Origin of the sequence: Streptomyces sp. NPDC051636 (assembly GCF_044453765.1) — a bacterium.
GTDB lineage: Bacteria > Actinomycetota > Actinomycetes > Streptomycetales > Streptomycetaceae > Streptomyces.
In genome coordinates this window covers 1-55,224 of record NZ_JBITDA010000029.1, presented here as the reverse complement: position 1 = coordinate 55,224, position 55,224 = coordinate 1, and the positions used below count along the sequence as shown (strand labels likewise).

Here is a 55,224-nt window from a genome sequence, read left to right as displayed (position 1 = left end):
GGATCATGCAGGTGGTCCCCCGGGTCGGCGACGACACCCCGTACGGACCCTGGGGCGGCCTGGGGATCATGGTGCTGTGGGTGGCCGCGGCGGTTGTGGGCGGTTATGTCCTGCTGCGCAAGCGCGACGCGTAGCACACGTGGCTTTACTTTCCCTTGAGCGGAACCGTCAGCGCCCGGATATCCTCCTAACCCTTACGGGGGCGTGTGCCCCGCTGTCCTGAACCTTTCGATGGGTGCGGAGCATGATCGAGGCTGTCGGCCTGACCAAGCGCTACGGCGACAAGACCGCCGTGTACAACCTTTCCTTCCAGGTGCGACCGGGCGCCGTGACCGGCTTCCTCGGGCCCAACGGCTCGGGCAAGTCGACGACGATGCGGATGATCCTGGGCCTGGACAACCCCACCGCGGGCACGGTGACCATCGGCGGCTATCCCTACCGCAAGCTGCCCAACGCCCCCCGCCAGGTCGGCGCGCTGCTCGACGCCAAGGCCGTGCACGGCGGCCGGCACGCCCGCAACCACCTGCTGTGCCTGGCCCAGCTGTCGGGCATCCCGGCCCGTCGGGTGGACGAGGTGCTCGGGGTCGTCGGCCTCCAGGACGTGGCGCGCAAGCGGTCCAAGGGCTTCTCGCTCGGTATGGGCCAGCGGCTCGGCATCGCCGCCGCGCTGCTGGGCGATCCGCAGGTGCTGCTGTTCGACGAGCCGGTCAACGGGCTCGACCCCGAAGGCATCCTGTGGGTGCGCAACCTGATGAGGGCGCTGGCGGCGGAGGGCCGTACGGTCTTCGTCTCCTCGCACCTGATGAGCGAGATGGCGCTGACCGCCGACCATCTCATCGTCATCGGACGCGGCCAACTGCTCGCCGACATGAGCGTGACGGACTTCATCTCGGCCAACTCCGCCGACTTCGCGCGCGTGCGGACGCCGGACACCGAGCCGCAGCTGCGCGAGAAGCTGACCTCCGCACTCACCGAGGCAGGCGGGCACGTGCTGCCGGAGCAGGACGGCGCGCTGCGCGTCACCGGGCTGCCGCTGCCCCGCATCAGCGACCTCGCGCACGAGGCGGACGTACGGCTGTGGGAGCTGTCGCCGCATCAGGCCTCGCTGGAGGAGGCGTACATGCGGATGACGCAGGGCGCCGTCGACTACCGCTCGACCATCGACCAGAAGGCGGGCCTCCAGCAGCCGCTGCCGCCCGGCGCCCAGCCGCCCATGCCGATCCCCGGCCAGGGCCAGCCGGGCTGGTACGCCCCGCCGCCGCCCCAGCAGGGCGGCCGGCCGTTCGCGGCACCGCAGGACGGGGTGCCTTCGGGACCGTACGGCGGTCCCGGCGCGCCCGCAGGGGCGTACGGCGGTCCTGAGGGCACGCCCCACCCGTACGGCGCTCCCGGCGCCGGTCCGGCGAATCCTTACGCCCAGCCCGGGGCCCAGGCGCCCGCCGCCCCGCCCGCGCCGCAGCAGCCGCCCGCCGCACCGGCCCCGGCCGCCGAATCGTCTCAGCCCGCCCCTGTCGCCCCGACCACGCCCGAGGACGCCCGATGAGCACCCACCAGCCCCCGATGCCGCAGGCAGCAGCCGCCGCGCCCGAGTGGCAGGCGGCGCCCGGAGCCTCGTACCCCGGATACACCTCGCCGATCCCGGTGGTGCGCACGCACCTCGGGCACGCGATCGCCTCCGAGTGGACGAAGATCAAGTCGGTGCGTTCGACGATGTGGACGCTGGGCGTGTTCGTGCTGCTCGTGATCGGCATCGGGCTGGCCGCCGGCGCGCTGGTGTCGAACTCCTCCTCCGACCTGGAGGGCGAGAACCCGCTGGGCCTGGGCTTCTTCGGGCTGCTGCTGGGCAGCATGTGCATCATCACGCTCGGCGTGCTGACCACCGCCTCGGAGTACGGCACCGGCATGATCCGTACGACGATGGTCGCCTGCCCCAGCCGGGGCCGGGTGCTCGCGGCCAAGGCGATCGTGTTCTTCGTCGTCGCCTTCGTGGTCACCCTGGTGTCGGCCTCCTTCGTCGCCATGACCCAGGTGTCCATGCTGGACGGCAGCGGCGCCAAGGACCCGTCCGGCGGTGAGTGGCTGAAGGGCACGGTCGGCGTCAGCCTCTACATCGCCCTGCTCGGACTGCTCTCGCTCGTGATCGGCTCGATCATCCGGCACTCGGCGGGCGCCATCACCATCATGATCGGCGCCGTGCTCGCCCCGCTGGTGATCGCGCTGTTCATGTTCTCCGAGTCGCTGTCGAAGGTGCGTGACGCCCTGTTCGAGTACTCGATCCCGAACCAGCTCAGCGTCTTCTACTCCAACTCCCTCAGCGAGTCGGGCCCGTCCGGCTGGGACCCGCTGTGGATCGTCCTGGGGGTGACGGCCGCCGCGTTCGCCGGGGCGTACGCGCTGCTGGAGAAGCGGGACGTGTGAGCCCCCTGGGCTTTTCCTAGAATCTCGGCGCGTTACGGGACCGCTGCACCCGAGTGGTGCGGCGGTCCTTCGCGTTCCAGCACGCCTTGTGCCAGTGGCGGCGGTCGTCGACGCCCGCGTGCTCCGGCCAGGCCACGACGTGCGGGACGCCGGAGGAGATCAGCTGGTCGCAGCCCGGGCAGCGGTACGTCTTGCCCTGCGCGCCGGCCCCGGCCACGTGGCGCACGCTCCAGTCCTCGCCGCGCCAGTTCTCCGTGGACTGCCAGCCGCCGTACCGGCCGGCGCGGTCGTCCTCGGCGCTCCGGCCGGACGCGGCCGCGCCGTTGAGGCCCTTGGGTCGGTTGCGACGCGGGGACACGGGACACCTCACGGAGCTATACAGGAAGCACGGGCTGCATCCAGCCTACGCGGCACCGGGAGGGGTACGTGTAGGGAAGCAACCGCCACAAGTCCCCCTGCCGGCCGACTCATTCTGCAGACAATCCGTAAATCCCTTCACCACGCCGTGTCCTCGGCACGTGTCACACGGTTATGCCGGGTGGGGGAGCTCCGCGTCGGAGCCAAGGAAGCAGGAATTGCGATGCGCGTAGGAAGTTTTGTGCTGGCCGCCCAGTTCCCGGGCCAGGGCCAGGGGGAGGCGCTGCACCGGGCGGTCCGCTCGGCGGAGGTCTCCGAGGAGGCGGGCCTCGACACGGTCTGGCTGGCCGAGCACCACTTCGTGCCGTACGGCACGTGTCCGTCCGCGGTCACCCTGGCCGCGATACTGCTGGGCCGCACCAGCCGTATCCGGGTCGGCACGGCGGTCAGCGTACTGCCCACCGCCCACCCGGTCACCCTGGGCGAGCAGGCCTCGCTGCTGCACGTCACCAGCGGCGGGCGCTTCACGCTCGGCGTGGGGCGCGGCGGGCCGTGGGTGGACCTGGAGGTGTTCGGCACGGGCCTTCGGGCGTACGAGCAGGACTTCCCGGAATCACTCGATCTGCTGGTGCGCTGGCTGCGCGAACCGGCGGTGGCGGCCTCGGGCGAACGGTTCTCCTTCCGCGAGGTCCCCGTCGTACCCCGCCCGTCGGAGGCGCTGACGGACGCCCCGGGCCCCGAGGTCGTCGTCGCCTGCACCTCCCCGGCGAGCGTGCGGCTGGCCGCCGAGCGCGGGCTGCCGATGCTGCTCGGGATGCACGTCGGGGACGAGGAGAAGGCCGAGATGGTCACCCTGTGGCGGCAGCACGCGCGCGCCGCGGGCCGGCCGGCCGAGGAGACCGCCCGCGCGGCCCACGTGTCGGCCGGCGTCTGCCAGATCGCGGACCGGCGCACCGACGCGGCCGAGACGCTGCTGAAGGCGATGCCGGGCTGGCTGAAGCAGGGGCTGGAGGCGCATGTGACGGTGGACGGCCGTGCACGGGCGACGCGCGATCCCCTCGCCTACACCGAACTGCTCTGCGGGCTGCACCCGGTGGGCACCCCGCGCCTGTGCGTCGACCGGCTCGCGGCCACCTCGGAGCGGACCGGCATCTCCCGTTTCGCGCTGCTCGTCGAGGGCTCGGGGGACCTGGCGGCGACGGAGGAGAACGTACGCCGACTGGGTGCCGAGGTACTCCCCCACCTGCGCTGAGCCCCCCGATCACCGTGCCGGGCAACTCCCCTGCCCGGCAGTGCGCTTGCCGCCCCCGTACTGGTTGCACCTCCCGCGGATGGAGCGGCAAGCAGCGGCTCACTGCGTCAGCAGTGCCGGAGCTCCGCGTCAGCAGTCCCGGAACTCCGGAGACTGGTTCAGCAGTTGGCTGCGCACCGAGGTGAAGCGGGCCAGTCGTGCGTCTGCCGAGGCGTCCAGCGGGAACACCGCCACCCGGTGGCAGTTCTGGAAGGCCAGCCGCACACCGAAGTGCCGCTGCAGCGCGCCACGAATCGCGTCACTGGCGAGCGCGCGCAACAGCTGTCCGCGTGCCTGCTCGTCCGGCGGGGGCGTCTGGTTGTCGGCGAAGTCTCCGCCGTCCACCTTCAGCTGGGCCACCAGGGAGCTGATCATCTCCCATGCGTAGGGCAGGGAGGTCCGGACGCAGTCGACGAAGGCAGCTTCGTCGACCTCGCCTCGCTCGGCCTGTTCGAGTAGGGCCGGTGAGACGTCGAGCGACATGGGTACTCCTCTCGCACCCCCGAACAGCAGGGGTTGCCGGACGGGTAAGGGGGTTCGCGATATCGAACACGCTGAGTACACACATCGCGACCTCCCGTTTACTACGGTAGGCAGCGGACGGTGACGGCACCAGCAAAACGCGTACATGAGCCGATCCCTCTAGGCCCACTATCGGCCAGGGATGAACACGGGTTTCCATGAGAAATGGGGCGGCCCGCAGGGCCTCGGCCGAGAGCGGTGGAGGGAGACGGGCGGGCGAATCGCGCCGGGTGCGGCGCGTCGAGTAGCGTTGCCGACCATGCGTCTCGTCATTGCCCGGTGCTCGGTCGACTACGCCGGCCGGCTCACCGCCCACCTCCCCTCGGCCCCCCGTCTGATCCTGGTCAAGGCGGACGGCAGCGTCTCGATCCACGCGGACGACCGGGCGTACAAGCCCCTCAACTGGATGTCGCCGCCCTGCACGCTGAAGGAGGAACCGGGGGACTCCCAAGGCACCTCGGGCGTCTGGACCGTCATCAACAAGGCGGGCGAGAAGCTGATCATCACCATGGAGGAGATCCTCCACGACTCCTCGCACGAACTCGGTGCGGACCCCGGCCTGATCAAGGACGGCGTGGAAGCGCACTTGCAGGAGCTGCTCGCCGACCGCATCGAAACGCTCGGCGAGGGCTACACCCTGATCCGGCGCGAGTACATGACCGCGATCGGCCCGGTCGACATCCTGTGCCGGGACGCCGAGGGACAGACCGTCGCGGTGGAGATCAAGCGGCGCGGCGAGATCGACGGCGTGGAGCAACTCACGCGCTACCTGGAGCTGTTGAACCGCGACCCGCATCTCGCCCCCGTCCGCGGCATCTTCGCCGCCCAGGAGATCAAGCCGCAGGCCCGGGTCCTCGCCACCGACCGGGGCATCGGATGCCAGGTGCTGGACTACGACGCGCTCCGGGGCATCGAGGACGACAAGCTGCGGCTGTTCTGAGGCGGCACGACAGCGAGGGCCGGGTCCAGGGTATGGACCCGGCCCTTTCGTGCCGCACGGAGGCTCAGATCACCGAGCCCGTACCGCTGCTCTCGGGAGCGCTCGCCGAACTGCTGGACGCCGCCGGGGGGCTGGAGGCGGGGCCGCTGGCGGTGTTGGTCGTCGAGGGGGCCGTTGTCGCCGTCTCCGAGGGAGTGGGCTTGGTCGTCGTCGGGGTCGGCGTCGGTGTCGTGGACCTGGTCGGCGGCGGAGAATGCGTCGTCTTCGTCGGAGTCGGGTCCGGCGTCGACGGCTTGGTCGTCGACGGCTTCGACGGCGTGCTCGACGAGCCGCCCCCGCCCGAACTCCCCGAACCCTGCGTACCACTCGGGTCGTCCGTGGGCCGGGCCCGGCCGGCGGCCGGCGTCGCGTCGTCCGCCGTGCCGTACGTGCCGTCGGGGCCGGGGTCGGTCGGGTGGCTGACCACCGCGCCCGTGTCGCCGCCGCTGCCGTTGTCCTTCTTCGGCGTGTCCGCGCCCAGGCTGCCGTCCTCGGTGCCCTGGCTGGCGGACGGGTTGACGCTGACGTTGTTCGCCGGGTTGTCGGCGTTGTCGTTGGAGGTCATGCCGAGGGTCACGACCGTGCCGAGGACGACGGCGAGCAGCGTGCCCGAACCGGCCGCGACGAGGTTGCGCCGGACCGGGCGCCGGAGACCGCCGCCGCGCGCCTTGGGCAGCCGCGCGGTCGCCGCGGCCTGGTGGGTGACCAGCGTGCCGTCGGTGGGCGGCTGGAGCGGCGGGAAGGGAGCCGGGACCCCGCCGGGGGGCGAGGCCGACTCCTCGTAGCGCGCGTCGGGCACCTCCTCGCCCGCCGTGGCCCCGAGCCCGGGCACGTCGCCCGCGCGGTCGGCGACCAGGGCGAGGGCGCGGCGGCCGGCGACGGTGCCGCGCTTGTCGGCGAGGGCGCCGCGCAGGCCGATGGAGGTCTCCAGTTCGGTGCGGGCCCGGTCGAGCTGTCCGCCGCAGAGCGCGAGTATGCCCAGCTCGTGGTGGAAGTAGGCCTGTTCGGCGACCTCCCCGGCGAGCCGGGAGGCCTCGGCGCCGGCGCGCAGCGTCCGCTCCCAGGCGCTCCAGTGCAGGCCCGCGGCGAAGGCGGGCGCGGCGGTGCGGGCCAGTTGGACGGCGGCGTTCTCCTCGCCCTCGGCGGGCGGTGTGGTGAGCGGCACCAGGACGGTCAGCGCGGCGAGCACCGCGTCGGCCTCCGCGCACACCCGCTCGGGGGTGACGGAGGGGTGCCCGGCCCACCAGGTGTAGTGCTGGGCGGCGGTGCGGGCGGCGTCCGCGACGTCGTCGGCGTCTCCGGCGGCCTCCAGCTGCGTCTGCACGCCGGCCGCGAGGCGGTAGCGGGAGCCGACCGGGGTGACCAGTCCGCAGGCGGCGAGTTCACCGAGGGCGGCGTCGGCGTGGGTGTCGCCGACCAGCGCGGGCAGGTGCGCCTGGTGCGGGACCTCGCCGCCGAGCGCGACGGCGAAGCGCAGGGTGGCACGGGCGGAGGCGCTGAGCCGGGAGGCGAGCAGCGGGGCGGACGCGGCGGCTTCCCCGAGCGACGGCAGGGGCAGGTCCTCGCCGGCCTCGGCGGCCGTGTCGAAAGACGCGTCGACCGGGGGCCGTACGTCCTCGAAGACCCCGAACTCGTCCACCGCGTCGGCGCCGGCCCGCAGTTGGTCGCGCTGCCTGAGCAGGGCACCGGCCTGGACGAAGCGCAGGGGCAGGCCCTCGGACTCGAACCAGAGGTCGCCGGCCCAGTTGGCCTCCTCCTCGGTGAGCACGCGGCCCACGGCCCGTTCGAGGATCTCCACGCCTCCGGCGCGGTCCAGGCCGCCGAGGAAGACTTCCTCGAGGGCCGAGTCGGCGGACGGCGCGGGCACGTCCGGGGTGGCGGCGATCAAAAACGCGCACTCGGGGGTGGCGTCGAGGAGTTCACCGAGGGCGGCGCCGCCGAACTCGATGTCGTCCAGGACGACGACCGCCCCGATCTCGCGGACCAGGTCGAGCAGCTCCTCCCGGCCGGGGCGGTGCAGGGGTGCGTCGTAGACGGCGTAGCAGAGGTCGTGGAGCAGGTCGGTCGCCGTGCGGTGGAAGCCGGTGAGGCGGACCACGCCGTCGGGGGCGAGGTCCGCGCAGTCCTCGGCGACCAGGTCGAGCAGGGCGGTACGGCCGGATCCCGCGGGGCCGGTGAGGCGTACGGAGCGGCCGCGGGCCAGCAGGCGTACCAGGCGCTCGCGCTCGTCCTGGCGTTCCAGGAGCGGCAGCGCGGACTGGGCCGGCCCGGGCGGTACCGGTGGCCGGGCCGCGCGGTCGGTGCCGGCGCGCTCGGCGGCGGTGAGCCTCGCGGGCCTGCCCGGCTTTTCTCCGGGCGGGCAGGGTTCTATCTCGCTGCCGTCGACCGGGTTGACGGTCAGCAGGAAGTCGCCGGTGACGAGCTGCACCGTGCGGGCGAGTGCCGGCGCTTTCTGGCCGAAGTCGGTGGTGAGGGATTCCCTGGGCGGGCGCTGACGCGGCGCACTGCCGTCTGCGTCATGGCCGTGGTCCCCGGGTCCCCGGTTGATAGGGTCCATAGGTTTCAAGCCCCCCAAAAGCGTCGTGTGCCCGTGTACGGCCCCTCCCGGCCTGCTGCACACCGCGCTGTCGCTTCTGGTCCGGGCCCGCTCGAGGGTTGCGAGGCAGCGGGCGACCGAACCCTAAACCTTCGCACAGTATCTACGACAGTCCGGGGTGCCGCGCCGTCCGAGACGTCACAGTCTCGTGAGGATTGCACGTGACGTGCGGTTCGGCGTGTCCCGCCCGGGTCTCCCCCGTCGCCCGGTTCACACCCGATCGTGGCGTCCCACGCGGGTGTCATACCCGGGGCAGCGACTCCACGCCGATGCCTCCCTCGATCGCCAGGATGCGGTGCAGCCGGGTGGCCACCAGCAGGCGCTGCATCTGCGGCGGTACGCCGCGCAGCACCAGGCGGCGGCCGCAGCGGCCGGCCCGCCGGTGGGCGCCCATGATCACCCCAAGACCGGTGGCGTCCCAGAACTCAAGCTCGGACAGGTCGAGCACCAGGTCGCCGACTCCGTCGTCGACGGCCGAGTGCAGGACCGTACGGGCGTCCGCCGCGCTGCGGACGTCGAGGCGGCCCCCGACGACCAGCTCGGCGTGGTCGCCCCTGATGTACATATGCGCTCCCCGTGCGTTCGTCTCGTGCTCGGCGATGTCTGGTGATGCAACCTCTGACGGTGTGGAACGGTCAGAGGTTGCCGTCTGTAAGCGAACCGATACCGAATTCACCCCGGGGAGTGATGCCCCCCGGCAGAGCTCAGTACTTGTAGAAGCCCTGCCCGCTCTTGCGTCCGATGTCACCGGCGTCCACCATCCGGCGCATCAGCTCCGGCGGGGCGAACTTCTCGTCCTGCGACTCGGTGTAGATGTTGCCGGTGGCGTGCAGCAGGATGTCGACGCCGGTCAGGTCGGCGGTGGCGAGCGGGCCCATGGCGTGGCCGAAGCCCAGCTTGCAGGCGATGTCGATGTCCTCGGCGCTGGCGACGCCCGACTCGTACAGCTTCGTCGCCTCGACGACGAGGGCGGAGATGAGCCGGGTGGTGACGAAGCCGGCCACGTCGCGGTTGACGACGATGCAGGTCTTGCCGACGGACTCGGCGAACTCCCGCGCGGTGGCGAGGGTTTCGTCGCTGGTCTTGTAGCCGCGCACCAGCTCGCACAGCTGCATCATCGGGACCGGCGAGAAGAAATGGGTGCCGACGACGCGCTCCGGGCGTTCCGTCACGGCCGCGATCTTGGTGATCGGGATGGCGGAGGTGTTGGAGGCGAGGACGGTGTCGTCGCGCACGATCTTGTCCAGGGCGCGGAAGATGTCGTGCTTGACTTCGAGCTTCTCGAAGACGGCCTCGACGACGATGTCCGCGTCGGCGGCGGCGTCCAGGTCGGTGGTCGCGGTGATGCGGGCCAGGGCGGCGTCGGCGTCGTGCGCCTCCAGCGTGCCCTTGCCGACGAACTTGTCGTACGAGGCCTTGATACCGTCGGTGCCACGCTTGAGTGCCTCGTCGGTGACGTCGCGCAGGACGACGTCCCAGCCCGCCTGTGCGGAGACCTGGGCGATGCCGGACCCCATGAGACCGGCCCCGATGACGGCGAGCTTCCGTGCCACTCCGACTCCCCTTACGCGCTGTTTACGGTTGCCTCTTCGGCGGACCATAGCGCCCGTGAGGGGCTGTGTGACCGGTAAGTAACGCGCGTCACGTCTCATCTGACGGACATCACACCGGCAGGGGTCATTCCGCGCCACGGACGGCGTAGTTGAGCACCGTTTCGCTCAACAGGTCCTCGATGTCGTCCATGAGGACCAGTACCTCTCGGGAGACTTCGGCCGGTTTGCGCCCGGTGAGCATCTCACGCCCGATGGCGGCGAAGACCGTCTGGTGGGCCCAGCAGATCTGACCGGCGATCAGGCCGGGCAGCGGGTCGCCGTCGGCGGCGCCCGTCTCCTCGCGCAGGGCAGCCTCCAGGTTGTCCTGGACCTCCTGTTGCAGGCTCCACAGACGGGAGCGCAGCGGCGGCGCCTCGTGGATGACCCGCATGAAACGGTCGTACCCCTCCATCAGGCCGACCCGGGGCGAGACGGCCTCGACCTCCTCGCGCAGCTCGCGCAGGACGGCCCGTGCGGCGGACTCCCCCGGGTCCCGGCCGCGCACCCAGCGCGCGAGCCGGTCGGCCACACCGGTGGAGCGGTCGAAGAAGAGGTCCTCCTTGGCGGGGAAGTAGTTGTAGACGGTGTTCACGGAGACGTCGGCCGCCTCGGCCACGTCCGCCATGGTGACCGCCATGAAGCCGCGCTCCAGGAACAACCCGGTGGCGATGTCCGAGATGCGCTGCCTGGTCTCCCGCTTCTTCCGCTCCCTGAGTCCCTCTGCCATGCCGTCATCGTAGGTGGCGGCGACGATTATTGATACCGCTGAAAACTTGGTGACATTGCAAACTTTAAGAGACTCTGCTTTTCTGGACCCATGACAGCAGTCATCAGCGCGGCCGGACTGGCCCGCACCTTCCAGACGAAACGCGGCCCGGTCGAGGCCGTACGTGCTATCGACCTCACCGTCCGTGAGGGCGAGATCCTCGGCTTCCTCGGCCCCAACGGCGCGGGCAAGACGACCACCCTCCGGATGCTCACCACCCTGCTGGCCCCCACCGGCGGCGCCGCCACGGTCGCGGGCCACGACCTGGCGACCGACCCGGTCGGGGTGCGCGCGGCGTGCGGGTACGTGGCCCAGTCCGGCGGGGTCGACCCGCAGGTCTCCGTACGCGAGGAGCTGGTCACCCAGGGCCGCCTCTACCGGCTGACGAGGCAGCGGGCGGCCGAGCGCGCCGAGGAGTTGGCGCGCGACCTGGACCTGACCGAGCTACTCGGCCGCAGGGCGGGCGCCCTCTCCGGCGGCCAGCGGCGGCGCCTGGACATCGCGATGGGCCTCATGCACCGCCCGAAGATCCTCTTCCTCGACGAGCCGACCACCGGACTCGACCCCGGCAGCCGCGCCGACCTATGGGCCCTGATCCGCCACCTGCGCGACGCGCACGGCACGACCGTCTTCCTGACCACCCACTACCTCGACGAGGCGGACGCCCTCGCCGACCGGCTGGTGATCGTCGACCGGGGCGTGGTCGTGGCCGAGGGCACGCCGAGCGCGCTCAAACTCGAGTACGGCGGCTCCCTCGACGCCTCGCTCCAGGACACCTTCCTCGCCATCACCGGCCGCGGCCCCTCCCCGGCCGACGCCGCCCCCGTCGCCGTCTAGGAGTCCGGAAAAAGATGCTGCTCCACGACACCACGCTCATCTACGGCCGCTACATCCGCCAGTCCCTGCGCTCCCGCTTCGCACTGCTCTTCGGCGTGCTGATGCCGCTCCTCTATCTCCTCTTCTTCGGCCCGCTGCTCACCGACCTTCCGCTGGGACCGGGGGGCAGCTCCTGGCAGGTGCTGGTGCCGGGGCTGCTGCTCCAGCTCGGCCTGTTCGGGGCCGCCTTCGCGGGCTTCACGATCATCATCGAGGACGGGCAGGGGGTGGTGGAGCGGATGCGGGTCACGCCCGTCAGCCGGCTCGCGCTGCTCCTGGGCCGCGTGCTGCGCGACGCCACGGTCTTCGTCTTCCAGGCCGTGCTGCTCGTCCTCGCGGCCGTGGTCATGGGCCTGCGGGCACCACTGCCCGGCGTCCTCATCGGCTTCGCGTTCGTCGCGCTGCTGACGATCTCGCTGGGGTCGCTGTCGTACGCGCTGGCGATGAAGGTCCGCACCCCGCAGGAGTTCGGCCCGATGGTCAACGCGACGACCATGCCGTCCATGCTGCTGTCCGGCCTGATGCTGCCCATGACCCTGGCGCCCGCCTGGCTGGACGTGCTCTCCCACTTCGTCCCGTTCCGCTATCTGGTGGACGCGGTGCGGGACGCGTACGTCGGCTCGTACGCGAGCGCCCACATGCTGTACGGCGCCGTGGTGGCCGTCGGCTTCGCCGCGCTGGCCGTGACGGTGGGCACACGGGTCTTCCGGACGTCCGGGGCCTAACTAGGCTGGTCGCATGGTCAATCTGACGCGCATCTACACCAGGACCGGCGACCAGGGCACCACCGCCCTCGGCGACATGAGCCGGGTCGCCAAGACCGACCTGCGGATCTCCGCGTACGCGGACGCCAACGAGGCGAACGCGGTGATCGGCACGGCGATCGCGCTGGGCAGGCTGGACGAGGAGATCGTCACGGTCCTCACCCGCGTACAGAACGATCTGTTCGACGTGGGTGCGGACCTGTCCACGCCGGTGGCGGAGAACCCCGAGTACCCGCCGCTTCGGGTCGAGCAGTTCTACATCGACCGCCTGGAGGCCGACTGCGACCGCTTCAACGAGCGGCTGGAGAAGCTCCGCTCCTTCATCCTTCCCGGGGGCACCCCCGGCGCGGCCCTGCTCCACCAGGCGTGCACGGTCGTCCGCCGGGCCGAGCGCTCCACGTGGGCGGCCCTGGAGGTGCACGGCGAGGTGATGAACCCGCTCACCGCGACCTACCTCAACCGCCTGTCGGACCTGCTGTTCATCCTGGCGCGGACGGCGAACAAGGAGACCGGGGACGTGCTGTGGGTACCGGGCGGCGAACGCTGACGCCGACGTCACATGCGCCGGTAGATCTCCCTGCGGCGCCCCACTGGACGGGGTGCCGGCGACCCGGGAGGTGGTCGCGGAGCGGCTCGCGGACGTGCTCGTGCTGACCACCTTCGGCCACGACGAGTACGTCCTCGGTGCGCTCCGGGCCGGGGCGGCCGGATTCCTGCTCAAGAACGCCGAGGCGAAGGATCTGCTGGAGGCGGTGCGGACGGTGGCGCGCGGGGAGGGCGTGGTCGCTCCGGCCGCCACACGGCGGCTGCTCGCCGAGTTCGCCGCCGGGCCGGCGCGGGAGCCGTCCGTCGACCCGGCCGTGCTGCGGACGTTGACGCGCCGCGAGCGCGAGGTGCTGGCGTGCATCGGCGAAGGGCTGTCGAACGCCGAGATCGCCGGGCGGCTGAAGTTGGCCGAGGGGACGGTGAAGACCCACGTCAGCCGCCTGCTGGGGAAGCTGGAGCTGCGCAGCCGGGTCCAAGCCGCGGTCCTGGCCCAGGAGTTGGGGATCCAGCAGCTCGCGAGAGGAATGGTCCAGACCTATTGACCGGTGGTCCAGGCCTTCCTATTCTCGCGGCACCGTGGGCGTGAAGGCTCAGTCACGCCCTGACATCCCCGACAGAGGAGGCGCAGCATGCGCTTCAGACACAGAGCCGCGGCAGGGTTCGCGACCCTGTTGCTCCCGCTGGCCGGACTGGTCGGCCTCGCGAGCCCCGCCCAGGCCGCGACGACCGCCACGGCCACCTACACCAAGGCCTCGGACTGGGGAACCGGCTTCGAGGGCAAGTGGACCGTCAAGAACACCGGCACCGCCACGATCAGCTCGTGGACGGTCGAGTGGGACTTCCCCTCCGGCACGTCCGTCACCTCGGCCTGGGACGCGGACGTCACCTCCTCCGGCACCCACTGGACCGCCAAGAACAAGTCCTACAACGGCACCCTCGCCCCGGGCGCCTCCGTCTCCTTCGGCTTCAACGGCGCGGGCTCCGGCTCACCGTCCAACTGCAGGCTCAACGGCGACAGCTGTGACGGCACGACGGTCCCCGGCGACGCGGCGCCCTCCGCACCAGGCACGCCGACCGCCTCCGCGATCACCGACACCTCGGTGAAGCTCGGCTGGAGCGCGGCCACCGACGACAAGGGCGTCAAGAACTACGACGTCCTGCGGGACGGCAAGACGGTCGCCACCGTGACGACGACCTCGTACGCGGACACCGGCCTGACCGCCGGCACCGACTACTCCTACACCGTCCGGGCCCGCGACACCGCCGACCAGACCGGCCCGGTCAGCGGCGCGGTCGCCGTGCACACCACCGGCGGCGGCACCACTCCCCCGCCCACCGGCGGCAGCAAGGTCAAGCTCGGCTACTTCACCGAGTGGGGTATCTACGGGCGCAACTACAACGTCAAGAACCTGGTGACGTCCGGCTCCGCCGCGAAGATCACGCACATAAACTACGCCTTCGGCAACGTCACCGGCGGCAGGTGCGCGATCGGCGACTCCTACGCCGACTACGACAAGGCGTTCACCGCCGACCAGTCCGTCAGCGGCGTCGCCGACACCTGGGACCAGCCGCTGCGCGGCAACTTCAACCAGCTGCGCGAGCTGAAGGCCAAGTACCCGAACATCAAGGTGCTGTGGTCCTTCGGCGGCTGGACCTGGTCCGGCGGCTTCGCCGACGCCGCCAAGAACCCGGCCGCCTTCGCGCAGTCCTGCTACGACCTGGTCGAGGACCCGCGCTGGGCCGATGTCTTCGACGGCATCGACATCGACTGGGAGTACCCGAACGCCTGCGGGCTGAGCTGTGACACCAGCGGTGCCGCCGCCTTCAAGAACGTGCTGGCCGCGCTGCGCGCCAAGTTCGGTTCGAACAACCTGGTCACCGCGGCCGTGACGGCCGACGGCTCCTCCGGCGGCAAGATCGACGCGGCCGATTACGCGGGCGCCGCGGCTTACGCCGACTGGTACAACGTGATGACGTACGACTTCTTCGGCGCCTGGGACGCGCAGGGCCCCACCGCCCCGCACTCCCCGCTCACCTCGTACACCGGCATCCCGAAGGCCGGCTTCACCACGGCCGACGCGATCGCCAAGTACAAGGCCAAGGGCGTACCCGCCGGCAAGCTGCTCATCGGCATCGGCTTCTACGGCCGCGGCTGGACCGGCGTCACCCAGGACGCCCCGGGCGGCACGGCCACGGGCCCGGCGGCGGGCACGTACGAGCAGGGCATCGAGGACTACAAGGTGCTCAAGACGTCCTGCCCGGCCACCGGCACGATCGCGGGCACGGCGTACGCGCACTGCGGCGGCAACTGGTGGTCCTACGACACCCCGGCCACCATCGGTACGAAGATGGCGTGGGCCAAGGCCCAGGGTCTGGGCGGCGCGTTCTTCTGGGAGTTCAGCGGTGACACCGCGGGCGGTGAGCTGGTGAGCGCCGTCAACAGCGGGCTGTCGTAAGAGCGTTGTCAGCCGCTAGGCGACGTTGACGCGCTGACCGGGCGGGGCTGCCTCCAGCCACGCGAGGAAACCGGTCAGCGCGTCTTCGCTCATGGCGAGTTCGAGGCGCGTGCCCCGGTGCGTACAGGCGAGGACGACGGCGTCGGAGAGCAGCGCCAGCTCCTCCTCGCCCTCGGGAAGACGGCGGCCGGCCACCTCGATCTGCGCCCGCTCCAGGATGCGGCGCGGGCGGGGGGCGTAGGAGAAGACGCGGTACCACTCGATGCGGTCGCCGTTGTAGCGGGCGACGCCGTAGCTCCAGCCCTTGCCGCCCGTGTCGGGTTTCTCGGGCACGTCCCAGCGCAGGGAGCAGTCGAAGGTGCCGCCCGAGCGCTGGATCAGCCTGCGGCGCAGACCGAACAGGAACAGTCCCACCACCACGAGCGCGACCACGATCCCGCACACAGTCAGAGCGAGGACCATCGGCACCGACCTCCTCGTCTCCTAGGTAACGGAACGGAAAAAACACCCTGATTCGCCTCAGCCGCGGCCGGCACCGGATTGCTCCGGTGCCGGCCGCGGCTGAGTGACGTCATCACACGGCGCGCAGGTTCAGCGCGCCGCCGCCGCACGCAGGCGGACGTCCGCGCGGCGCTCGGCGGTGGCGTCGCCCTCCGCCTTCGCGCGCTCGAGCTCCCGCTCCGCGCGCTGGACATCGATCTCGTCCGACAGCTCGGCGATCTCGGCCAGCAGCGACAGCTTGTCGTCCGCGAACGAGATGAAACCGCCGTGCACCGCGGCGACGACCGTTCCACCATCACTCGTACGGATGGTCACCGGGCCCGACTCCAGCACACCGAGCAGCGGCTGGTGACCGGGCATGACGCCGATGTCGCCGGACGTGGTGCGCGCGACGACCAGGGTGGCCTCGCCGGACCAGACCTGGCGGTCGGCGGCGACCAGCTCGACGTGCAGCTCAGCAGCCAAGGGTGGCTCCTCGGGTCACCACCCGGCGGTAGTGCCGGGTGTTGGGGTCAATTCTAGTAGGCGTGGCGAGAGGGGCAGGACACACCCCGCAGGGGGGTGCGCCCCCGCCCCTCTCACGGGCGAGCGCGGGGGTCAGGAGACACCCAGCTCCTTCGCGTTCTTCTTCAGGTCCTCGAGACCACCGCACATGAAGAACGCCTGCTCGGGGAAGTGGTCGTACTCACCGTCGCAGATCGCGTTGAACGCGGCGATCGACTCGTCCAGCGGCACGTCCGAGCCGTCCACGCCGGTGAACTGCTTGGCGGCGTGGGTGTTCTGGGACAGGAAGCGCTCCACGCGACGGGCACGGTGGACGACGAGCTTGTCCTCCTCGCCGAGCTCGTCGATACCGAGGATCGCGATGATGTCCTGCAGGTCCTTGTACTTCTGCAGGATCGTCTTCACGCGCATGGCCGCGTTGTAGTGGTCCTGCGCGATGTAGCGCGGGTCCAGGATCCGGGACGTGGAGTCCAGCGGGTCCACGGCCGGGTAGATGCCCTTCTCCGAGATCGGACGGGAGAGAACCGTCGTCGCGTCGAGGTGGGCGAAGGTGGTGGCCGGGGCCGGGTCGGTCAGGTCGTCCGCGGGGACGTAGATCGCCTGCATCGAGGTGATCGAGTGACCGCGGGTCGAGGTGATGCGCTCCTGGAGCTGACCCATCTCGTCCGCCAGGTTCGGCTGGTAACCCACCGCGGAGGGCATGCGGCCGAGCAGCGTGGAGACCTCGGAACCGGCCTGGGTGAAGCGGAAGATGTTGTCGATGAAGAACAGCACGTCCTGCTTCTGCACATCGCGGAAGTACTCCGCCATGGTCAGACCGGCCAGGGCGACGCGCAGACGGGTGCCCGGGGGCTCGTCCATCTGACCGAAGACCAGCGCGGTCTTGTCGAGGACGCCGGACTCCTCCATCTCCTGGATGAGGTCGTTGCCCTCACGGGTGCGCTCGCCGACACCCGCGAAGACGGAGACGCCCTCGTGGAGGTTGGCGACACGCATGATCATTTCCTGGATCAGCACGGTCTTGCCGACACCGGCACCACCGAACAGACCGATCTTGCCGCCCTTGACGTACGGGGTCAGCAGGTCGACGACCTTCAGGCCCGTCTCGAACATCTCGGTCTTCGACTCGAGCTGGTCGAACGCCGGGGCCTTGCGGTGGATGGACCAGCGCTCGCCGTCGTAGGACTCGTCGGCGTTCAGCACCTCACCGAGGGTGTTGAACACCTTGCCCTTGGTGAAGTCGCCGACCGGGACGCTGATGCCCGCGCCGGTGTCGGTCACCGGGGCCTGGCGGACCAGACCGTCGGTGGGCTGCATCGAGATGGCGCGGACCAGGCCGTCACCCAGGTGCTGGGCGACCTCCAGGGTCAGCGTCTTCTTCTCGCCCGCGTTCGCCGGGTCGGCGACCTCGACGTGCAGGGCGTTGTAGATCTCCGGCATCGCGTCGACGGGGAACTCCACGTCGACGACCGGGCCGATGACCCGGGCGACGCGGCCCGTAGCCGTCGCGGTCTCAACAGTGGTGGTCATTAGCGGTCACTCCCCGCGGTCGCGTCGGCCAGGGCGCTCGCGCCACCGACGATCTCGCTGATTTCCTGGGTGATTTCGGCCTGGCGGGCCTGGTTGGCAAGCCGGGTGAGCGTCTCGATGAGCTCACCGGCGTTGTCCGTCGCCGACTTCATCGCGCGCCGCGTGGCGGCGTGCTTGGAGGCGGCCGACTGGAGCAGCGCGTTGTAGATACGACTCTCGACGTACCGCGGCAGCAGGGCGTCGAGGACGTCCTCCGCCGACGGCTCGAAGTCGTACAGCGGGAGGATCTCGCCCTGCGGCTTCTCCTCCGCCACCTCTTCGAGGCGCAGCGGCAGCAGGCGGGCGTCGAGCGCCGTCTGCGTCATCATCGAGACGAACTCGGTGAAGACGATGTGGAGTTCGTCCACGCCGCCGTCCGCCGTCTCCTTCTCGATCGCCTCGATCAGCGGGGCCGCGACCTTCTTGGCGTCCGCGTACGTGGGCTCGTCGGTGAAGCCGGTCCACGACTCCGCGATCTTGCGCTCGCGGAAGTTGTAGTGGGCGACACCGCGCCGGCCGACGATGTACGTGTCGACCTGCTTGCCCTCGCGCTCCAGGCGCTCGGTCAGCTGCTCCGCCGCCTTGATGGCGTTGGAGTTGAAGGCGCCGGCCAGACCGCGGTCGCTCGTGAGGAGCAGGACCGCGGCACGGGTCGGATGCTCCGCCTCCGTGGTGAGCGGGTGCTTGGTGTTCGAACCGGTGCCGACCGCCGTGACCGCTCGGGTGAGCTCGGTCGCGTAGGGCGTGGAGGCCGACACCTTGCGCTGCGCCTTGACGACGCGCGAGGCGGCGATCATCTCCATCGCCTTCGTGATCTTCTTGGTCGCGGAGACGGATCGGATGCGACGCTTGTAGACCCGGAGCTGGGCTCCCATGAGTCAGGTCCCTTCCGTCGTCACTTGCCGGAGGTGGCCGTGGCGTCCTCGCCGAGCAGCTTGCCGTCCGACGTCTCGAACTGCTTCTTGAAGTCCGCGATCGCGTCGGCGATGGCCGTCAGCGTGTCGTCGGACATCTTGCCGCCCTCCTTGATGGAGGTCATGAGGCCCTGCTCCTTGCGGTGCAGGTACTCGAGCAGCTCGCGCTCGAAGCGGCGGATGTCGGCGACGGGGACGTCGTCCATCTTGCCGGTGGTGCCGGCCCAGACGGAGACGACCTGGTCCTCGGTGGCCATCGGCTCGTACTGGGGCTGCTTCAGCAGCTCGACCATGCGCTGACCGCGCTCCAGCTGCGCCTTCGACGCGGCGTCCAGGTCGGAACCGAAGGCGGCGAACGCCTCCAGCTCGCGGAACTGGGCGAGGTCGACGCGGAGACGACCCGACACCTGGCGCATGGCCTTGTGCTGGGCGGAGCCACCGACGCGGGAGACCGAGATACCGACGTTCAGGGCCGGACGCTGGCCGGCGTTGAACAGGTCGGACTCCAGGAAGCACTGGCCGTCGGTGATGGAGATGACGTTGGTCGGGATGAACGCCGAGACGTCGTTGGCCTTGGTCTCGACGATCGGCAGACCGGTCATCGAGCCGGCACCCATGTCGTCGGAGAGCTTGGCGCAGCGCTCCAGCAGACGGGAGTGCAGGTAGAAGACGTCACCCGGGTAGGCCTCACGGCCCGGCGGGCGGCGCAGCAGCAGCGACACGGCGCGGTAGGCGTCGGCCTGCTTGGACAGGTCGTCGAAGATGATGAGGACGTGCTTGCCCTCGTACATCCACTGCTGGCCGATGGCCGAACCGGTGTACGGCGCCAGGTACTTGAAGCCGGCCGGGTCGGACGCCGGGGCGGCGACGATGGTCGTGTACTCCAGGGCGTTGTTCTCCTCCAGCGCGCGGCGCACGCCGGCGATGGTGGAGCCCTTCTGGCCGATGGCGACGTAGATGCAGCGGACCTGCTTCTTCGGGTCGCCCGAGCGCCAGTTGTCGCGCTGGTTGATGATCGTGTCGATGGCCAGAGCGGTCTTGCCGGTCTGGCGGTCACCGATGATCAGCTGACGCTGACCACGGCCGATCGGGGTCATCGCGTCGACGGCCTTGTAGCCGGTCTCCATCGGCTCGTGCACCGACTTACGGACCATGACGCCCGGGGCCTGCAGCTCGAGGGCGCGGCGGCCGGACGTCTCGATCTCGCCGAGGCCGTCGATCGGGTTGCCGAGCGGGTCGACGACGCGGCCGAGGTAACCCTCACCGACCGCGACGGAGAGGACCTCGCCGGTACGACTGACCGGCTGCCCCTCCTCGATACCGCTGAACTCGCCGAGGACGATGGCACCGATCTCGCGCTCCTCGAGGTTGAGGGCGAGGCCGAGGGTGCCGTCCTCGAACTTCAGCAGCTCGTTGGCCATGGTCGAGGGAAGACCCTCCACCTTGGCGATGCCGTCGCCGGCAAAGGTGACCGTCCCGACCTCCTCGCGCGAGGCCGCGTCCGGCTGGTACGACTGGACGAAGTTCTCCAGCGCGTCCCGGATCTCCTCCGGCCGGATCGTGAGCTCCGCCATCTGGGTTCCCTGCTCTCCTTGTTGGGCCCGAAGTTTCACTTGGGGGGTTGGGGGACTCCCCCCAATAAGAGGTGAATCCTCTGCACGGCCCAACCAGGGCCGTCGTAAGTACGTACTGCTTTTCTCGAATTACCGCGTTGCCACTAGCCGGCCATGCGACGAGCGGCGTCCTCGAGCCGGTCCACGAGGGAGCCGTTGATGACCTCGTCACCGACCTGCACCCGGAGCCCGCCGACGACCTCGGGGTCGACGTCGAGGTTGAGGTGCATCTGGCGGCCGTAGAGCTTCGCGAGGGCGGCGCCCAGGCGCTGCTTCTGCGTGTCGCTCAGCGGCACCGCCGAGGTGACGACGGCGACCGCACGGTCCCGGCGTTCGGCGGCGAGCTTGGTCAGGGACTCGAGTCCCGCTTCCAGGCTACGTCCCCGCGGCGCGGTCACAAGGCGCGTGACCAGACGCTCGGTGCTCACCCTGGCCCGGCCGCCGAGCAGCCGGTGCAGCAGCTCGATCTTGGCCGAGGCGGTGGCCTTGCGGTCGGTCAGCGCGGCGCGCAGCTCGGTGCTGGAGGTGACGATCCGGCCGAACCGGAACAGCTCGTCCTCGACGTCGTCGAGCGTCCCCGCCTGCTGAGCGGCGGTGAGGTCGGCGACGTCCGCCAGCTCCTCCAGCGCGTCCACCAGGTCGCGGGACCGCGACCAGCGGGAGTGCACCAGGCCGGACACCAGGTCGGCGGTGGTACCGCTGACCTGGCCGCCGATCAGGCGCTGCACCAGCGTGGCCTTGGCCTCGCCGGTCTGCGCCGGGTCGGTCAGGACCCGACGCAGGCCGACCTCGCGGTCGAGCAGCGCGGTCACGGCAGCCAGCTCGTCGGCCAGCCGCGTCACGTCCACGGACGTGGCGTCCGTCAGCGCGTCGAGACGCTCCCGGGCGGCGGCGAGTGCCCCGCGGCTCGCTCCGTGGGCTGTCATCGAGCCGCCTCTGCCTTCTCCTCGAGCTCGTCGAGGAAGCGGTCGATCACACGGCTCTGGCGGGCGTGGTCCTCGAGGGACTCGCCGACGAGCTTGCCGGCCAGTTCGGTGGCGAGCTTGCCGACGTCCTGACGGAGCGCGGACGCGGCGGCCTTGCGGTCGGCCTCGATCTGGGCGTGGCCGGCGGCGACGATCTCCTCGCGCTGCCGCTGGCCCTCGGCGCGCATCTCGGCGATGAGCGCGGCACCCTGCTCCTGCGCCTCCTGGCGCAGCCGCGCGGCCTCGTGGCGGGCCTCGGCGAGCTGGGCCTTGTACTGCTCGAGGACGCTCTGGGCCTCGGTCTGCGCGGCCTCGGCCTTCTCGATACCGCCCTCGATCGCCTCGCGGCGCTCTTCCAGAACCTTGTTGATGTTCGGGAGGAGCTTCTTGGCGAGGAAGCCGAAGACGATGACGAAGGCGATCAGGCCGATGACGAGCTCCGGCCACGGCGGGATGAGGGGGTTCTCCTTCTCCGCCTCGGCCGCCAGCTGAACCAGTGCGAGGTTCACATCAGTGCCTTTCGTCGAATGGGGCTGTCGTCGCGGTTCGTCTTAGTAGACGAACGGCATGACGAGGCCGATGAGGGCCAGCGCCTCACAGAACGCGAAGCCGAGGATCTGGTTGGCACGGATGAGGCCGGCCGCCTCGGGCTGACGCGCCAGGGCCTGGGTGCCGTTACCGAAGATGATGCCGACGCCGACGCCGGGGCCAATGGCGGCCAGGCCGTAACCGACGGAGCTGAGGGAACCTTCGACGGCAGCAAGGGTCTGGGACATGCCAGTTCTTCCTTCTCTTTACGGACCGGTGGGGGTTGGCCACCGGACGACCATGGGATGCGAAGCGGGGGTGCTCAGTGGTGCTCGGCGAGCGCGCCCTGGATGTAGGAGCAGGTCAGCAGGACAAAGACGTACGCCTGGACGGCCTGGATGAAGAGCTCGAAGGCTGTCATGACGATCGTCATGAGAAACGAGACGCCCGAGTAGGCGATGCCGATGCCGTTCAGCATGTACCAGCTCGCGACCGTGAAGAGCACCAGGAGCGTGTGACCGGCGAACATGTTCGCGAAGAGTCGTACGGCGTGCGTGAACGGGCGGACCAGCAGGTTCGAGAAGAACTCGATGGTCATGGCCAGCGGCAGCACCGCGCCGAGCGACTTGTCATAGCCGGTGAAGTTCTTGAAGGCACCGACGAAACCGTGCCGCTTGAAGGTGAGCGAGACCCACAGGATGTAGACGATCGCGGCCAGGACCATCGGATAGGCGATGATCGACGTGACCGGGAACTGGGCGACCGGGATGATCGACCAGAGGTTCATCATCCAGACGAAGAAGAACAGCGAGACGACGAGCGGAACGTACTTCTCGCCCTCCTTCTTGCCGATCGTCTCGTAGACGATGCCGCGGCGGACGAAGTCGTAGCCCGTCTCGGCGACCATCTGGAGCTTGCCCGGGACGACGCTCGGCTTGCGGAACGCGCTCCAGAAGAAGCCCACCACGATGATGGAACCGAGCAGGGCCAGCAGCATCGGCTTGTTGAAGTAAAAGCCGTTTCCGTCCGCGTCGCCCAGGAGCGGCTCGAACAGGAACGAGTGCAGGCCCGGGGAGACGTTGTCGAAGCCGCACCCGTTGAACAGGTGGCAGCTCGCGTCGAAAGCGAGCGTCTGCGTCGGGTCAGCACTCACCGCGGGCTCCTTCATCGTGGCGCATAGGTACGGCAACCTCGTTGTGTCGGCGCGGCGCGGGGCCGCGGTTCGGCACGGGACTGGTGTTACGGATGTGGGGGCGGCTGGGGGGCATCTCGCCTCGCGATTGAGCAGGCGTCAGCTCGGATGCCCGCGCCCGCGATGCCGCAGTTGGCACCGGACGATAGCAGGATCTCTCGTACGCCTTTATCCCGGGCCTACCTCTCACGACGAATGCCCTGACTTCTCGGGCTTGTCGCCGTTCGAGGAGGCGCTCGAGTCGGGCTCGACGTAGAGGATTTTGGCGTTCATATGGGCACGCGTCTGCGCGGCGATCCAGGTCAGGGTGCCGGCGACGAGCGTGAGTGCGAAAGCCTTTGGGTTGAACAGCGTCGTGTGCTTGAACGCGGCGACGAAGATGAACAGCAACAGCAACTGCGCCGCGTAGAGCATGAGGCCCATGGCCTGGAAAAGATGCGGAAGCGATCTGGCAGTGCGCTGCAGCACATAGAGCCCGATCCCCATGAAGAGGATCACCACCACCGTCGCGACGGCCGCCCCGATCGCCCCCTTGCCACCCGCGACCACGCCGCTGACAACGGCGGCAAGCGCGCCGACGGCAGCCGTGGGTACGGCGGCCTGGGCCAGGATCCGGGCGTCATTGGACGGCATGGCGGCAACTCCGCTTTCACAGGGGGCAGGTGTCGTCATGGACGAGCGTAGTCCCGGGCTGAGTGATCGAGACCTCACACCAGTGGACCGTCGCACTACGGCCCTTTGGTTCTCTCCGGGGTTCTCGTGAACGGTATCACAAACTATTTGATGAGGTCTTTACCTGCCGGGTGTGCTCGGTGTCACACATGAGAGTGACAGTGCGCGTCTGTGCAGGAACCGAGCCCACTTGTCGGGTATTACAGCGCTTTGTTCCCCCACGACTTGGCAATGCTCTAGTCAGATTCTTACCTTGCCGACCACGCACGACCGGAGGCCGGGGAGCGGTGCACCCCGCTCCCCGGCCTCCGGTCAGCCCGAATCCGCTCGTCACCGACCGCTACTGTATGGACTCCCGCGGTGACGGTTCGTGAGCGGTCAGCTTGAGTGCTTCCTACAGCGACCCGCCAGGAGATGGCCATGCCGTCCAGCGCGGCCGCGGGATCCCCAGGGCGTGCACCGCGGCCAGCGACACGCCTGCGGTGCGCAGGGCGCTGACTGGGCGCCCGAAGCCGCTCCAGGCCGGCGCCATGGCGGTCCAGATCGGCTGGCTCCCCGAACAGCCGAGCTAGGGCTGTCCGGCGGATCATGCCGCAGACGCGGGGCTTGGCACGTCCACCAGCACTGATCGGGCACCGTCCGTTCCCTGCGCCATGATCCGCCGGACAGACCCTGGTGCTGTGACCGGAAAGGTCCCGGGGTTCCTCTGGATCAGGCCGGGTCGGCCTGATCCAGACGAAACGCTTGCCGGGTCACCGCGGCCCGGACCACTGCCCGTCGGCCGCGCGCCCCCGGTCCGGCACGAGTTCCTGGTCCCGGAGCGCCGTGGCCCCGTGGCACTCGCGCACCCCGCCGCCCGCCGACCCCCCGATGCCGGGCACCTGCTCCACCGGCCGGCGCCGGTACCGCGGCGGCACGAAGTGCTCGGCCCAGCGCGGGGTGCGCGGGGTGAACCGCGGCAGCAGGAGCAGCACCAGGCCGATCGCGCTGAGGAACACCACCCCGAGCACGATCCACATCGACGCGGAGTTCACGGAGTAGGCCAGCGCGCCGAACCCGATGAGCGCCGACCAGAAGTACATGATCAGCACGGCCCTGCTGTGCGAGTGGCCGATCTCCAGGAGCCGGTGGTGCAGGTGCCCGCGGTCGGCGGCGAACGGCGACTGGCCGCGCCAGGTGCGGCGCACGATCGCCAGCACCAGGTCGGCGGCCGGCACGGCGATGATCGTCAGCGGCAGCAGCAGCGGGATGTAGACGGGCACCGTCTGGTGCACGGCCGCCTTCTCCGAGCCGGTGAACAGGGCCAGCGCGTCCGGGTCGACCTGCCCGGTGATGGAGATCGCGCCCGCGGCCAGCACCAGCCCGATCAGCATCGAGCCGGAGTCGCCCATGAAGATCCGCGCGGGGTGCATGTTGTGCGGCAGGAAGCCCAGGCACATGCCCATCAGGATCGCCGAGAACAGCGTGGCCGGGGCGGCGGCCTCGATGCCGTACGAGTACCAGATGCGGTAGGCGTACAGGAAGAACGCGGCCGCCGCGATGCACACCATGCCGGAGGCGAGACCGTCGAGGCCGTCGACGAAGTTGACCGCGTTGATGGTGATGACGACGAGCGCCACCGTCAGCAGCGTGCCCTGCCACTGGGTGAGCGCCACGTTGCCGACGCCCGGGATGGGCAGCCACAGGATCGTCAGCCCCTGCATGACCATCACACCGGCGGCGATCATCTGCCCGCCCAGCTTGATCAGGGCGTCGATCTCGAACTTGTCGTCCAGGACACCGATCAGCCAGATCAGCGCCGCCCCGGAGAGCAGCGCCCGCGGCTCGTTCGACTTGGCGAAGACCTCGTTGAGGTTGGTGAGATGGTCCGCGACCAGCAGGCCCGCGCACAGGCCGAAGAACATCGCGATCCCGCCGAGGCGCGGAGTGGGCTCCCGGTGCACATCGCGGGCCCGGATCTCCGGCATGGCTCCCGCCACGATCGCGAACTTCCGTACCGGCGCTGTCAGCAGATACGTCACCGCGGCCGTGATGCAGAGCGTCAGCAGGTATTCACGCACGGGCTTCCCCACAGGTCTCGCTGGCCGTCACAGCCCACACCCTAGCGACGGACGCATATGGATGAGGACATCCGGGCAGTGACGATGGTTGCACGGGTGGCTGTGCGCCACGTTCCACAGCGGAGTGTACGGACCTACCGCCTACCCGGGTTCAAGACCGGATACGGCGGAAATCCGCCGGCCAGCTCGCGCGCCTCCTCCCGCGCCCCGGCCGGCTCCGTCTCGCCCCGCAGGACACCGGCCAGCAGCGCGGCGATCCGGACCATCTCCGGCTCCCCCATGCCCTGCGTGGTCACCGCGGCCGTACCCAGGCGCAGGCCGCGGGCGTCGCCGTGCGGCAGAGCGCAGCAGTCCAGGACCATCCCGGCCGCGGCGAGCCGGCCGCGCGCGGTGCGCCCGTCGACGCCGAGCGGGGCCGGGTCGGCGGTGATCAGGTGGGTGTCCGTGCCGCCGGTGGTGACCACGAACCCCTCGGCGGCCAGGTGACCGGCGAGAACCCGCGCATTGGCGACCACCTGATGGGCGTACGCGCTGAACGCCGGTGTCGCCGCCTCGCCGAACGCGACGGCCTTCGCGGCGATGGTGTGCATCTGCGCCCCGCCCTGCGTGAACGGGAACACGGCCCGGTCGACGCGCTCGGCCAACTCGGCGCCGCACAGGATCATCCCGCCGCGCGGACCGCGCAGCACCTTGTGGGTGGTGGCGCACACGATGTCGGCGTACGGCACCGGGCTGGGCGCGGCTTTCCCGGCGACGAGTCCGATGGGGTGCGCGGCGTCGGCGATGAGATACGCCCCGACCTCGTCGGCGACCTCGCGGAAGAAGGCGTAGTCGATGTGGCGCGGGTAGGCGATGGACCCGCACACGATCGCCTTGGGCCGATGGCTGCGGGCGAGGGTGCGCACCTGGTCGTGATCGATGAGCCCGGTCTCGGCATCGACTCCGTACCCGACGAAGTCGAACCAGCGGCCGGAGAAGTTGGCGGGCGAGCCGTGGGTGAGATGGCCGCCGTGGGGCAGCCCGAGGGCGAGGACGGTGTCACCGGGCCGCAGCAGGGCGGCATAGGCGGCGAGCACGGCCGACGACCCCGAATGCGACTGCACGTTCGCGTGCGCGGCCCCGAACAGCTGCCTGGCCCTCTCGACCGCGAGGCGCTCCGCGACGTCGACGATCTCGCAGCCGCCGTGGTGCCGGGCGCCCGGATACCCTTCCGCGTACTTGTTGGCCAGCGGCGATCCGAGCGCGGCCAGCACCGCCGGAGACGTGAAGTTCTCCGCCGCGATCAACTGCAGCGTCGTCGACTGCCGCTCCAGCTCCCCCAGCAGAATCCCCGCCAGCTCCGGATCCTGCCGCCGCAGGACATCGGCTTCGAGAGCATGGGTGACCGACATGGCGCGCTCCGGGCGGTCGACGGGGACGTGAGTCCAATGTAGGCCGGGGGCGGATGGGGCGCGCGGTATCGAGGTCCGGAGGGGTCAGCCGACCGTCAGTCGGCCGCCGCCGGGCGCCGTCCCGGCGGGCCGGGCAGCGCTACGTCCGGGCCGGGACCCCGGTCAACGCCGTCACCACCGGATCCAGCGCCTCGTGTATCTCGTCCCCCACGGAGCGGAAAAACGGCAAGGGCGCCCCGTACGGGTCGTACACCTCGTCCGCCTCCGCCGTGGGCGCCAGCAGCCAGCCCCGCAGCGCCGCCGCCGCCCGCACCAGCGCCCGCGCACGCGCCACCAGCCCGTCCTCCAGCGGAGGCAGCGTCGCCGGGTCTATCGCCCGTACCAGCCGGGTGAACTCCTTCAGCGTGAACGTCCGCAGCCCCGCCGAATGCCCCATGGAGATCACCTGCGCCCGGTGGTCCCGCGTAGCGGTCAGCACCAGGTCCGCCATGATCACGTGCTCGTCCAGCAACTCCCGCCCCACGAAGCCGGAGGCGTCCGCGCCGAAGTCGGCCAGGACCGCCTCCGCGTTGGCCTCCATGGGCGCGCCCTCGTGGCCCCAGGTGCCCGCGCTCTCCACGATCAGCCCACCGCCCAGGACGCCGAGCCGCTCCGCGACGAAATGGCGGGTCAGCCGCTCGGTGATCGGCGAGCGGCACACGTTGCCGGTACTGACGTGGAGGATGCGGAAGGTGTCGCGCGGGAACCCGAACGTCGTCGTCTGTTCCGCGGCACGTTCCCCGCCGCCTATGCCACGCCCCGTGTCAGGGGCCGTCAATTCGCCACCTCGAGGTCGGGTACGACCTTCCGCAGCTCGTCCGGCGAGAGCGCGCCCTCGCGCAGCAGCACCGGCACCTCACCGGTGACGTCGACGATGGACGACGGCACGTTGCCGGGGGTCGGGCCGCCGTCGAGGTAGACGGAGACGGAGTCGCCGAGCATCTCCTGCGCGGCGTCGCAGTTCTCGGGCGCCGGGTGCCCGGTGAGGTTGGCGGAGGAGACGGCCATCGGGCCGACATCCGTCAGCAGCTCGATGGCGACCGGGTGCAGCGGCATACGGACGGCGACGGTGCCACGGGTGTCCCCCAGGTCCCACTGGAGGGACGGCTGGTGCTTGGCGACGAGCGTGAGGGCGCCCGGCCAGAACGCGTCGACCAGTTCCCAGGCCAGCTCGGAGAAGTCGGTGACGAGACCGTGGAGCGTGTTCGGGGAGCCGATCAGCACAGGGGTGGGCATGTTGCGGCCCCGGCCCTTGGCGTCGAGCAGGTCGGCCACGGCCTGGGAGGAGAACGCGTCCGCGCCGATGCCGTACACGGTGTCGGTCGGCAGCACCACGAGTTCGCCCCGGCGGACGGCGGACGCGGCCTCGCGCAGACCCGTCGCGCGGTCGGTCGCGTCGTTGGTGTCGTATCGCCGTGCCATGTCTAGCGGGCCTCCTCGTACACGTACTGCTGGGACTGCGGGGGATGGGAAGTCGTCGGGGTGCTCACGGCAGCGCCTTGCGGGCGGTCGCGAAGCGGGGGCGGTTGTTGAGGTCGGGGTGGTCGGCCGCGTCGGCCCAGCCCCGCTCCTCGGTGAAGATCCACGGCACCTGTCCGCCCTGGGTGTCGGCGTGCTCGATGACGACGACGCCGCCGGGGCGCAGCAGCCGGTGCGCGGTGCGCTCCAGGCCGCGGATGAGGTCGAGGCCGTCCTCACCGGAGAACAACGCCAGCTCGGGGTCGTAGTCGCGGGCTTCCGGGGCGACGTACTCCCATTCGGTGAGCGGGATGTACGGCGGGTTGGAGATGACGAGGTCGACCTGGCCGTCGAGGTCCGGGAAGGCGTCCAGGGCGTTGCCCTGGCGCAGATCGACCCGGGAGCCCTCCACGTTCTTGCGGGTCCACTGGAGCGCCTCCTCGGACAGCTCCACGGCGTGCACGCGCGAGCGCGGGACCTCCTGGGCGAGGGCGAGCGCGATGGCGCCGGAGCCGGTGCACAGGTCGACGATGCACGGCTCGACCACGTCCATGGCCCGTACGGCGTCTATGGCCCAGCCGACCACGGACTCGGTTTCCGGCCGGGGCACGAACACGCCCGGCCCGACCTGGAGTTCCAGGTACCGGAAGTAGGCCCGCCCGGTGATGTGCTGCAGCGGCTCGCGCTGCTCACGGCGGGCGATGACCTCCCAGTAGCGGGCGTCGAAGTCGGAGTCCTTCACGGAGTGCAGCTCGCCCCGCTTCACGCCGTGCACGAACGCGGCGAGCTCCTCCGCGTCGTTGCGCGGCGAGGGCACGCCGGCGTCGGCCAGCCGCTGGGTGGCCTGCGCCACCTCCGCGAGCAGCACGCTGCGGGGGTTCGGGGGCCGCCCCCCAAAATCTTGCTGCACGCTCGTCCTCCGGTACTCAGTACTTCGTAACGTGCCTTACGCGGCCGCGAGCTTCGCCGCCGAGTCCGCGTCGACGCAGGCCTGGATCACCGCGTCGAGGTCGCCGTCCAGGACCTGGTCCAGGTTGTAGGCCTTGAAGCCGACGCGGTGGTCCGAGATGCGGTTCTCCGGGAAGTTGTACGTGCGGATCTTCTCGGAGCGGTCGACCGTGCGGACCTGGCTGCGGCGGGCGTCGGCGGCCTCCCTCTCCGCCTCCTCCTGCGCCATGGCGAGCAGCCTGGAGCGCAGGATACGCAGTGCCTGCTCCTTGTTCTGCAGCTGGCTCTTCTCGTTCTGGCAGGAGGCGACGACTCCGGTCGGGATGTGCGTGATGCGCACCGCGGAGTCGGTGGTGTTGACCGACTGCCCGCCGGGTCCGGAGGAGCGGTAGACGTCGATGCGGAGGTCGTTGGGGTTGATCTCCACGTCCACCTCCTCGGCCTCGGGGGTGACGAGGACACCGGCGGCGGAGGTGTGGATACGCCCCTGGGACTCGGTCGCGGGCACGCGCTGCACGCGGTGCACCCCGCCCTCGTACTTCAGGCGGGCCCACACGCCCTGGCCGGGCTCGGTGGCACCCTGGCCGCCCTTGGTCTTCACGGCGACCTGGACGTCCTTGTAGCCGCCCAGCTCGGACTCGGTGGCGTCGATGATCTCGGTCTTCCAGCCGACCCGCTCGGCGTACCGCAGGTACATGCGCAGCAGGTCGCCGGCGAAGAGCGCCGACTCGTCACCACCGGCACCCGCCTTGATCTCCAGGATGACGTCCTTGTCGTCGCTGGGGTCGCGCGGGACGAGCAGGAGGCGCAGCTTCTCGGTCAGCTCCTCGCGCTGCTTCTCCAGCTCCTTGACCTCGGCCGCGAAGTCCGGGTCGGCGGCGGCGAATTCGCGCGCGGTCTCGACGTCGTCGCCGGTCTGCTTCCAGGAGCGGTACGTGGCGACGATCGGGGTGAGCTCGGCATAGCGCTTGTTCAGCTTGCGCGCGTTGGCCTGGTCGGCGTGGACCGACGGGTCGGCGAGCTTCTTCTCCAGGTCGGCGTGCTCGGCGACGAGTTCCTCGACGGCCTCGAACATCTTGGGGCTCCTGTACTGCGAACGAAAGGGAAGGCGGGCGACCAAAAACGCCGGTCCCGGGCGCACCCCGGTGGGGGCACGGCCGTGGACCGGCGCATGGGGGCTCGCTACTTCTTGGAGCCGGCGGCAGCCTTGCCGAAGCGGGCCTCGAAGCGGGCCACACGGCCACCGGTGTCGAGGATCTTCTGCTTGCCCGTGTAGAACGGGTGGCACTCGGAGCAGACCTCGGCGCGGACGGTGCCGGACTCGATGGTGCTGCGGGTGGTGAACGACGCGCCGCAGGTGCAGCTGACCTGCGTCTCGACGTACGCGGGGTGGATGTCGCGCTTCAAGGTGTCTCCTAGGTTTCGGGAGGGCGCCGGGTCGCTGCCGCGGGGTGCGGAGGCGTGAACCGGAGCCGACGTACCAGTCTGCCAGGACTGGGGCCATCCCCCAAAACCGGGGGCGGGGGCTGTCTATTCCCCCGGGGGTGAGCGGTGGGGTCGCGACAGGGGGTGCCGCTTCTTACGGGGTGCTCACGACGCCCTTGGCCTCGCCCGTCGCCGTGCCCTTTGTCGCGCTCGCCGGGATCGGCCGGTCGTTCTTCAGGGCGGTCCACATCTGCTCGGCCTTGGTCTTGGCGACGATGACCCGGTTGGGGTTCGTCGGGTCGTACCGGACCGGCATCGTGACCATGTGCATGTGCGAGGAGCTGATGCCCTTCAGGCCGCCCGCGAAGTCCATGAGGGAGTTCACCGAGCCCAGGTCGGAGTCGGTGGTGACGGCCTTGGTGGCGGTGTCGGCGAGGTCGAGCAGCTTCTTCGGGTTGGTGAAGACGCCGATGTCCTTGACCTGGTTGACCAGCGCCTTGACGAAGGCCTGCTGGAGCTGGATGCGGCCGAGGTCGGAGCCGTCGCCGACGCCGTGCCGGGTGCGGACCAGTCCGAGGGCCTGCTGACCGGTGAGCCGGTGCTTGCCGGCCTTGAGGTTCAGGTGGCTCTGCGGGTCCTTGATGTCCTTGGTGGTGGTCACCCGGACGCCGCCGAGCTCGTCGATGAGCTTCTCGAAGCCGGCGAAGTCGACCTCGAGGTAGTGGTCCATGCGCAGGCCGGTGAGGGACTCGACGGTCTTCACGGTGCAGGCGGCACCACCGGTGGAGTACGCCTCGTTGAACATGACCCCGTTCACCGCGGGGTGGGTGACGCCCTTGGTGTCGGTGCACGCGGGGCGGTCGATGAGGGTGTCGCGGGGCATGGAGACCACGCTGGCCTTCTTGTGCCCCTCGTGGACGTGGACGATCATCGCCGTGTCGGAGCGGGCGCTGCCGTCGTCGGTGCCGCCGCCGAGCTTCTTGTTGGAGCCGGAGCGGGTGTCCGAGCCGAGGACCAGGATGTTCTCGGAGCCGTTGTCGGCCTTGCTCGGCCGGTCGCTGCCCAGGGCCTGGTCGATGTCGACGCTCTTGATGTTGCCGTTGAGCTTGAAGTACACGTATCCGGCGCCGGTGCCGCCCAGCACGAGGACGCCCGCGGCGGTCCAGGCGGAGATCAGCAGGGCCTTGCGGCGCTTGCCGCGGGCCTTGCGGCGGCGTCCCTTGGCCCGGCGGCGGGGACCGTTCGCGCCGGTATCCCGTATGCCGGGCTCCGGCGTGCTCTCGGCAGACATGTGTTCCTCGGTTCTCGTCCGGTCGTCGGTTACCCCCTGCTTTCAGGGATCAGGCCTGGTCCGTCGCGACCCGCACCGCACCATCGCCACTCCACCAGGTCAGACGGGGAAACCTGGAGAAGGGTTGCACAACGGACTGCGCCCACCGCGTGCGGCGGTGGGCACAGTCCGTAGTCGGCCGAGCGGGGTGCCCCCCGCTCACCTGCGGTTTCAGCCGAAAATGTCGTACTGCTCGAAATCGGTACCGACGGAGACGCGTGTGGCGAAAATCTCGCTGGTCGCCTTGCCGGTGCCCGCGTACAGATAGAGGGTGCCGGCGGGCGTGCGCGCCAGGAAGTCGGCCTTGCCGTCGCCGTTGATGTCACCGACCGCGTCGAAGGCGTTGTAACCGGTCCAGGCGCTGCGCACCTTGATCCGGGTGGAGAACGCCCCGGTACCTGACTTGCCGGTGCCCTTGTACAGGTAGAGGTCACCGGTGCTGGCCTGGCGGGCGAGCAGGTCGGCCTTGCCGTCGCCGGTGAAGTCGCCGTGGCCGCGCACCGAGTTGTACTGGTTCCAGCCCGTGCCGACCTGCACGCGGGCGGCGAAGCTGCCGTCGCCCTTGCCCGGGTAGAGCCACAGGGTGCCGCTGGAGTCGACGGACAGCATGTCGGGCAGGTAGTCGCCGGTGAGGTCGCCGGGGGCGATGATGCGGGTGCGGGTCTTCCAGTTGTCGAAAATCTGCTTCGTGGCCCAGGAGCCGCTGGAGGTCACGTAGTGCGTCCAGTAGACGTCGCCGGAGGCGCTGTCGCGCACGACCAGGTCCTGGTAACCGTCCCGGTCGAGGTCGGCCTGCAGCACGACGTTGACGCCGTCCCAGTTGCCCCAGGACTGGCGGGCGCCGAACGCGCTGCCCGTGGAGTCCTTCTCGTAGCCGGTCTTCGTGGAGGAGTTGCGCACCCACAGGTCGGCCTTGTGGTCGCCGCTGAGGTTGGTGTCGTCGATGCGCGGGTAGCTGGCGCCGACGTAGGTGCTGACCTTCGTGAAGACGCTGTAGGCGCCCTTCTCGACGCAGTCCACCACGCCCCAGGAGACCACGCCCACGATCCGGTTGTTGACGATCAGCGGGCCGCCGGAGTCGCCGTTGCAGGCGGAGGTGGTGCCCGTGTCGCTGCCGGTGGCGGGCTTGCCCGCGCAGACCATGTGGCCCGCGACGAAGTCCGTACCGTAGTAGCCGGCGCAGGTGCTGTCCGACTGGATGGGCAGCGTGGCCGTCTTGAGCGTGTCGGAGATGTCCTGGCTGGTGGAGCTGGTGCGGCCCCAGCCGTAGAGCTGGGCGCTGGTGCCCGCGGTGTACGAGGCGGTGTCGCCGGACGTCGTCATGCGGATCGGCGTGGCCTTGACCGCGACCGGCAGCGTGAGGACGGCGATGTCGTTGTTGATCGTGGTCGAGCTGTACGACGGGTGGTTCCACTGCCGCCAGACGCCGGTGACCGTGCCGCCGTGCAGGTCGGTGTTGCCCGCGTCGTCGCTGGTGGGCAGCTGCGAGGTGCCCGTGATGACGGCGCCGTTGGCGTGCCAGTCGTAGCCCTTGACGCAGTGCGCGGCGGTGAGGATCTTCGTCGGCGCGACGACAGTGCCGCCGCAGAAGAAGCCGAGGTCGTCGCTCTCGTCGGTGGTGCCCTTGTCGTCGTAGTACCAGAGCTGGGCCATCCACGGCGCCGACGTGATGGTGGTGTCGGTGCCCCCGATGATCTTCGGGTCGGCGGAAGCGGTGTTCGTGCTCGCACTCAGGGACGACTTCCGGGTCGTCTGTCCCGCGGTGTCGTCACCGGCGAGGGCGCCCGCGACGCGCTTCTCCAGCGTGGCGAGCGACGGCGAGTCGATGGCCGGCTTGACCGTCGGCGTGGGCTGCGCGGTGGCCGCGCCGGCGGACGAGGTCATCAGCGCGGCGGCGACGGCCGCGGCGACGCCGGCCGCGGCGACGGGCAGAGCGATACGGATCCGGCGTCTGTGCCGGCCGCTGCCGGGCAGGGGTGCAGGCAAGGAAGTCCCCCCAGGGAGAGATGAGTCGGAAGGGACGCATGACGCGTCCCTTCCACTCAGCGCCAAAAGGCCGGCCCCCGTCACTCATGTGACGGGGGCCGGCCTCAGTGCCCTGGGAGAACGAACCGTCAGTCTCCGTTGCCCGGCGTCGGCGTCGTCTTCTGGATCTGCATCAGGAACTCGGCGTTCGACTTCGTCTGCTTCATCTTGTCGAGAAGCAGCTCGACCGCCTGCTGCTGGTCGAGGGCGTGCAGCACCCGGCGCAGCTTCCAGACGATGGCGAGCTCGTCGGGGGCGAGCAGGATCTCTTCCTTGCGGGTACCGGACGCGTCCACGTCCACCGCCGGGAAGATCCGCTTGTCCGCGAGCTTCCGGTCGAGCTTGAGCTCGGCGTTGCCCGTGCCCTTGAACTCCTCGAAGATCACCTCGTCCATGCGGGACCCGGTGTCCACCAGCGCGGTGGCGAGGATGGTCAGCGAGCCACCGTCCTCGATGTTCCGCGCCGCACCGAAGAAGCGCTTCGGCGGGTACAGCGCGGTCGAGTCGACACCACCGGAGAGAATGCGGCCGGAGGCGGGCGCGGCCAGGTTGTACGCACGGCCCAGACGCGTGATCGAGTCGAGCAGGACGACCACGTCGTGACCCAGCTCCACCAGGCGCTTCGCACGCTCGATGGCGAGCTCGGCGACGGTGGTGTGGTCCTCGGCCGGGCGGTCGAAGGTCGAGGAGATGACCTCGCCCTTGACCGACCGCTGCATGTCGGTGACCTCTTCCGGACGCTCGTCGACGAGGACGACCATCAGGTGGCACTCGGGATTGTTGTGCGTGATCGCGTTGGCGACCGCCTGCATGATCATGGTCTTGCCGGTCTTCGGCGGGGCCACGATCAGACCGCGCTGACCCTTACCGATCGGCGACACGAGGTCGATGATGCGGGTGGTCAGCACGCCCGGGTCCGTCTCCAGGCGGAGACGGTCCTGCGGGTAGAGCGGGGTCAGCTTGTTGAACTCCGGGCGGCCACGGCCGTGTTCGGGCGCCATGCCGTTGACGGAGTCCAGACGGACCAGCGCGTTGAACTTCTCGCGCCGCTCGCCTTCCTTGGGCTGACGGACCGCGCCGGTGACGTGGTCGCCCTTGCGCAGGCCGTTCTTGCGGACCTGGGCGAGGGAGACGTACACGTCGTTCGGACCCGGCAGGTAGCCCGACGTACGGATGAAGGCGTAGTTGTCCAGGATGTCCAGGATGCCCGCGACGGGGATCAGGACGTCGTCCTCGGCCAGCTGCGGCTCGGCGATCTCGTCACGGCCACGGCGGCCACGGCGGTCGCGGTAGCGGCCGCGGCGCCCACGGCGGCCGCCCTCGAAGTCGTCGTCGTCCTGGGGACCGGCGCCCCGGTCCTGGCGGCCGCCGCCCTGCTGCTGGCCCTGCTGCTGGCGGTCCTGACGGCCGCCGCCCTGGCCCTGCTGCTGGTCGTCGCCCTTGCCCCGGCGGTCGCGGTCGCGGTCCCGGCCGCGCTCGCGGCGGTCGCGGCGGCCACGGCCCTCGCCGTCACCGGCGTCGGCCTTGGCGTCACCCTGCTGCGGCTGGGCCTGGGCGGGCGACTCGGCCTTGGGCTCGCTCTTCGCCTCGGTGGCGATCGTCTCGGGGCTGCCGCCCGCCGGGGCACCCGCCTCGGCGGTGGCACGGCGACGGCGGCGCTCGGCCGGGGCGTCGTCTCCCCCACGCTCGGCTTCGCTCGCGCGGGTGCCGCCAGCCGGCTGGCCGGGAATCTCGATCTGCTGCTGCGCCACGGCCTTCTCGGCGGGCACCTCGGCGGCCTTCTCGGCCTTCTTCTCGGCGGCCGCCTCGCCCGTACGGGCCTTGGAGGTGGCCCGGCGCTTCGGCTTGGTCTCGGTGGCATCGCCCGCGGCAGTCGCGGCCTTGGGCGCCGGGGCGGCGCCCCCGGCCGCCTGCGCCTCCTTGATGACCTCGATCAGCTGGCTCTTGCGCATGCGCGCGGTGCCCCTGATGCCGAGGCCGGATGCGACCTGCTGCAGCTCGGCCAGCACCATGCCCTCGAGGCCGGTACCGCGGCGCCGCCGGGAGCCGGCACCGGTGGCAGGCGCGGAGGCGTCCGTGGCGGGCGCGGCAGCGGTCTCCTCGACACGTGCGCCCATCAGATCGGTGGTGTCGCTCACGAAGGGTCCTTCCCTGGAGCGGACGTCGGCCTGTCTGGCTCGGCGACCGGTTGTGCTGTCCGGCATCGGTTCTGTCTCTGTGAACCAAGCCGGGGCGGTGGTCCGCCAAAGCGGCGGAAGAGATATCTGGTGATGGCGCTTCCTCGAGCCGTGGCACCCAGTGTCACGTGGCGTGGTAGCACCGATTCCGGAGCGCGCCCAGCGGCCCGCTCAGTGTCCGCGTACGACGTACTGCCCAGGTGCGACGTACGGAACACGGAGTGGCTTGGGAGGCTCCCGGAAGAATGTCTGTCCCGGACGGGGACACGAAGCACCTCGCCATGGTGGGGTCGGGTGCAGACTTGAGATTAACACTACCGGATCCAACAAACATTCCCCCTCTCCAAATCCGGCAACCGTGTGTCAGGTCGCAAGCGGCAGCACGCTCGCTCCCCGGACGTCCAGGCTCAGCCGGTTCGCGGCCCAGCCGGCGCCCGCCGACTGTTCCACCTTGTCGGCGGTGCCCGCGTCGGCCAGTGCCATGACGGTGGGGCCGGCGCCGGAGATCACCGCGGGGATCCCGTCCGCCCGCAGCCGCTCCACCAGCGCGGCGCTCTCCGGCATCGCGGGGGCGCGGTACTCCTGGTGGAGGCGGTCCTCGGTGGCGGGCAGCAGCAGCTCGGGGCGCCTGGTCAGGGCCTCGACGAGCAGGGCGGCGCGGCCCGCGTTGACGGCGGCGTCGACGTGCGGCACGGTGCGCGGCAGCAGGCCGCGCGCGGTCTCGGTGAGTACCGGCTTTCCGGGCACGAAAACCACCGGAACGATGGAATCGCTGGGCTCCATCCTGATCGCCCGGGCGGCCCCGGCCTCCATCCAGGAGAGCGTGAAGCCGCCGAGGAGACAGGCCGCCACGTTGTCGGGGTGCCCCTCGATCTCGGTGGCCAGTTCGAGCAGGGCGGTGTCGTCGAGCCTGGCCTCGCCGCCTATGGTCACCGCCCGCGCGGCGACGATGCCGGCGCAGATGGCGGCGGAGGAGGAGCCCAGGCCACGGCCGTGCGGAATGCGGTTGGCGCAGACGATCTCCAGGCCGCGGGGCTGTCCGCCCAGCAGATCGAAGGCGGTGCGCAGAGAGCGGACGAGGAGGTGGCTTTCGTCACGCGGGAGCGTCTCGCTGCCCTCACCCGCGATGTCGATGTGCAGCCCGGAGTCGGCCACCCGGACGACGACGTCGTCGTACAGCCCCAGCGCGAGGCCGAGGGCGTCGAAGCCCGGGCCGAGGTTGGCGCTGGTGGCGGGGACGCGCACCCGGACGGCGGCGGCGCGGAACGCTGGACCGGCCATCGCTCGATGACTCTCCTTGAGCTGCGTGATGGTCGAATGACATTCGATACGTACGTGAGGCCCTCAGGGCCGCGCAGACGGCGCGGCACCGTGGCATATGCGGGGCATATGCAGTGGACGGGTTCAGTACAGCCTATCGAAGGAAGGTTCTGTGGCGACATAGGGCGCACAGGAGGCGCACGATGCGTGTCGTGGGCCCCTTGTGCACCCTCTCCAGGGACTCCCCGGTGATTCCCTCAGGACTCCCCGGGGTTCCTCGAGCGAGGCTGCCTCAGGCGAGGCCGAGGCGCTCGGCCGCCGTCGCCGCGTCGACCGGGACGGTGACCGGCTGCGGGGCGCCCGCGACGGCCCAGTCGGGGTCCTTCAGGCCGTTGCCGGTGACCGTGCACACGATCCGCTGGCCCGGGTCGACCCTGCCCTGCTCGGCGGCCTTCAGCAGACCGGCCACCGACGCGGCGGACGCGGGCTCCACGAACACGCCCTCCTGCGCGGCCAACAGCCGGTAGGCGCGCAGGATTTCACGGTCCGTCACCTCGTCGATGAAACCGCCCGACTCGTCCCTCGCCGCGAGGGCGTACTGCCAGGACGCGGGGTTGCCGATGCGGATCGCGGTGGCGATGGTCGACGGGTCCTTGACGACCTCGCCTCGCACGATCGGGGCACTGCCGGAGGCCTGGAAACCCCACATTCGGGGGGTCCTGGAGGCGACGCCGTCCGCGGCGTACTCCTTGTACCCCTTCCAGTACGCGGTGATGTTGCCCGCGTTGCCGACCGGGAGGACGTGGACGTCCGGGGCGTCGCCCAGCATGTCCACGATCTCGAAGGCGGCCGTCTTCTGGCCCTCTATACGCACCGGGTTGACCGAATTGACCAGCGCCACGGGGTAGTTCTCGCTCAGAGCGCGGGCGAGCGTGAGGCAGTCGTCGAAGTTGCCGTCGACCTGGAGGATCTTCGCGCCGTGCACGAGGGCCTGGCCCATCTTGCCGAGCGCGATCTTGCCCTGCGGCACGAGCACGGCGGAGACCATCCCGGCGCGCACCGCGTACGCGGCGGCGGAGGCGGAGGTGTTGCCCGTGGAGGCGCAGATGACGGCCTTCGCCCCCTCCTCCTTGGCCTTGCTGATGGCCATGGTCATGCCGCGGTCCTTGAAGGACCCGGTGGGGTTGGCACCCTCCACCTTCAGGTGGACCTCGCAGCCCGTGCGCTCGGAGAGCACCTGCGCGGGCACGAGGGGCGTGCCGCCCTCGCGGAGCGTCACGACCGGCGTGGTGTCGGATACCGGCAGCCGGTCCCGGTACTCCTCGATGATTCCGCGCCACTGGTGGGTCATTGCTGGTTACTCTCCTTCAACCCGCATGATGCTGGCGACACCCCGCACGGTGTCGAGCTTGCGCAGCGCCTCGACGGTCCCGGTCAGGGAGGCGTCGGAGGCGCGGTGGGTGACGACGACGAGGGAGGCCTCGCCGTCCTTGCCCTGCTGTCGAACGGTATCGATCGACACCCCGTGCTCGGCGAACACGGTCGCCACCTGGGCGAGAACACCCGGTTTGTCGGCGACGTCAAGGCTGATGTGGTAGCGCGTGACGACGTCGCCCATGGGCGAGACGGGCAGCGCGGCATACGCCGACTCGCCGGGGCCGGTGGACCCGCTGAGCCGGTTGCGGCAGACGGCGACCAGGTCGCCGAGGACGGCGGACGCGGTGGGCGCACCGCCCGCGCCGGGGCCGTAGAACATGAGCTGCCCCGACGCGTCCGACTCGACGAAGACGGCGTTGTAGGCGCCGCGCACGGAGGCGAGCGGGTGGCTCAGGGGGATCATCGCCGGGTGGACGCGGGCGGTCACGGACCCCCCGTCCGCGGCCCGCTCGCAGATGGCGAGCAGCTTGATGGTGCAGCCCATCTCCTTGGCGGAGGCGAAGTCGGCCGCCGTCACCTCGGTCATGCCCTCGCGGTACACGTCGTCGAGGCGCACGCGCGTGTGGAAGGCGATCCCGGCGAGGATGGCGGCCTTGGCGGCGGCGTCGAAGCCTTCGACGTCGGCCGTGGGGTCGGCTTCCGCGTACCCGAGGGCGGTGGCCTCGTCGAGGGCCTCCTGGTACCCGGCGCCGGTGGAGTCCATCTTGTCGAGGATGAAGTTGGTGGTGCCGTTGACGATGCCGAGCACCCGGTTGACCTTGTCACCGGCGAGGGACTCGCGCAGCGGCCGGATCAGCGGGATGGCACCGGCGACGGCGGCCTCGTAGTAGAGGTCCTTGTCGTTCGCCTCGGCCGCCGCGTGCAGGGCGGCGCCGTCCTGGGCGAGGAGGGCCTTGTTGGCGGAGACGACGGAGGCGCCGTGCTCGAAGGCTGTGGTGATGAGCGTACGGGCGGGTTCGATACCGCCGATGACCTCGACGACGACATCGAGGTCGCCGCGTTTGGCGAGGGCGGTGGCGTCGGTGGTGACGAGCGCCGGGTCGATGCCCTCACGCACCCTGGAGGGCCGCCGTACGGCCACGCCCGCGAGCTCGATGGGGGCGCCGATCCGCGCGGCGAGGTCGTCGGCGTGCGTCGTCATGATGCGCGCCACCTCTGAGCCGACAACCCCACAGCCCAGCAGCGCCACCTTCAGCGGACGCGTACGCATCATCCGACCTCGTTTCCTCATACCGTCTACGGTTGGACCAGTCTCACTCACCGGACGGGACTTTCTATCCCATGTCCGGATCGTGAGACATCTATTTCATTTCGGCGGGACGGAAAGACGTATATCTTCCCGTCCCTCCAGGGGCGGGTTTCCGCGTCAACCGACGTCGAGCCGCAGGAGGTCCTCCTCCGTCTCGCGGCGGACGATCACCCGCGCCTCGCCGTCGTCGACGGCGACGACGGGCGGCCGCAGCACGTGGTTGTAGTTGCTGGCCATGGACCGGCAGTACGCCCCGGTCGCCGGGACCGCGATCAGGTCACCCGGGGCCAGGTCGGCGGGCAGGAACGCATCCTTGACGACGATGTCCCCACTCTCGCAGTGCTTGCCGACCACGCGCGCGAGCATCGGCTCGGCGTCGGAGGTGCGGGAGACGAGGGCGACGCTGTACTCGGCGTCGTACAGGGCCGTGCGGATGTTGTCGGACATGCCGCCGTCGACGGAGACGTATGTGCGCAGCCCGTCCAGGGGCTTGATGGTGCCGACCTCGTAGAGGGTGAAGGCGGTCGGGCCGACGATGGCGCGCCCGGGCTCCACGGAGATGCGGGGGGTGAGCAGCCGGGCGGCCTCGCACTCACGGGTGACGATCTCGGTCAGCGCCTTGGCGATCTCGTGCGGTTCACGGGGATCGTCGTCGCTGGTGTAGGCGATACCGAGTCCTCCCCCGAGATCGATCTCTGGCAGTTCGACCCCGTGCTCGTCGCGGATGTCCTTGAGGAGCCCGACCACGCGGTGGGCGGCGACCTCGAAGCCGGACATGTCGAAAATCTGCGACCCGATGTGGCTGTGGATCCCGATGAGCTCCAGCCATTCGAGCTGCAGGGCACGCCGCACGGCCTCGGCGGCCTGCCCGCCGGCGAGCGGAATCCCGAACTTCTGGTCCTCGTGGGCGGTGGCGATGAACTCGTGCGTGTGCGCTTCCACGCCCACGGTGATACGGATCTGCACGCGCTGCCGCTTGCCGAGGGACTGGGCGATGTGCGCGACGCGGACGATCTCCTGGAAGGAGTCCAGGACGATACGCCCGACGCCGGCCTCTATGGCACGCCGGATCTCGTCCTTGGACTTGTTGTTCCCGTGGAAGGCGATCCGGTCGGCGGGCATGCCGGCCGAGAGGGCGGTGGTGAGCTCGCCGCCGGAGCAGACGTCGAGGTTGAGCCCTTCCTCGTGCAGCCACCGCACGACGGCGCGGGAGAGGAAGGCCTTGCCGGCGTAGAAGACGTCGGCGTCGTTGCCGAAGGCGGTGCGCCAGGCGCGCGCCCGGGCCCGGAAGTCGGCTTCGTCGAGGATGTAGGCGGGCGTGCCGTGCTGCTCCGCGAGGGTCTTGACGTCGACGCCGCCGACGGTGACGACGCCGTGGGCGTCCCGGGTGACGGTCTGGGCCCACACCTTCGGGTCGAGGGCGTTGAGGTCGGTGGGCGGCGCGGAGTAGTGCCCCTCGGGGAGGACGTCGGCGTGACGGGGCCCGGCGGGGTGTGCGGAACGGCTCATGACTTCTGGTGGGCTCTCTGTTCGCTGTCTCAGAGGTGTTCGGGTGCGTCGATGCCGAGCAGGGACAGGCCGCCGGCCAGCACCGTCCCGGCGGCTTCGGCGAGGGCGAGCCGGGCGCGGTGGGCGGCCGAGGGTTTCTCCTCGCCTTGCGGAAGCACGGTCAGCAGGAAGGGCAGGGCGGCATCGGCGACGGTGACGAGATGCCGGGCGAGACGGTCCGGGGCGCGGTGGGTGGCGGCAGCAGTCAGGATGCGGGGGTGGTCGCAAAGGGCGGTGACGAGCGCGCCGGTCTCGGTGTGGGCGGGGTCACCGGGTTCGGCGGTGAAGCCGAGGCGGCCGGCGTTGCGGGTCAGGGCCCGGGTACGGGCGTGGGCGTACCGGACGCGGAAGAGGGGGTTGCCCTCACGCTGGACCAGATGGTCGGCGCTGATCCGAGGCCGGTCGTGCGGGGCGGGATGGAGCAGGGCCCAGCGGGCGGCGTCGGGGCCGAGCGGGGCGGGGTCCTCCGGGGCGGGCACGGGCCGCAGATTCACGGGCTCGCCGTGCTCGACCTCAACCCGCCCGCCCTGCGTGGCGACGATCCGTACGAGCGCGTCGGCGACGGCCTCGGCCCGGGCGTCGTAGGGCACGCGCAGGGTGACGACCTGCCCGGCGAGGGCGTCACCGTGACCGTACGCCATGCCGCGCTCGCGTATCTCCCGCACGAGGTCGGGCCCGGGGTCGGCGTCCGCCCGGAGGCTGATGTTGAGGAACCCCGGTCCCGTGACGACCACGTCGTCGACGCCGTCCGCGGTGGCGAGATGCGGCCGCAGTATCTCGGCGACCCGCCGGGGCGGCTGCCCGGCCGGGCGGGCGAGCTGCAGCGCGATGTTGGTGGCGTAGTCCCCGCACCCCCCCGGCCCCGGCGGCGTCACCACGGCCCGCTCCGGCACGGTGACACTCAGCTCCCCCTCATCGACGGCACGGCGCACTGCGTGCAGCACGGTGCGGGAGAGTTCCACGGGGGTCACGGAGACAAGGGTAGGGGAGGAGGGGGGTGGGTACGCGAGTTGGTTTGGGCGGGGGTCCGGGATGTGGACGGGCGGGGGGTGTGGGCATCACTGGGGCCCGGCGCACTCCCCGTACGGCAGTACCGCTGACACCCTGCTGACACCCTTCTTACCGCTGGCAGGCGCCTACCTCTGTACTCACCGCTCCTGCTGTTCCTGACGCTGGAGATGCTGGCGCCGGTCCCCGGAGCCACCCTCACCGGCACCACCGACCGCCACGGCGTCTCCCCTCCCCCGCTCGATCAACTCCCTGACGAGCCGCACAAGCTCCGCAGGCTCGAAGGGCTTGGCGAGGAAGGCGTCGACGCCGACATCGAGGCCGGCCTCGACCTCGTGCTGCGTACACGCGCTGACGATGGCGAGCGGAAGATCATGCGTGCGCGGATCGGCCCGCAGCCGGGCGGCGGTCCGGAGCCCGTCCAGGCGGGGCATGACGACATCGAGGGTGACCACATCCGGCCGTACCTGGTGAACGACATCCAGACACTCGGCACCATCTGCCGCGGTCACGACCTCGAGACCCTCCAGCTCGAGATTGACCCTGATCAGCTGCCGGATGACCTTGTTGTCGTCCACAACAAGCACCCGACCCGATGCGCCTGGCACAACTCGAGAGTAGGTCCGGACCGGCCACCGCGTCCGGCTTTTCCCCACTTCCACCCCGCGCGAGCAACGCGCCCCTCCCCCACCTCCGGAAACCCGTTCATGAACACCCCGACAGAGCTGGTAGTGTTCTACCCGTCGCCGCGAGCGAACAGCTCCGCAGCCGACACGCCCCCGTAGCTCAGGGGATAGAGCAACGGCCTCCGGAGCCGTGTGCGCAGGTTCGAATCCTGCCGGGGGCACCCTGTATGAGGTGCCAAAAGACCCCGTCACCAGCGGAAACGCTGAGGCCGGGGTCTTCGCGTATGTGCAGCCTTATGCCGCCCGGAGCGGCCGTATGTCGGGGTCCGTGGACGAGCTGTGGACGGGATCTTGGAGCATCGCCGCAGGTGAGACGACTCAGTCCGACCGATCAGCGAACATGGCTTGTCGCACAGCCGCTCTCAGCCCCGCTGCCTCATGGAGACCTCCGCCCCCCAGTCCCACAGAGCCTGTAGGACAGGGCCGAGGCGGTGTCCACTCGGGGTGAGCGCATAGCGCACTCGCGGCGGCCAGCCCGGTCGACGGTCGCGCTCGACGACTCCGGCCTCGCCGAGCTGCGCCAACCGGTCGGACAGCACCTTGTCCGACAACGTGGGCAGGGCCGCGCGCAGCTCGCTGTAGGAGCGGTCACCACGCAGCAGTTCGCGAACCACCAGCGTCGTCCAGCGGCCGTGCAGGGCCGCCAGCGTGATCTCCACCGGGCACTCGGGGGTTGGTGCGGTGACATTCGCGCGCGGGTCGTCGGGGAGCCCTGCCGGGTGACCAACCGTTCGGTGAGTCACGAGACCGCCTCCTAACGTGTGGGGCACTTCGATTCTCCCGCCCCGGAAGGACGTCTGTCGATCATGCGAGCCTTGGCCGATCGGCCCGAAGAGGTGCCCGCGGTGTTCGCCGAGCGATTCAACAGCGGCGACGCCACCGCGTTGGCGCAGGTCTATGAGGACGCGGCGGTGTTGGTCCCGCAGCCGGGAACGCCCGTTACCGGCCCGGACCTGCACGCCGCCAACGGCCGCCTGCAAAAGCTCGGGGTCCCCATCTCGGTCCGTCCGCGGCACGTGTCCGCAAGGGAGACCTGGCGCTGCTGATAGTCGACTGGGTCATCGACGGGACCTGCCGGGAGGGACAGGCTGTGCACGTCGAGGGCACTGCCACCGACATCGCCCGGCGGGGTCCGGACGGCCGTTGGCGGTATGTCATCGACAACCCCTTCGGCACCCGCGCACAGCAACTGCCCACCGAGGACACCGTGCAACCAGCGTTCTGAGCGAGCACACCTGGAAGACACCGAGGCCCCTGGTGGACGCCAGGGGCCTCGGACACGGTCAGGCGTGGTCACTCGTACTCGCGAAGCAGGTCCTCGATACGCCGGTTGGCGACGTCCTGCCGTCCGTCGAGGCACTTCGCGTAGCGGGTCAGCAGGACCTCCACGCTGTTGCCAGCGCGCTCAGCCACCTCTGTCGGGTCGACACCGGCGTTGAGCCACGTCGACAGCGCCGAGTGCCGGAGGTCGTACGGCCTACTCGCGAGCGGCGAGGCCGCGACGGCCGGCGGAAGGGCGAGGAGCCGAGCTTCCTGCCACACGCGGTAGTAGGTCGAGGACGGGACGACCGAGCCCTTCTCGCTGAAGAACAGCCGCCCGTCGTCCGCCGTGCCGAAAGTGGCCAGGTGCTCACAGAGCACAGCTACGAGGTGAGGCGGGATCGGCACCCGCCTCACGTCCTCGGTCGGCCGGTTCTTCAGCCCACGGTGGTCGTGGGTCTCCCCCGAGTCGGTCCACTGTTTGCCGACGGACGGACGGGTCCGGTGGAGCAGCGCCGAGCCCCAGCCCTGCTCGGGAAGCTTCAGGTCGGTCTCGACGAGGCCGACCGCTTCCGCCGGCCGCAAGCCACCGAAGTACATGGCAGCGAACAGACCCACGAGGCGACGACCACGAGCACGCCGGTACCCGCCCACGTACGAAACCGCCGCCAAGAGGTTCCGTGCCTGCTCCGGATTGGCGACAACTCGCGGGTCGACCTGGTTGGACACCTTCGGCTTCTGCCAGCGGACAGCCGTGATGGGGTTCTCCCAGGTCGACGGCGTAGTTCGCCGCGTTGACGAGGGTCCGACGCTTGCGCCGCACGGTCTCCGCCGCTGCCGCCGTGCCGTCGAGCTTGAGCTTCAGCGAGTCGAGGACCGTGCGAGCCGTGGCCGCTTCAGCGAGATCGGCGAGCGGCCGGGATGCCTTGGACACCCAGTGGAGAACGTTCCGCACGTCGTCCGGGACTTCCCGGTCGTCGGGCCCCGGCAGCACGAAGGCCCAGTTGCGCAATGCTCTGCGGATCTCCTCGTCGGACGGTCGTCCGGCGCGCTCGTCGAGGAGTTCCAGCGTCACGCTGGTAAGGGCTTCGTTGATGCCGTCCCGTGTGTTGGGTGCGGCATGAGGCCATTTCATGGCGAGGTACCTGAGAGCGAAGGCGTACCACGACACGGCCGACTTCTTCTCTTCCATGGAGGCCGGAAGTCCCGACTCCGTGTCGAACTCCTCGCCCTCGCGCATCGCACGCATGAGCTTCGTGCGGTAGTGGTCGGCGAGCGCCTTGGTGCGGAAGGACTCCGAGAACACACCGCCTGCGACGGACCAGCGGACACCGTACGAGGGCGTCTTGGTGTCCCGCTTGCGGACTCCCCAGACCTTCACATCGAGAGACTTCACGCCGCCTCCTCCAGCTGTCGCAGCCATGTGTTGAAGTCACTCCGCCAAACCCGCAGCTCTCCGTTGGGCAGCTTGAATGCGGCCGGCCCGTACCCCAGTTCTCGCCAGCGGTAGAACGTCCGACGGGAGACACCGCCGAGCTCGTCCAGGACTTGGCGAACAGTCATCAGCTCGTCGTGACGGGCGTCCATGTCGGTTCTCCTTCCGTTCCGGGGGCGGGTTCGAGGGATGCGGCCAGCCATTGCTCACCGGTGCTGAGTCCGGTTCCGGCGAAGACCCAGTGCGCGAGGACGAGCGTGGTTTCGCCGTCATGGGGAGCGGCCGTGGCGGCTTGTGCGCGGCGCCATTCGGCGCGGGCATCGCGGAGGGCGCCGAGGGTGGTGGAGTAGCGGCGGGACTTGGTGGAGAAGTGGCCGCGGAAGCCGAGCATGTGGGCCCAGGCGCGCAGGCGGAGATGTTCGAGGTCCTTGCGTGCGCCGAGGGTCCAGGCCGTCCGGATCATGCGCCGGGCGTGGTCGGTGATCCGGGCCTGTGCCAGCTCGGCGAGGAAACGGATCGGCCGGTCCAGGGTGCCGGTCGCCGTCTCGGCGCCTTTGGTGGCGTACTTGGCGATGTACGCCGCTACGGCCCGGTCGGTCAGCTCCTGGCCACCGTCGAAGTCGGCGGAGCGGATGGTGCGCACGTCGAGCTGACGGCCGAAGGTGAAGGTGTGGGCGCGGCCGCCGACGTCCGGTCCGTTGACGCGGGTGGCGGTGACGGCGGCATGGATGGCGTCGGTCAGCAGCTCGGCGGACGCCCAGGACGGAGGGGCCGTGTCGCCGCCCTGCGGGCCGTCGAGGCGGATGACCGCGTGGAAGTGGACGGCGCCGCGCTTCTGGTACTCGGCGACCTTGGCGAAGGAGACGCGTGCATGATCCCGAAATGCACGCTGGGTGAGTCCGGCGCGCTTGGCGATCTCACGGCGCAGGTAGATCGAGAAGCGCCGCCAGAGGGCTCCGGCGTGGGCGTTCCAGAGGACAGCCGCTTCGTAGTCGTACGCGTCCGGATCGAGGGGCGTACCGAGGACCGGGTCTGTGTCGTCGTGCCGGACACCGCAGCGGCAGGGCCGCCCGCTGGAGGGGCGGTTGTGGACCGGGCCGAAGCTCGGTGCGGTGAAGGTGGCGAAGACGCGCGGGTGCGTGCCGACCTGTTCGGCGGTGCCCTTGCCGCCGCGGAGCCCGGCGGTGATCAGGTGGAAGGTGTCTCGGCGGTAGACCTCCGCGCAGGCCGCGCAGCGGGTGGCACGGCGGTTGTTGCAGCGGACGAGGAGGCTTCTGGCGGGCAGGGAGGACGAGTCGAGGTGGTGGAGGACGCGCCCGATCTCGCCGGTGGTCCGGTCGACGGCGTACTCGGTGCGGTGGCCGTCGAGGCGCACGGGGTTGGTGCAGCCGCCCAGGCCGGAGAGTTGGCGGGCCAGCTCGGGCATGGTGCCGAGCGAGGCCAGCATGGAGAGTTCCGCCAGCGGGGGCGGAGTCTGCCGGGTGATGATGGGTCTTCCTTTCGGCTGTTTCGGCAGTTGGGAGGGACGGCCCCGGGGCGGCGGGATGCTTGGCGGCGTTTGCCGCCCCGGCGGCCGGTCAGCGCTTGTTCGCGCCGGTGACGAGGGAGCGCAGGACCACGGCGGCAATGGCCACGGACACGGCCGAGACGGCGACCGCCGCCAGGAGCGCGGTGAGGACGACGCCGACGACGACCACGGCGGCCACCGCACCGGCGCCGACGCCCACGAACGGGGCGACCGAGCGGCCGGCGGCGGGAGCCGGGGCGTGATCCTGCGGGATGTGGGTGGTGATGCTGGGGACGTGCGGGGTGTCGGGCAGCTTGGGACGAAACATCGCAGGACTCCTTGTCAGTCGGTGGTCAGTCGTGGGTGCCGTTGACGACGTCGACCCCGGAGCGGGTGCCGGACTCGATGGCCGGGGCGAGGATCGTGTGCGAGAGCCAGAAGCCGAACAGCGCGATCACGACGGCGACCCAGAGCCGGATGCCGAGGAACTTGATCGCGGCCCAGGCGATGACACACAGGACGAAGACGAGCGGCAGCGAGACGGTCACGGGAACTCCTCAGCGGACGCGGCAGCGGTGGGTGCGCGCGGCCAGCTCGGCGGCGACGCGGCTGTCGTAGTCGGTGGCGAAGCCGCACCGCGGAGCCGTGCAGGCGGCGGTGTGCTTCTCGCGGCCCCGGCCGTCGTAGTACGTGCCGACCTGGACGGGGCCGATGCGGACGGCGCGGCGGAAACGGCGGTTGGCGGACATCAGGGCATCTCCTTGTCGGTCTCGCCGGTGAAGTCGGTGACGTGGTCGGCCAGCCAGCGCAAGATCTCGTCGCCCTCGTAGCTGTCGGCGGCGAGGATCACCGGTTCGGCGATCAGCACGGCTTCGGTGAGGCGGTTCTGTCGGGTCAGCTCGGCGGCGCGCTTCAGCGCGCGGAGCGTGGACGGGCGCAAGGGGGAAAGTCCTCCGGGTCAGGTGAGTTGGGTAGTGATGGCTTCGGCGAGCGGCATGGGCACACCGAGCCGGGCGCGAAGGGTCGAGGTGTCGATGTCGCTCCCGGTCCGGGCGCGGTGTTCGTCGGCGACCTTGCGGGCGAGGGCGACGAGCGCGGGCGGCACCGAGGATGGAGGCGGCGGAGCCGACTCAGGTGCGACGACCGGAAGTTCGGGCGCAACCGAGGACAGCTCGACCTCTGCGGCGGTCGGTTCCGGCGCTTGTGCCGTCGAACACGGTTCCGGTGCCGCCGCCGGGTCAGCGCTGGGATTCGTTGCTCCGTGAGCGAGCAGCGTGCCGCCCAGGAAAGCGACCGCGGGCCAGCCGGCGACGAGGATGCGAAGCCAAGCCGGTACGTCCTCCAGGTCGAGCAGTCCGGCGGTGGCGACGTTGGCGCCGAGGGACGCCGTCAGGGCGACGACGAACCAACACCATCCGGCCGTTTTCGCCTCACCGGAGCGCAGGCGTCGCCAGGCCGCTACCAACAGCAGGTCGACGGAGACCGGATAGGCCCACGCCTTCCAGCCGTCCTGTCCGGCGGCCGAGGCCAGGTCGTGCAGGTGGGCGAAGGACAGCGCGGCGGCGATCACCGCTTGAACGAGCACGGCGTCCACGCGGACGGGCAGGGCGCGCACGGCCACTCCTTCCAGTTCCGGGCATGGGTGGGGTAGGGACTTGGCGCGGGACGGCCGCGCCGACCGTGGGAGCGGGTTGGTTACTCGGTGATCGGCTGAGGAGTGGCCATGGGGCTGGACTCCTTCACCGGCATGGGAGGGACGTGGGGCCGGAACGGCGCGAGCGCCGGAACGTCCGGGGCCAGGTGCGCCGTCTCGCGGCAGGTGGCCGCAGCGTCGGCGAGGGACAGGTACGGGGTGCGGATGCGGGACCAGCCGCCGGAGGTGTCGCCGACGACGGCGAGGCCGGGCAACTCGGCGGCGATGGCGCAGGCGGCCAGGACAGCCTCAGGGGCGATGTCACCGAGCGCCATCTTCGCGGACGCTTCGTCGTTCACCCGGTGGCACACCCGGCCGGTGAGCTGAGCCCGGAGCATGGTCGCTCCCTTGCCCAGCTCGGCCCCGAAGCGCTGCCCGCAGACCTCCAGGTAGATGCCGGCCGCACGGCCGAGCTGAGCGAGCCGGATGAGCTGAGTGACCATCTCGTCCCGTCGCTCCTCCTCCTTCCTCGTGGCGACGAGGAAGAGTTCCGCCACTTCGTCGACGAACAGCACGATGGGCGCGGGTCGTTCGTCCTCCGGCAGGCCCCAGACGTCCGAGGTGATCTGCTCATCCGGGGTACCAGGGGCGACGCCCTGCCGCGCTTTGATCAGGTCGTATCGGTCCTCCATTTCCTTGACGAGCACGGGCAGCAGCTCGGCCGCCTGCTCCGGGTCGGTCGCCAGCGCGGAGAGCCGAGGAGCGAACGGCGCCAGCTCCACCCCGCGCTTGCAGTCGATCCCGACCAGGACCACCGGCTGGGCGGCAAGCCCGGCAAGCAGGTTCCGCAGAAACATGGACTTGCCGGACAGCGTGGCGCCGAGCACGAGTTCGTGAGGTACGGCCCGGTAGTCCCGCACGAAGGCGGTCGCGTCCTCCCGCAGAGCCACCGGCACGCGGAGCGGACCGACGTCGGTCCGGCGAGGCATCCGCACCTTCCGCAGGACGTCGAAGCCGACGAGCCGCAGTTCCACGACACCGGGCTTGACGTCCCGCACATACACGGCGTGAACACCCCAGGCATGCCGAAGCCGTTCGGCCGAGGCCGCTACGTCCGCCGGTTCCTGGCCCGGAGCCAGCCGCAGCCGGAGCCGCAGGCCGGTCGAGGTGGGCCGGATCATGCCTCGGCGAGGAGGCACAGGCCGGACCTCACGGCGAGTCGTGGCCTTGACGGCCAGGGCCCGCCACCGGGGCGGCTCGACCGTCAGGCCGCATGCGTCCATGGTGGAGGTGTACGAGGCCAGCAACCGGGCCACCGAAACGGGCAGCCCGACCGTGGACCAGTACGCCGCCGGATGAGCGTGCCGGGCGTAGGCCGCACCGCCTATCGCAGCGAGCGACCCGCCCAGCTCGGCCCACGTCACCAGATCGGTCACGACGATCAGCCCGCCTGCTCCATCGGGAAGGCGCCAGGAGCAACGGCGGTCGCCCGGTAGGCGATGCCATGCCGCTGCTGCCCGTTGAAGACGCTTTCCCACGGCCGGGCGATGAGCCCTGGCAGCGAGACCGGAGCCCCGACGGTCAGGCCCTCCGTCACACCGCTCTCGGGGACGGTGACCTGGATCAGCGACGACTCACCCTCGTCGATGTAGACGACGCCGACCGTCATCAGCGCCTCACCGCTCACGGCGTCCTTGGCGATCTCACCGGTCTGCCGGTCGCGCACCTTCGGTGCCGGTGCTTCGGTGAGAAGGATCGTGGCGGCCGAGGCGTCAATACGGATCACACGCACAGGTTTCTCCTCCTGAGTCGATCAACTTGCCGACCTGACAAGTTGACTTAGCAAGTTCGAAGCTAGGGATGCCAAGTTGACTTGTCAAGTGCGAATCGAGGTGGGAGTCGACGGCGAACTTGCCGCGATTCGGGCTCAGTTCAGACGGTAGGTGCCTTCCAGTTCCTGCCGGTCGGCAGGAAGCAGCACGTCGGAGACTTGCAGAGCCTGCCCCGAAGCGTCACACGCGACGACCAGGACACTGAGGACCGGAATGCCCTCAGGGAGATCCAGAAGCTCCGCTTCGGCGCGCTCCGGCAGACGGGCCGAAACCCGTTCCGTCACATGGTCGAAGCGGACCTTCTTGCGCGTCTCCAGATGTGCGCGAGTGCCGCCCGTCAGCGCATCAGCGCTCTCCAGCTCCGTGCCTTCGACCAGGCCGGCGGGGAAGTAGGACGACACCAGCTCCACCGGTTCGCCGTCTTCCTCCACCAGGAAGCGGCGCATGAGAATCTCGGCCCGCTTGGGCAACCCGAGGGCAGAGGCGACCCGCACCGGAACGGGGACGTAGCCGACTTCGACCAACCGCCCTGCCGTTTGCGACTCGTCGCGCGTGAGTGCCTCACTCCCCCGGCGGTCCTTCTGCTCGACGACAGCCGGGCGACCGCGCACGATCGTGCCGAACCCCTGCCGGGACTCCACCCAGCCGTCACGCTTCAGCAGCTCCAGCGCCCGGACAACGGTCGGCCGGGACATCCCGAAGGCCTGCACCAGTTGGTTCTCACTGGGCACCCGCGTGCCGGGCGGATACGTGCCATCCTCGATGCGACGCTGGATCGTCTGCGCGAGGCGCACGTACTTCGGTGGCTCCACTTCATACGCCATGAACGCCGCCCGTCGAGATTGGCCAAGTCAACTGGTCAACCAGACTAGCGAATCTTCGATTGTCGAAGTAGAAGCGGAGCGAACTCTTACTTTCCGGGCCAGGCATCGGCCACCACGAAGGAGACGACGGTTCCGCCGAAGCGACTCGGCGCGGCATGCCACGACTCCGCCAGCGAATCGACCAGGAGCAGCCCACGCCCATGGGAGTCGTTGACGTCGGGGTGCCTCAGCCGCACGTTCGCGGGAAAGCCGGGGTTGTGCACGTCGACCCGAAGCGAGGTCCCCTCACGGAACCACTCAACCCGGACCAGCCAAGGATCGTCCGACCGGCCGTAAGCGATGGCGTTGGTCACCAGCTCCGAGATCATCAGCGCACAATCGTCGACGGAGCAGGCCGGGTTGTACGGGGCGATGAACTTGCGGAACCAGCGCCGAGCCCGCGGTACGGACTCGGCGACAGGGTGCAAGGTCATCGCACCGAGACGCGTTGACTCCTCAGACGGGTAACGGTCGATCATGAAGGCCATCGGGTGCTCACTTCCTGCCGCTACCGTCGCAGTCGAGGCAGCGCCGCTTTGATGTGGCGCGGGTGCGGTCGGCGGCGGTGGCAAGCGCCAGGGTCGTCCGCGAGCCGACGCGCTTCCAACCGCGCCCCCGGCAACCCCGGCAAGGTAAGTGCGTGCCCTGATCCGGCCGCTGACTCGTCACACCGCGCCTCCTCCCAGTGAAGTGGCCTTAGCCACTTTCTGGATAGTGGCATTAGCCACTTGGTCGACGCAAGCGATTCGCTGCAACTGGCCCCCTCAGGTGAGGGGGTAGCCCTGCTCGAACGCCCAGCGATGCGGCGGGTAGGTGGCCTCAGCGAACTCCAACGGCCGGTCCTGGAGGTCGAAGACCACGTGGTGGACGATCAGGACGGCGGAGCCAGCCGGAAGTTGAAGGTCCTCGGCCTCTTCGTCAGTCGCCGCACGCGCGCACATGCGATCTTCCGCGTAACTCCCCTGCCGTCCGGTCATGTTCTCGACGTACAGCAGCGTCCCCTCTTGGATCCGCTCCGGCTCCAGAAGCTTCGGCGCACGCTGACCGACATCCGGAGCGAACCACGAGGTGGACAGCGTGATCGGTCCGTCCTGGTTGTTGGTCACCCGCCGCCGGTGCACCGCCCGACGGTCCTTTACCAGGCCCAGCGCCTCAGCCACGTGGTCCGGCGCCTCCAGCCAACCGGCAGAGGTGATCACGGCGTACTCGCCAGGCGTATAGATCTTCCCGGTCTGCCGAGCGCGCCCGTACAACTCACGAGCCCGCCGATTGACTTCGAGGCTCCGCACGTACGTGCCCGACCCCTGACGCTTCTCGACGAGCCCTTGATGGCTCAGCGCCTCCAACGACCGTGCGGCTGTGGGCCGGGACACCTTCCAGTCCGCCGCCAACTGCCGTTCGGACGGCACCTCATCACCTGGTCGCAGGTCACCCCGAAGAATCTGATCACGGATGTAGTGCGCGATCTGGAGATACTTCGGCTGAGCCTCCTCGATCTGCGGCATCAGTCCTCCTCACCCAAGGCGAGCCCCAGGCGAGTAGTCGGGCACCCCGCTACCGAGCTGAGGCCTGCTTCTCGATAAAAGTGGCTATGGCCTCTAGCCACTATAGGGTGGGTGGTCAACCCCCCACCCCGTAGGCTGAGACGCATGACGCGGTTGATCGTCGCAGCAGGAGGAGGTGGCGATGCAGTCGCCGCCGCAATGATTCACGCCGCCCTCTACGGCGACGAGGCCCAGGCGGTGATCTTCACGTACGCGTGGGACCGCCTTCTGATCGACCCGGTGCCGGGTCCCCGAGGACCGGACAACTTCACCGGCCTCCAGCCCCTCACCCCAACAGTCTGGGCAGTGCCGACCGAAGCCCGCCCGATCGCTCCGGCGGGCTCGACTCTCCCCCGACTCGCAGCAGAACTCCGGCACACGTTCGCGCTGATCGATCCGCGCCACGGGGTCGAGGGCGTCACCCGCCAACTCGAAGAGCTGGTGGACCACTTGTCACCAGAGTCGATCGACCTCCTGGACGTGGGCGGCGACATCCTCGCCCGCGGCGATGAGCCGACATTGAAGAGCCCGCTTGCCGACGCCGTCACACTCGCCGCGTGCTGCCAGGTGAACGCTCCCGTCCGCCTCCTGGTGGCGGGCCCCGGCCTCGATGGCGAACTCCCGCTCGACGAACTGCGCGGCATGCTCGGCCCGCTCATCCACACTCTCACCGCGAAGGACGTCGAGCCGATCAGCTCGGTCCTGGAGTGGCACCCTTCCGAGGCGACCGGGATGCTCGCTGCGACAGCCCGAGGCGTACGCGGCACCTGCGAGATGCGAGACGCGGGCCTCCCGGTGCCCCTCAATGACGAGGGACCGACGGTCCATGAGGTCGACCTGGACGAGGCGCTGAGCCGCAACCAATTGGCCCGTGCCATCCTGACGACAGCCACCCTGGACGAGGTCGAGGCACACAGCCGCGAAATCTGCGGCTACTCGGAGATCGACTACGAGCGCAACAAGGCCGCGTGGCTCAAGGGCCAGTCACCGGTGCAGCTCGACCCTGACGCTGTATTGTCCCAGCTCGGCCAGTTCGAAGCCGAGGCCCACAGCCGCGGAGTCACCCACACGACGTTCCGCCGCCTCACCGAGGCCCTGAACCTCAACGGCTCCTTGCGCGAGGACCTGCGCCAGCTGCTCATCAACAGCCACCCGCAGCAGTACGACGCTCCCTTGTGGCGCATCATAGCCACTACTGAGTAACAACCTTCTTCACGGGTTCAAGGCGGCTCGCTCCGCTCACCGCGCGCGGCCCGGCCCCCGGCCGGGCCTGCGCTCCTGTCTCCGCCCCGCTCCAGCCCGGCCGGCGCCCGTACCGCGCGCACAGAGATCAGCTACCTGAGGCCAGAGAAGGGGTACGTCGTGGCTGGGGCGGTCGGCTCCACGGCTTTAGCCCAAGACCGGGAAGTTAAGCGGTGTTGTGGCTGGTCGGGTGGGTTGACATGGGAACGGAGCCCGGCGCGGACTGTGAGTGTCGAGGTCACGGTT

Annotated in this window: 57 protein-coding genes, 1 tRNA gene and 2 pseudogenes (1 of these 60 only partly in view); 14 read left to right on the top strand and 46 right to left on the bottom strand. The window is 70.1% G+C overall.

The genetic code is table 11. The features are described from left to right. The 3 genes from ACIBBH_RS35185 to ACIBBH_RS35175 form a co-directional block, all read left to right on the top strand. Nucleotides 1-134, top strand: partial view of an ABC transporter permease gene (locus ACIBBH_RS35185; protein WP_399411793.1) — the end only. 637 nt of this gene lie to the left of the window's left edge; the window shows 134 of its 771 coding nt (coding positions 638-771); the start codon falls outside the window, past its left edge; its stop codon occupies nt 132-134. A 110-nt stretch (nt 135-244) separates the two neighbouring features. Beyond that, nucleotides 245-1,543, top strand: a complete 1,299-nt coding sequence (locus ACIBBH_RS35180) for an ABC transporter ATP-binding protein (protein ID WP_399411791.1) — start codon at nt 245-247, stop codon at nt 1,541-1,543. Next, complete coding sequence (locus tag ACIBBH_RS35175) at nt 1,540-2,418, top strand: ABC transporter permease (protein WP_399411789.1); 879 nt, start codon at nt 1,540-1,542, stop codon at nt 2,416-2,418. Before ACIBBH_RS35180 ends, ACIBBH_RS35175 begins: the two co-directional genes overlap by 4 nt. Nucleotides 2,419-2,434: 16 nt before the next feature. Here ACIBBH_RS35175 and ACIBBH_RS35170 read toward each other — a convergent pair whose 3' ends face one another. Continuing rightward, the gene (locus ACIBBH_RS35170; protein ID WP_399411787.1) at nt 2,435-2,776 is read right to left on the bottom strand and encodes an ATP/GTP-binding protein; all 342 of its coding nucleotides are present in this window, start codon (nt 2,774-2,776) and stop codon (nt 2,435-2,437) included. A 222-nt stretch (nt 2,777-2,998) separates the two neighbouring features. On the opposite strand from ACIBBH_RS35170, the gene ACIBBH_RS35165 reads away from it, so the two are divergent. Next, a complete protein-coding gene (locus tag ACIBBH_RS35165; RefSeq protein WP_399411785.1) occupies nt 2,999-4,027 on the top strand; it encodes an LLM class flavin-dependent oxidoreductase in 1,029 nt (342 codons plus the stop codon). A gap of 129 nt (nt 4,028-4,156) precedes the next feature. Here the strand turns inward: ACIBBH_RS35165 and ACIBBH_RS35160 are convergent, their stop codons facing one another. Further along, on the bottom strand, nt 4,157-4,549 hold the full coding sequence (locus ACIBBH_RS35160; protein WP_399411783.1) for an SCO5389 family protein: 393 nt from the start codon (nt 4,547-4,549) through the stop codon (nt 4,157-4,159). Nucleotides 4,550-4,847: 298 nt separating this feature from the next. Here ACIBBH_RS35160 and nucS point away from each other — a divergent pair, with 298 nt between their 5' ends. Continuing rightward, nucleotides 4,848-5,528 (top strand): endonuclease NucS, encoded by a 681-nt coding sequence (gene nucS / locus ACIBBH_RS35155; RefSeq protein WP_399411781.1) that lies wholly within the window; start codon nt 4,848-4,850, stop codon nt 5,526-5,528. 64 nt (nt 5,529-5,592) lie between these two features. Here nucS and ACIBBH_RS35150 read toward each other — a convergent pair whose 3' ends face one another. The 4 genes from ACIBBH_RS35150 to ACIBBH_RS35135 form a co-directional block, all read right to left on the bottom strand. Beyond that, on the bottom strand, nt 5,593-8,124 hold the full coding sequence (locus ACIBBH_RS35150) for an ATP-binding protein (protein ID WP_399411779.1): 2,532 nt from the start codon (nt 8,122-8,124) through the stop codon (nt 5,593-5,595). A gap of 280 nt (nt 8,125-8,404) precedes the next feature. Next, on the bottom strand, nt 8,405-8,728 hold the full coding sequence (locus ACIBBH_RS35145; protein WP_093906575.1) for an STAS domain-containing protein: 324 nt from the start codon (nt 8,726-8,728) through the stop codon (nt 8,405-8,407). Nucleotides 8,729-8,867: 139 nt separating this feature from the next. Next, on the bottom strand, nt 8,868-9,716 hold the full coding sequence (locus tag ACIBBH_RS35140; protein WP_399411777.1) for a 3-hydroxyacyl-CoA dehydrogenase family protein: 849 nt from the start codon (nt 9,714-9,716) through the stop codon (nt 8,868-8,870). Nucleotides 9,717-9,840: 124 nt separating this feature from the next. Beyond that, on the bottom strand, nt 9,841-10,482 hold the full coding sequence (locus ACIBBH_RS35135; protein ID WP_399411775.1) for a TetR/AcrR family transcriptional regulator: 642 nt from the start codon (nt 10,480-10,482) through the stop codon (nt 9,841-9,843). A gap of 90 nt (nt 10,483-10,572) precedes the next feature. On the opposite strand from ACIBBH_RS35135, the gene ACIBBH_RS35130 reads away from it, so the two are divergent. The 5 genes and pseudogenes from ACIBBH_RS35130 to ACIBBH_RS35110 all read left to right on the top strand — a co-directional run bounded on the left by ACIBBH_RS35130 (nt 10,573) and on the right by ACIBBH_RS35110 (nt 15,163). Further along, the gene (locus ACIBBH_RS35130) at nt 10,573-11,358 is read left to right on the top strand and encodes an ABC transporter ATP-binding protein (protein ID WP_399411773.1); all 786 of its coding nucleotides are present in this window, start codon (nt 10,573-10,575) and stop codon (nt 11,356-11,358) included. A gap of 14 nt (nt 11,359-11,372) precedes the next feature. Further along, entirely contained in the window at nt 11,373-12,122 is a 750-nt protein-coding gene (locus tag ACIBBH_RS35125) for an ABC transporter permease (RefSeq protein ID WP_399411771.1), read from the top strand. Between the two features lie 13 nt (nt 12,123-12,135). Further along, nucleotides 12,136-12,708 carry a cob(I)yrinic acid a,c-diamide adenosyltransferase gene (locus ACIBBH_RS35120; RefSeq protein WP_399411769.1) on the top strand — a complete coding sequence of 191 codons (573 nt, stop codon included), beginning with the start codon at nt 12,136-12,138 and terminating at the stop codon, nt 12,706-12,708. Nucleotides 12,709-12,751: 43 nt separating this feature from the next. After that, nucleotides 12,752-13,249 (top strand): annotated as a pseudogene (locus ACIBBH_RS35115) (LuxR C-terminal-related transcriptional regulator); the annotation flags it as partial. An 87-nt stretch (nt 13,250-13,336) separates the two neighbouring features. Beyond that, entirely contained in the window at nt 13,337-15,163 is a 1,827-nt protein-coding gene (locus ACIBBH_RS35110; protein ID WP_399411767.1) for a glycosyl hydrolase family 18 protein, read from the top strand. Between the two features lie 15 nt (nt 15,164-15,178). Here ACIBBH_RS35110 and ACIBBH_RS35105 read toward each other — a convergent pair whose 3' ends face one another. The 26 genes from ACIBBH_RS35105 to ACIBBH_RS34980 all read right to left on the bottom strand — a co-directional run bounded on the left by ACIBBH_RS35105 (nt 15,179) and on the right by ACIBBH_RS34980 (nt 43,554). Further along, nucleotides 15,179-15,625: a DUF2550 domain-containing protein gene (locus ACIBBH_RS35105; protein ID WP_399411765.1), complete on the bottom strand. Its 447-nt coding sequence runs from the start codon at nt 15,623-15,625 to the stop codon at nt 15,179-15,181. Between the two features lie 129 nt (nt 15,626-15,754). Continuing rightward, nucleotides 15,755-16,129, bottom strand: coding sequence for a F0F1 ATP synthase subunit epsilon (locus tag ACIBBH_RS35100; protein WP_399411763.1), 375 nt, complete (start codon nt 16,127-16,129; stop codon nt 15,755-15,757). 132 nt (nt 16,130-16,261) lie between these two features. Then, a complete protein-coding gene (atpD, locus tag ACIBBH_RS35095) occupies nt 16,262-17,698 on the bottom strand; it encodes a F0F1 ATP synthase subunit beta (protein WP_399411761.1) in 1,437 nt (478 codons plus the stop codon). Continuing rightward, nucleotides 17,698-18,612 (bottom strand): F0F1 ATP synthase subunit gamma, encoded by a 915-nt coding sequence (locus ACIBBH_RS35090; RefSeq protein WP_399411759.1) that lies wholly within the window; start codon nt 18,610-18,612, stop codon nt 17,698-17,700. The genes atpD and ACIBBH_RS35090 overlap by 1 nt, the downstream gene beginning before the upstream one ends. Before the next feature lie 20 nt (nt 18,613-18,632). After that, nucleotides 18,633-20,225: a F0F1 ATP synthase subunit alpha gene (gene atpA, locus ACIBBH_RS35085; RefSeq protein ID WP_399411757.1), complete on the bottom strand. Its 1,593-nt coding sequence runs from the start codon at nt 20,223-20,225 to the stop codon at nt 18,633-18,635. A 143-nt stretch (nt 20,226-20,368) separates the two neighbouring features. After that, nucleotides 20,369-21,190, bottom strand: coding sequence for a F0F1 ATP synthase subunit delta (locus ACIBBH_RS35080; RefSeq protein ID WP_399411755.1), 822 nt, complete (start codon nt 21,188-21,190; stop codon nt 20,369-20,371). Beyond that, nucleotides 21,187-21,738, bottom strand: a complete 552-nt coding sequence (locus ACIBBH_RS35075; protein ID WP_399411753.1) for a F0F1 ATP synthase subunit B — start codon at nt 21,736-21,738, stop codon at nt 21,187-21,189. Before ACIBBH_RS35075 ends, ACIBBH_RS35080 begins: the two co-directional genes overlap by 4 nt. A gap of 42 nt (nt 21,739-21,780) precedes the next feature. Further along, nucleotides 21,781-22,005 (bottom strand): ATP synthase F0 subunit C, encoded by a 225-nt coding sequence (gene atpE / locus ACIBBH_RS35070; protein ID WP_030545783.1) that lies wholly within the window; start codon nt 22,003-22,005, stop codon nt 21,781-21,783. Nucleotides 22,006-22,079: 74 nt separating this feature from the next. Further along, nucleotides 22,080-22,925 carry a F0F1 ATP synthase subunit A gene (gene atpB / locus ACIBBH_RS35065; RefSeq protein ID WP_399411751.1) on the bottom strand — a complete coding sequence of 282 codons (846 nt, stop codon included), beginning with the start codon at nt 22,923-22,925 and terminating at the stop codon, nt 22,080-22,082. Nucleotides 22,926-23,135: 210 nt separating this feature from the next. Then, nucleotides 23,136-23,582 (bottom strand): hypothetical protein, encoded by a 447-nt coding sequence (locus tag ACIBBH_RS35060; protein ID WP_399411749.1) that lies wholly within the window; start codon nt 23,580-23,582, stop codon nt 23,136-23,138. Nucleotides 23,583-24,373: 791 nt separating this feature from the next. Continuing rightward, the gene (locus tag ACIBBH_RS35055) at nt 24,374-25,681 is read right to left on the bottom strand and encodes an MraY family glycosyltransferase (RefSeq protein ID WP_399411747.1); all 1,308 of its coding nucleotides are present in this window, start codon (nt 25,679-25,681) and stop codon (nt 24,374-24,376) included. A gap of 134 nt (nt 25,682-25,815) precedes the next feature. Beyond that, a complete protein-coding gene (glyA, locus tag ACIBBH_RS35050) occupies nt 25,816-27,072 on the bottom strand; it encodes a serine hydroxymethyltransferase (RefSeq protein WP_399411745.1) in 1,257 nt (418 codons plus the stop codon). A 139-nt stretch (nt 27,073-27,211) separates the two neighbouring features. Further along, on the bottom strand, nt 27,212-27,889 hold the full coding sequence (locus ACIBBH_RS35045; protein WP_399411744.1) for a protein-tyrosine-phosphatase: 678 nt from the start codon (nt 27,887-27,889) through the stop codon (nt 27,212-27,214). After that, a complete protein-coding gene (locus ACIBBH_RS35040; RefSeq protein WP_399411742.1) occupies nt 27,886-28,533 on the bottom strand; it encodes an L-threonylcarbamoyladenylate synthase in 648 nt (215 codons plus the stop codon). Before ACIBBH_RS35040 ends, ACIBBH_RS35045 begins: the two co-directional genes overlap by 4 nt. Nucleotides 28,534-28,597: 64 nt before the next feature. After that, nucleotides 28,598-29,437 (bottom strand): peptide chain release factor N(5)-glutamine methyltransferase, encoded by an 840-nt coding sequence (gene prmC / locus ACIBBH_RS35035; protein ID WP_399411740.1) that lies wholly within the window; start codon nt 29,435-29,437, stop codon nt 28,598-28,600. A 78-nt stretch (nt 29,438-29,515) separates the two neighbouring features. Further along, nucleotides 29,516-30,592, bottom strand: coding sequence for a peptide chain release factor 1 (prfA, locus tag ACIBBH_RS35030; RefSeq protein WP_399411738.1), 1,077 nt, complete (start codon nt 30,590-30,592; stop codon nt 29,516-29,518). Nucleotides 30,593-30,699: 107 nt separating this feature from the next. Continuing rightward, complete coding sequence (gene rpmE / locus ACIBBH_RS35025) at nt 30,700-30,924, bottom strand: 50S ribosomal protein L31 (protein WP_100568051.1); 225 nt, start codon at nt 30,922-30,924, stop codon at nt 30,700-30,702. Between the two features lie 172 nt (nt 30,925-31,096). Continuing rightward, nucleotides 31,097-32,233: an LCP family protein gene (locus ACIBBH_RS35020; RefSeq protein WP_399411735.1), complete on the bottom strand. Its 1,137-nt coding sequence runs from the start codon at nt 32,231-32,233 to the stop codon at nt 31,097-31,099. Between the two features lie 210 nt (nt 32,234-32,443). Next, on the bottom strand, nt 32,444-34,156 hold the full coding sequence (locus ACIBBH_RS35015) for a trypsin-like serine protease (RefSeq protein ID WP_399411884.1): 1,713 nt from the start codon (nt 34,154-34,156) through the stop codon (nt 32,444-32,446). A gap of 230 nt (nt 34,157-34,386) precedes the next feature. Beyond that, entirely contained in the window at nt 34,387-36,435 is a 2,049-nt protein-coding gene (gene rho / locus ACIBBH_RS35010; protein WP_399411733.1) for a transcription termination factor Rho, read from the bottom strand. Nucleotides 36,436-36,837: 402 nt separating this feature from the next. Beyond that, nucleotides 36,838-37,755 carry a homoserine kinase gene (thrB, locus tag ACIBBH_RS35005; protein WP_399411731.1) on the bottom strand — a complete coding sequence of 306 codons (918 nt, stop codon included), beginning with the start codon at nt 37,753-37,755 and terminating at the stop codon, nt 36,838-36,840. A gap of 271 nt (nt 37,756-38,026) precedes the next feature. Further along, nucleotides 38,027-39,085 (bottom strand): threonine synthase, encoded by a 1,059-nt coding sequence (gene thrC / locus ACIBBH_RS35000; protein ID WP_399411729.1) that lies wholly within the window; start codon nt 39,083-39,085, stop codon nt 38,027-38,029. A gap of 6 nt (nt 39,086-39,091) precedes the next feature. Beyond that, entirely contained in the window at nt 39,092-40,384 is a 1,293-nt protein-coding gene (locus ACIBBH_RS34995) for a homoserine dehydrogenase (RefSeq protein WP_399411727.1), read from the bottom strand. Between the two features lie 153 nt (nt 40,385-40,537). Continuing rightward, on the bottom strand, nt 40,538-41,929 hold the full coding sequence (gene lysA, locus ACIBBH_RS34990) for a diaminopimelate decarboxylase (protein ID WP_399411725.1): 1,392 nt from the start codon (nt 41,927-41,929) through the stop codon (nt 40,538-40,540). Between the two features lie 29 nt (nt 41,930-41,958). Next, entirely contained in the window at nt 41,959-42,939 is a 981-nt protein-coding gene (gene nrtL / locus ACIBBH_RS34985; RefSeq protein ID WP_399411723.1) for an ArgS-related anticodon-binding protein NrtL, read from the bottom strand. 177 nt (nt 42,940-43,116) lie between these two features. Then, nucleotides 43,117-43,554, bottom strand: coding sequence for a response regulator (locus tag ACIBBH_RS34980; protein WP_399411721.1), 438 nt, complete (start codon nt 43,552-43,554; stop codon nt 43,117-43,119). A 197-nt stretch (nt 43,555-43,751) separates the two neighbouring features. Here ACIBBH_RS34980 and ACIBBH_RS34975 point away from each other — a divergent pair. Next, nucleotides 43,752-43,823 (top strand) — tRNA-Arg (locus ACIBBH_RS34975). A 201-nt stretch (nt 43,824-44,024) separates the two neighbouring features. Here the strand turns inward: ACIBBH_RS34975 and ACIBBH_RS34970 are convergent. Continuing rightward, nucleotides 44,025-44,405: a winged helix-turn-helix transcriptional regulator gene (locus ACIBBH_RS34970; protein ID WP_399411719.1), complete on the bottom strand. Its 381-nt coding sequence runs from the start codon at nt 44,403-44,405 to the stop codon at nt 44,025-44,027. Nucleotides 44,406-44,477: 72 nt separating this feature from the next. Between ACIBBH_RS34970 and ACIBBH_RS34965 the strand changes: the two genes are divergently transcribed. Further along, nucleotides 44,478-44,708 carry a hypothetical protein gene (locus ACIBBH_RS34965; protein ID WP_399411717.1) on the top strand — a complete coding sequence of 77 codons (231 nt, stop codon included), beginning with the start codon at nt 44,478-44,480 and terminating at the stop codon, nt 44,706-44,708. A gap of 44 nt (nt 44,709-44,752) precedes the next feature. Further along, a complete protein-coding gene (locus ACIBBH_RS34960; RefSeq protein ID WP_399411715.1) occupies nt 44,753-44,887 on the top strand; it encodes a hypothetical protein in 135 nt (44 codons plus the stop codon). A gap of 68 nt (nt 44,888-44,955) precedes the next feature. Here the strand turns inward: ACIBBH_RS34960 and ACIBBH_RS34955 are convergent. The 13 genes and pseudogenes from ACIBBH_RS34955 to ACIBBH_RS34895 all read right to left on the bottom strand — a co-directional run bounded on the left by ACIBBH_RS34955 (nt 44,956) and on the right by ACIBBH_RS34895 (nt 53,697). Continuing rightward, nucleotides 44,956-46,318, bottom strand: a pseudogene (locus ACIBBH_RS34955) (tyrosine-type recombinase/integrase). After that, nucleotides 46,315-46,509, bottom strand: a complete 195-nt coding sequence (locus ACIBBH_RS34950) for a helix-turn-helix domain-containing protein (protein WP_361118168.1) — start codon at nt 46,507-46,509, stop codon at nt 46,315-46,317. The pseudogene ACIBBH_RS34955 and the gene ACIBBH_RS34950 overlap by 4 nt, the downstream one beginning before the upstream one ends. Further along, the gene (locus ACIBBH_RS34945; RefSeq protein WP_399411713.1) at nt 46,485-47,804 is read right to left on the bottom strand and encodes a replication initiator; all 1,320 of its coding nucleotides are present in this window, start codon (nt 47,802-47,804) and stop codon (nt 46,485-46,487) included. Before ACIBBH_RS34945 ends, ACIBBH_RS34950 begins: the two co-directional genes overlap by 25 nt. A 130-nt stretch (nt 47,805-47,934) precedes the next feature. Next, nucleotides 47,935-48,192, bottom strand: a complete 258-nt coding sequence (locus tag ACIBBH_RS34940; protein WP_399411711.1) for a SpdD protein — start codon at nt 48,190-48,192, stop codon at nt 47,935-47,937. Nucleotides 48,193-48,217: 25 nt separating this feature from the next. Next, nucleotides 48,218-48,412: a hypothetical protein gene (locus tag ACIBBH_RS34935; RefSeq protein ID WP_399411709.1), complete on the bottom strand. Its 195-nt coding sequence runs from the start codon at nt 48,410-48,412 to the stop codon at nt 48,218-48,220. Nucleotides 48,413-48,421: 9 nt separating this feature from the next. Continuing rightward, nucleotides 48,422-48,613: a mobile element transfer protein gene (locus tag ACIBBH_RS34930; protein WP_399411707.1), complete on the bottom strand. Its 192-nt coding sequence runs from the start codon at nt 48,611-48,613 to the stop codon at nt 48,422-48,424. Next, nucleotides 48,613-48,804, bottom strand: coding sequence for a hypothetical protein (locus ACIBBH_RS34925; RefSeq protein WP_104783024.1), 192 nt, complete (start codon nt 48,802-48,804; stop codon nt 48,613-48,615). Before ACIBBH_RS34925 ends, ACIBBH_RS34930 begins: the two co-directional genes overlap by 1 nt. An 18-nt stretch (nt 48,805-48,822) precedes the next feature. Continuing rightward, nucleotides 48,823-49,479, bottom strand: coding sequence for a DUF2637 domain-containing protein (locus ACIBBH_RS34920; protein WP_399411704.1), 657 nt, complete (start codon nt 49,477-49,479; stop codon nt 48,823-48,825). 80 nt (nt 49,480-49,559) lie between these two features. Continuing rightward, the gene (locus tag ACIBBH_RS34915) at nt 49,560-50,933 is read right to left on the bottom strand and encodes an FtsK/SpoIIIE domain-containing protein (protein ID WP_399411702.1); all 1,374 of its coding nucleotides are present in this window, start codon (nt 50,931-50,933) and stop codon (nt 49,560-49,562) included. A gap of 5 nt (nt 50,934-50,938) precedes the next feature. Then, nucleotides 50,939-51,289, bottom strand: a complete 351-nt coding sequence (locus ACIBBH_RS34910; protein ID WP_142232385.1) for a hypothetical protein — start codon at nt 51,287-51,289, stop codon at nt 50,939-50,941. 135 nt (nt 51,290-51,424) lie between these two features. Next, nucleotides 51,425-52,153 carry a GntR family transcriptional regulator gene (locus ACIBBH_RS34905; RefSeq protein WP_399411700.1) on the bottom strand — a complete coding sequence of 243 codons (729 nt, stop codon included), beginning with the start codon at nt 52,151-52,153 and terminating at the stop codon, nt 51,425-51,427. A gap of 86 nt (nt 52,154-52,239) precedes the next feature. Continuing rightward, on the bottom strand, nt 52,240-52,680 hold the full coding sequence (locus tag ACIBBH_RS34900) for an ATP-binding protein (RefSeq protein ID WP_399411698.1): 441 nt from the start codon (nt 52,678-52,680) through the stop codon (nt 52,240-52,242). A gap of 276 nt (nt 52,681-52,956) precedes the next feature. Further along, a complete protein-coding gene (locus ACIBBH_RS34895; protein ID WP_399411696.1) occupies nt 52,957-53,697 on the bottom strand; it encodes a GntR family transcriptional regulator in 741 nt (246 codons plus the stop codon). A gap of 144 nt (nt 53,698-53,841) precedes the next feature. Between ACIBBH_RS34895 and ACIBBH_RS34890 the strand changes: the two genes are divergently transcribed. Next, the gene (locus ACIBBH_RS34890; protein ID WP_399411694.1) at nt 53,842-54,939 is read left to right on the top strand and encodes a DUF1152 domain-containing protein; all 1,098 of its coding nucleotides are present in this window, start codon (nt 53,842-53,844) and stop codon (nt 54,937-54,939) included. The last annotated feature ends 285 nt before the right edge of the window (nt 54,940-55,224 follow it).

Excerpts from the sequence above, each read along its gene's own strand:
- ACIBBH_RS35110 (WP_399411767.1), top strand. The coding sequence starts at position 13,337 with ATGCGCTTCAGACACAGAGCCGCGGCAGGGTTCGCGACCCTGTTGCTC.
- ACIBBH_RS35080 (WP_399411755.1), bottom strand. The coding sequence starts at position 21,190 with ATGACAGCCCACGGAGCGAGCCGCGGGGCACTCGCCGCCGCCCGGGAG.
- ACIBBH_RS35105 (WP_399411765.1), bottom strand. The coding sequence starts at position 15,625 with ATGGTCCTCGCTCTGACTGTGTGCGGGATCGTGGTCGCGCTCGTGGTG.
- ACIBBH_RS34905 (WP_399411700.1), bottom strand. The coding sequence starts at position 52,153 with ATGGCGTATGAAGTGGAGCCACCGAAGTACGTGCGCCTCGCGCAGACG.
- ACIBBH_RS34950 (WP_361118168.1), bottom strand. The coding sequence starts at position 46,509 with ATGGACGCCCGTCACGACGAGCTGATGACTGTTCGCCAAGTCCTGGAC.
- ACIBBH_RS35180 (WP_399411791.1), top strand. The coding sequence starts at position 245 with ATGATCGAGGCTGTCGGCCTGACCAAGCGCTACGGCGACAAGACCGCC.
- ACIBBH_RS35135 (WP_399411775.1), bottom strand. The coding sequence starts at position 10,482 with ATGGCAGAGGGACTCAGGGAGCGGAAGAAGCGGGAGACCAGGCAGCGC.
- ACIBBH_RS35015 (WP_399411884.1), bottom strand. The coding sequence starts at position 34,156 with ATGACCTCGTCCGCCGGCGCGGCCACCGCGCAGCCCACGCCGACGGTC.
- ACIBBH_RS35040 (WP_399411742.1), bottom strand. The coding sequence starts at position 28,533 with ATGGCACGGCGATACGACACCAACGACGCGACCGACCGCGCGACGGGT.
- ACIBBH_RS35060 (WP_399411749.1), bottom strand. The coding sequence starts at position 23,582 with ATGCCGTCCAATGACGCCCGGATCCTGGCCCAGGCCGCCGTACCCACG.
- atpE (WP_030545783.1), bottom strand. The coding sequence starts at position 22,005 with ATGTCCCAGACCCTTGCTGCCGTCGAAGGTTCCCTCAGCTCCGTCGGT.
- nucS (WP_399411781.1), top strand. The coding sequence starts at position 4,848 with ATGCGTCTCGTCATTGCCCGGTGCTCGGTCGACTACGCCGGCCGGCTC.
- ACIBBH_RS35175 (WP_399411789.1), top strand. The coding sequence starts at position 1,540 with ATGAGCACCCACCAGCCCCCGATGCCGCAGGCAGCAGCCGCCGCGCCC.
- ACIBBH_RS34945 (WP_399411713.1), bottom strand. The coding sequence starts at position 47,804 with ATGCTGGCCTCGCTCGGCACCATGCCCGAGCTGGCCCGCCAACTCTCC.
- ACIBBH_RS34895 (WP_399411696.1), bottom strand. The coding sequence starts at position 53,697 with ATGCCGCAGATCGAGGAGGCTCAGCCGAAGTATCTCCAGATCGCGCAC.
- atpD (WP_399411761.1), bottom strand. The coding sequence starts at position 17,698 with ATGACCACCACTGTTGAGACCGCGACGGCTACGGGCCGCGTCGCCCGG.
- ACIBBH_RS34940 (WP_399411711.1), bottom strand. The coding sequence starts at position 48,192 with ATGTTTCGTCCCAAGCTGCCCGACACCCCGCACGTCCCCAGCATCACC.
- ACIBBH_RS35020 (WP_399411735.1), bottom strand. The coding sequence starts at position 32,233 with ATGTCTGCCGAGAGCACGCCGGAGCCCGGCATACGGGATACCGGCGCG.
- ACIBBH_RS35145 (WP_093906575.1), bottom strand. The coding sequence starts at position 8,728 with ATGTACATCAGGGGCGACCACGCCGAGCTGGTCGTCGGGGGCCGCCTC.
- ACIBBH_RS35160 (WP_399411783.1), bottom strand. The coding sequence starts at position 4,549 with ATGTCGCTCGACGTCTCACCGGCCCTACTCGAACAGGCCGAGCGAGGC.
- thrC (WP_399411729.1), bottom strand. The coding sequence starts at position 39,085 with ATGACCCACCAGTGGCGCGGAATCATCGAGGAGTACCGGGACCGGCTG.
- ACIBBH_RS35150 (WP_399411779.1), bottom strand. The coding sequence starts at position 8,124 with ATGGACCCTATCAACCGGGGACCCGGGGACCACGGCCATGACGCAGAC.
- ACIBBH_RS35165 (WP_399411785.1), top strand. The coding sequence starts at position 2,999 with ATGCGCGTAGGAAGTTTTGTGCTGGCCGCCCAGTTCCCGGGCCAGGGC.
- ACIBBH_RS35125 (WP_399411771.1), top strand. The coding sequence starts at position 11,373 with ATGCTGCTCCACGACACCACGCTCATCTACGGCCGCTACATCCGCCAG.
- glyA (WP_399411745.1), bottom strand. The coding sequence starts at position 27,072 with ATGTCGGTCACCCATGCTCTCGAAGCCGATGTCCTGCGGCGGCAGGAT.
- prfA (WP_399411738.1), bottom strand. The coding sequence starts at position 30,592 with ATGTTCGAGGCCGTCGAGGAACTCGTCGCCGAGCACGCCGACCTGGAG.
- atpA (WP_399411757.1), bottom strand. The coding sequence starts at position 20,225 with ATGGCGGAGCTCACGATCCGGCCGGAGGAGATCCGGGACGCGCTGGAG.
- ACIBBH_RS34995 (WP_399411727.1), bottom strand. The coding sequence starts at position 40,384 with ATGATGCGTACGCGTCCGCTGAAGGTGGCGCTGCTGGGCTGTGGGGTT.
- atpB (WP_399411751.1), bottom strand. The coding sequence starts at position 22,925 with ATGAAGGAGCCCGCGGTGAGTGCTGACCCGACGCAGACGCTCGCTTTC.
- ACIBBH_RS34900 (WP_399411698.1), bottom strand. The coding sequence starts at position 52,680 with ATGGCCTTCATGATCGACCGTTACCCGTCTGAGGAGTCAACGCGTCTC.
- thrB (WP_399411731.1), bottom strand. The coding sequence starts at position 37,755 with ATGGCCGGTCCAGCGTTCCGCGCCGCCGCCGTCCGGGTGCGCGTCCCC.
- lysA (WP_399411725.1), bottom strand. The coding sequence starts at position 41,929 with ATGAGCCGTTCCGCACACCCCGCCGGGCCCCGTCACGCCGACGTCCTC.
- ACIBBH_RS35130 (WP_399411773.1), top strand. The coding sequence starts at position 10,573 with ATGACAGCAGTCATCAGCGCGGCCGGACTGGCCCGCACCTTCCAGACG.
- ACIBBH_RS35090 (WP_399411759.1), bottom strand. The coding sequence starts at position 18,612 with ATGGGAGCCCAGCTCCGGGTCTACAAGCGTCGCATCCGATCCGTCTCC.
- ACIBBH_RS34890 (WP_399411694.1), top strand. The coding sequence starts at position 53,842 with ATGACGCGGTTGATCGTCGCAGCAGGAGGAGGTGGCGATGCAGTCGCC.
- ACIBBH_RS35120 (WP_399411769.1), top strand. The coding sequence starts at position 12,136 with ATGGTCAATCTGACGCGCATCTACACCAGGACCGGCGACCAGGGCACC.
- ACIBBH_RS34930 (WP_399411707.1), bottom strand. The coding sequence starts at position 48,613 with ATGTCCGCCAACCGCCGTTTCCGCCGCGCCGTCCGCATCGGCCCCGTC.